This window comes from Pseudomonas tensinigenes, assembly GCF_014268445.2.
Taxonomy (GTDB): domain Bacteria; phylum Pseudomonadota; class Gammaproteobacteria; order Pseudomonadales; family Pseudomonadaceae; genus Aquipseudomonas; species Aquipseudomonas tensinigenes.
Window position 1 is genome coordinate 3,281,027 of the sequence record NZ_CP077089.1, and the last position, 57,671, is coordinate 3,338,697.

The 57,671-nt window shown below is 57.6% G+C and carries 50 protein-coding genes and 2 pseudogenes; 30 read left to right on the forward strand and 22 right to left on the reverse strand.

Features of this window, described 5'->3' with window-relative positions; translation table 11 throughout:
- Nucleotides 1-11: 11 nt before the first annotated feature.
- Genes HU718_RS14485 through HU718_RS14505 form a run of 5 tightly spaced genes read left to right on the forward strand, consistent with a single transcriptional unit; the run spans nt 12 to nt 6,562 of the window.
- Nucleotides 12-3,509 carry a response regulator gene (locus tag HU718_RS14485; RefSeq protein WP_186615964.1) on the forward strand — a complete coding sequence of 1,166 codons (3,498 nt, stop codon included), beginning with the start codon at nt 12-14 and terminating at the stop codon, nt 3,507-3,509.
- Nucleotides 3,509-4,342, forward strand: coding sequence for a CheR family methyltransferase (locus HU718_RS14490; protein WP_095120878.1), 834 nt, complete (start codon nt 3,509-3,511; stop codon nt 4,340-4,342). The genes HU718_RS14485 and HU718_RS14490 overlap by 1 nt, the downstream gene beginning before the upstream one ends.
- On the forward strand, nt 4,339-4,932 hold the full coding sequence (locus HU718_RS14495; RefSeq protein ID WP_186615965.1) for a chemotaxis protein CheB: 594 nt from the start codon (nt 4,339-4,341) through the stop codon (nt 4,930-4,932). Before HU718_RS14490 ends, HU718_RS14495 begins: the two co-directional genes overlap by 4 nt.
- Nucleotides 4,926-6,140 carry a hybrid sensor histidine kinase/response regulator gene (locus tag HU718_RS14500; RefSeq protein ID WP_016987303.1) on the forward strand — a complete coding sequence of 405 codons (1,215 nt, stop codon included), beginning with the start codon at nt 4,926-4,928 and terminating at the stop codon, nt 6,138-6,140. The genes HU718_RS14495 and HU718_RS14500 overlap by 7 nt, the downstream gene beginning before the upstream one ends.
- Nucleotides 6,141-6,184: 44 nt before the next feature.
- Nucleotides 6,185-6,562: a response regulator gene (locus HU718_RS14505; protein ID WP_003225116.1), complete on the forward strand. Its 378-nt coding sequence runs from the start codon at nt 6,185-6,187 to the stop codon at nt 6,560-6,562.
- A gap of 110 nt (nt 6,563-6,672) precedes the next feature.
- On the opposite strand, the gene HU718_RS14510 is transcribed toward HU718_RS14505, so the two are convergent.
- The 3 genes from HU718_RS14510 to HU718_RS14520 all read right to left on the reverse strand — a co-directional run bounded on the left by HU718_RS14510 (nt 6,673) and on the right by HU718_RS14520 (nt 11,030).
- Nucleotides 6,673-8,343, reverse strand: a complete 1,671-nt coding sequence (locus HU718_RS14510; protein WP_186615966.1) for an ATP-binding protein — start codon at nt 8,341-8,343, stop codon at nt 6,673-6,675.
- Nucleotides 8,340-9,842, reverse strand: a complete 1,503-nt coding sequence (locus HU718_RS14515) for an ATPase domain-containing protein (RefSeq protein ID WP_095120875.1) — start codon at nt 9,840-9,842, stop codon at nt 8,340-8,342. Before HU718_RS14515 ends, HU718_RS14510 begins: the two co-directional genes overlap by 4 nt.
- Nucleotides 9,843-9,974: 132 nt before the next feature.
- Entirely contained in the window at nt 9,975-11,030 is a 1,056-nt protein-coding gene (locus HU718_RS14520; protein ID WP_150706600.1) for a tetratricopeptide repeat protein, read from the reverse strand.
- Between the two features lie 172 nt (nt 11,031-11,202).
- Between HU718_RS14520 and HU718_RS14525 the strand changes: the two genes are divergently transcribed.
- Genes HU718_RS14525 through HU718_RS14535 form a run of 3 tightly spaced genes read left to right on the forward strand, consistent with a single transcriptional unit; the run spans nt 11,203 to nt 14,498 of the window.
- Nucleotides 11,203-13,338, forward strand: coding sequence for an FUSC family protein (locus HU718_RS14525; protein WP_186615967.1), 2,136 nt, complete (start codon nt 11,203-11,205; stop codon nt 13,336-13,338).
- Nucleotides 13,328-13,528 (forward strand): DUF1656 domain-containing protein, encoded by a 201-nt coding sequence (locus HU718_RS14530; RefSeq protein ID WP_095120872.1) that lies wholly within the window; start codon nt 13,328-13,330, stop codon nt 13,526-13,528. Before HU718_RS14525 ends, HU718_RS14530 begins: the two co-directional genes overlap by 11 nt.
- A 4-nt stretch (nt 13,529-13,532) precedes the next feature.
- Nucleotides 13,533-14,498, forward strand: a complete 966-nt coding sequence (locus HU718_RS14535; protein WP_150729862.1) for an HlyD family secretion protein — start codon at nt 13,533-13,535, stop codon at nt 14,496-14,498.
- Between the two features lie 197 nt (nt 14,499-14,695).
- On the opposite strand, the gene HU718_RS14540 is transcribed toward HU718_RS14535, so the two are convergent.
- The 6 genes from HU718_RS14540 to HU718_RS14565 all read right to left on the reverse strand — a co-directional run bounded on the left by HU718_RS14540 (nt 14,696) and on the right by HU718_RS14565 (nt 24,385).
- Nucleotides 14,696-16,117, reverse strand: coding sequence for an efflux transporter outer membrane subunit (locus HU718_RS14540; RefSeq protein ID WP_186615968.1), 1,422 nt, complete (start codon nt 16,115-16,117; stop codon nt 14,696-14,698).
- On the reverse strand, nt 16,114-19,293 hold the full coding sequence (locus tag HU718_RS14545) for an efflux RND transporter permease subunit (protein ID WP_077573019.1): 3,180 nt from the start codon (nt 19,291-19,293) through the stop codon (nt 16,114-16,116). Before HU718_RS14545 ends, HU718_RS14540 begins: the two co-directional genes overlap by 4 nt.
- A gap of 15 nt (nt 19,294-19,308) precedes the next feature.
- Entirely contained in the window at nt 19,309-20,562 is a 1,254-nt protein-coding gene (gene mexE / locus HU718_RS14550) for a multidrug efflux RND transporter periplasmic adaptor subunit MexE (protein ID WP_095120869.1), read from the reverse strand.
- A gap of 272 nt (nt 20,563-20,834) precedes the next feature.
- Nucleotides 20,835-22,574 carry a dipeptidase gene (locus HU718_RS14555; RefSeq protein ID WP_186615969.1) on the reverse strand — a complete coding sequence of 580 codons (1,740 nt, stop codon included), beginning with the start codon at nt 22,572-22,574 and terminating at the stop codon, nt 20,835-20,837.
- 244 nt (nt 22,575-22,818) lie between these two features.
- Nucleotides 22,819-23,334, reverse strand: coding sequence for a hypothetical protein (locus HU718_RS14560; protein WP_186615970.1), 516 nt, complete (start codon nt 23,332-23,334; stop codon nt 22,819-22,821).
- An 82-nt stretch (nt 23,335-23,416) separates the two neighbouring features.
- Nucleotides 23,417-24,385, reverse strand: a complete 969-nt coding sequence (locus HU718_RS14565) for an AraC family transcriptional regulator (RefSeq protein ID WP_186615971.1) — start codon at nt 24,383-24,385, stop codon at nt 23,417-23,419.
- Nucleotides 24,386-24,487: 102 nt separating this feature from the next.
- Between HU718_RS14565 and HU718_RS14570 the strand changes: the two genes are divergently transcribed.
- The 7 genes and pseudogenes from HU718_RS14570 to ggt all read left to right on the forward strand — a co-directional run bounded on the left by HU718_RS14570 (nt 24,488) and on the right by ggt (nt 32,749).
- The gene (locus HU718_RS14570) at nt 24,488-25,726 is read left to right on the forward strand and encodes an MFS transporter (protein WP_186615972.1); all 1,239 of its coding nucleotides are present in this window, start codon (nt 24,488-24,490) and stop codon (nt 25,724-25,726) included.
- A 417-nt stretch (nt 25,727-26,143) separates the two neighbouring features.
- Nucleotides 26,144-27,223 (forward strand): annotated as a pseudogene (locus HU718_RS29985) (HAMP domain-containing protein); the annotation flags it as partial.
- A gap of 327 nt (nt 27,224-27,550) precedes the next feature.
- Nucleotides 27,551-28,087, forward strand: a pseudogene (locus HU718_RS29990) (methyl-accepting chemotaxis protein); the annotation flags it as partial.
- Between the two features lie 449 nt (nt 28,088-28,536).
- Nucleotides 28,537-28,914, forward strand: coding sequence for a LysR substrate-binding domain-containing protein (locus tag HU718_RS14580; RefSeq protein ID WP_225936866.1), 378 nt, complete (start codon nt 28,537-28,539; stop codon nt 28,912-28,914).
- A 123-nt stretch (nt 28,915-29,037) separates the two neighbouring features.
- Nucleotides 29,038-29,463 (forward strand): VOC family protein, encoded by a 426-nt coding sequence (locus HU718_RS14585; RefSeq protein ID WP_010656575.1) that lies wholly within the window; start codon nt 29,038-29,040, stop codon nt 29,461-29,463.
- A gap of 112 nt (nt 29,464-29,575) precedes the next feature.
- Nucleotides 29,576-30,835, forward strand: coding sequence for a cation:dicarboxylate symporter family transporter (locus HU718_RS14590; protein ID WP_012724352.1), 1,260 nt, complete (start codon nt 29,576-29,578; stop codon nt 30,833-30,835).
- Between the two features lie 234 nt (nt 30,836-31,069).
- A complete protein-coding gene (ggt, locus tag HU718_RS14595) occupies nt 31,070-32,749 on the forward strand; it encodes a gamma-glutamyltransferase (protein WP_437180880.1) in 1,680 nt (559 codons plus the stop codon).
- A 155-nt stretch (nt 32,750-32,904) separates the two neighbouring features.
- Here ggt and HU718_RS14600 read toward each other — a convergent pair whose 3' ends face one another.
- Nucleotides 32,905-33,294, reverse strand: a complete 390-nt coding sequence (locus tag HU718_RS14600) for a winged helix-turn-helix transcriptional regulator (RefSeq protein ID WP_046036265.1) — start codon at nt 33,292-33,294, stop codon at nt 32,905-32,907.
- 112 nt (nt 33,295-33,406) lie between these two features.
- Here HU718_RS14600 and namA point away from each other — a divergent pair, with 112 nt between their 5' ends.
- The 4 genes from namA (at nt 33,407) to HU718_RS14620 (ending at nt 36,657) form a co-directional block, all read left to right on the forward strand.
- Nucleotides 33,407-34,447, forward strand: a complete 1,041-nt coding sequence (gene namA / locus HU718_RS14605) for an NADPH dehydrogenase NamA (RefSeq protein ID WP_186615974.1) — start codon at nt 33,407-33,409, stop codon at nt 34,445-34,447.
- Nucleotides 34,448-34,515: 68 nt separating this feature from the next.
- Nucleotides 34,516-34,899 (forward strand): nuclear transport factor 2 family protein, encoded by a 384-nt coding sequence (locus HU718_RS14610; protein ID WP_010656571.1) that lies wholly within the window; start codon nt 34,516-34,518, stop codon nt 34,897-34,899.
- 69 nt (nt 34,900-34,968) lie between these two features.
- A complete protein-coding gene (locus tag HU718_RS14615; protein WP_186615975.1) occupies nt 34,969-35,988 on the forward strand; it encodes an alpha/beta hydrolase in 1,020 nt (339 codons plus the stop codon).
- Between the two features lie 231 nt (nt 35,989-36,219).
- Nucleotides 36,220-36,657, forward strand: coding sequence for a nuclear transport factor 2 family protein (locus HU718_RS14620; RefSeq protein ID WP_225936867.1), 438 nt, complete (start codon nt 36,220-36,222; stop codon nt 36,655-36,657).
- Between the two features lie 72 nt (nt 36,658-36,729).
- Here the strand turns inward: HU718_RS14620 and HU718_RS14625 are convergent, their stop codons facing one another.
- Complete coding sequence (locus HU718_RS14625) at nt 36,730-37,605, reverse strand: LysR family transcriptional regulator (protein ID WP_046036268.1); 876 nt, start codon at nt 37,603-37,605, stop codon at nt 36,730-36,732.
- A gap of 153 nt (nt 37,606-37,758) precedes the next feature.
- On the opposite strand from HU718_RS14625, the gene HU718_RS14630 reads away from it, so the two are divergent.
- Nucleotides 37,759-38,340, forward strand: coding sequence for a TetR/AcrR family transcriptional regulator (locus HU718_RS14630; protein ID WP_046036269.1), 582 nt, complete (start codon nt 37,759-37,761; stop codon nt 38,338-38,340).
- Here HU718_RS14630 and HU718_RS14635 read toward each other — a convergent pair.
- Both HU718_RS14635 and HU718_RS14640 read right to left on the reverse strand, forming a co-directional pair.
- Nucleotides 38,337-39,002 carry an NAD-dependent epimerase/dehydratase family protein gene (locus HU718_RS14635; protein WP_186615977.1) on the reverse strand — a complete coding sequence of 222 codons (666 nt, stop codon included), beginning with the start codon at nt 39,000-39,002 and terminating at the stop codon, nt 38,337-38,339. The genes HU718_RS14630 and HU718_RS14635 overlap by 4 nt on opposite strands.
- Nucleotides 38,999-39,670, reverse strand: a complete 672-nt coding sequence (locus HU718_RS14640; protein WP_186615978.1) for an SDR family oxidoreductase — start codon at nt 39,668-39,670, stop codon at nt 38,999-39,001. The genes HU718_RS14635 and HU718_RS14640 overlap by 4 nt, the downstream gene beginning before the upstream one ends.
- A gap of 295 nt (nt 39,671-39,965) precedes the next feature.
- Between HU718_RS14640 and HU718_RS14645 the strand changes: the two genes are divergently transcribed.
- Entirely contained in the window at nt 39,966-41,168 is a 1,203-nt protein-coding gene (locus tag HU718_RS14645; RefSeq protein ID WP_186615979.1) for a pyridoxal phosphate-dependent aminotransferase, read from the forward strand.
- 33 nt (nt 41,169-41,201) lie between these two features.
- Here the strand turns inward: HU718_RS14645 and HU718_RS14650 are convergent, their stop codons facing one another.
- Both HU718_RS14650 and HU718_RS14655 read right to left on the reverse strand, forming a co-directional pair.
- A complete protein-coding gene (locus tag HU718_RS14650; RefSeq protein ID WP_010656563.1) occupies nt 41,202-41,834 on the reverse strand; it encodes a TetR/AcrR family transcriptional regulator in 633 nt (210 codons plus the stop codon).
- 109 nt (nt 41,835-41,943) lie between these two features.
- Entirely contained in the window at nt 41,944-42,279 is a 336-nt protein-coding gene (locus HU718_RS14655) for a LysR family transcriptional regulator (RefSeq protein WP_010656562.1), read from the reverse strand.
- Nucleotides 42,280-42,385: 106 nt separating this feature from the next.
- Between HU718_RS14655 and HU718_RS14660 the strand changes: the two genes are divergently transcribed.
- The 3 genes from HU718_RS14660 to HU718_RS14670 all read left to right on the forward strand — a co-directional run bounded on the left by HU718_RS14660 (nt 42,386) and on the right by HU718_RS14670 (nt 44,936).
- Nucleotides 42,386-42,967 carry a TetR/AcrR family transcriptional regulator gene (locus HU718_RS14660; RefSeq protein ID WP_186615980.1) on the forward strand — a complete coding sequence of 194 codons (582 nt, stop codon included), beginning with the start codon at nt 42,386-42,388 and terminating at the stop codon, nt 42,965-42,967.
- A gap of 51 nt (nt 42,968-43,018) precedes the next feature.
- Entirely contained in the window at nt 43,019-44,122 is a 1,104-nt protein-coding gene (locus HU718_RS14665) for an alkene reductase (protein ID WP_186615981.1), read from the forward strand.
- A gap of 70 nt (nt 44,123-44,192) precedes the next feature.
- Nucleotides 44,193-44,936 carry an SDR family oxidoreductase gene (locus HU718_RS14670; protein ID WP_010656559.1) on the forward strand — a complete coding sequence of 248 codons (744 nt, stop codon included), beginning with the start codon at nt 44,193-44,195 and terminating at the stop codon, nt 44,934-44,936.
- A 307-nt stretch (nt 44,937-45,243) separates the two neighbouring features.
- On the opposite strand, the gene HU718_RS14675 is transcribed toward HU718_RS14670, so the two are convergent.
- Genes HU718_RS14675 through HU718_RS14695 form a run of 5 tightly spaced genes read right to left on the reverse strand, consistent with a single transcriptional unit; the run spans nt 45,244 to nt 47,848 of the window.
- Complete coding sequence (locus tag HU718_RS14675) at nt 45,244-45,822, reverse strand: flavin reductase family protein (protein ID WP_068932053.1); 579 nt, start codon at nt 45,820-45,822, stop codon at nt 45,244-45,246.
- A gap of 56 nt (nt 45,823-45,878) precedes the next feature.
- Nucleotides 45,879-46,328: an SRPBCC family protein gene (locus HU718_RS14680; RefSeq protein WP_010656557.1), complete on the reverse strand. Its 450-nt coding sequence runs from the start codon at nt 46,326-46,328 to the stop codon at nt 45,879-45,881.
- Between the two features lie 44 nt (nt 46,329-46,372).
- Nucleotides 46,373-46,759, reverse strand: a complete 387-nt coding sequence (locus HU718_RS14685) for a nuclear transport factor 2 family protein (protein WP_032885487.1) — start codon at nt 46,757-46,759, stop codon at nt 46,373-46,375.
- A gap of 56 nt (nt 46,760-46,815) precedes the next feature.
- The gene (locus tag HU718_RS14690) at nt 46,816-47,199 is read right to left on the reverse strand and encodes a nuclear transport factor 2 family protein (protein ID WP_010656555.1); all 384 of its coding nucleotides are present in this window, start codon (nt 47,197-47,199) and stop codon (nt 46,816-46,818) included.
- A 10-nt stretch (nt 47,200-47,209) separates the two neighbouring features.
- Nucleotides 47,210-47,848, reverse strand: a complete 639-nt coding sequence (locus HU718_RS14695; RefSeq protein ID WP_093544660.1) for a TVP38/TMEM64 family protein — start codon at nt 47,846-47,848, stop codon at nt 47,210-47,212.
- A 183-nt stretch (nt 47,849-48,031) separates the two neighbouring features.
- Between HU718_RS14695 and HU718_RS14700 the strand changes: the two genes are divergently transcribed.
- Together HU718_RS14700 and HU718_RS14705 are read left to right on the forward strand one after the other, a co-directional pair.
- Nucleotides 48,032-48,244 carry a hypothetical protein gene (locus HU718_RS14700; protein ID WP_186615982.1) on the forward strand — a complete coding sequence of 71 codons (213 nt, stop codon included), beginning with the start codon at nt 48,032-48,034 and terminating at the stop codon, nt 48,242-48,244.
- Between the two features lie 19 nt (nt 48,245-48,263).
- A complete protein-coding gene (locus tag HU718_RS14705) occupies nt 48,264-48,560 on the forward strand; it encodes a hypothetical protein (protein ID WP_175538090.1) in 297 nt (98 codons plus the stop codon).
- 666 nt (nt 48,561-49,226) lie between these two features.
- Here the strand turns inward: HU718_RS14705 and HU718_RS14710 are convergent.
- Entirely contained in the window at nt 49,227-50,141 is a 915-nt protein-coding gene (locus tag HU718_RS14710) for a LysR family transcriptional regulator (RefSeq protein ID WP_016983049.1), read from the reverse strand.
- A gap of 270 nt (nt 50,142-50,411) precedes the next feature.
- On the opposite strand from HU718_RS14710, the gene HU718_RS14715 reads away from it, so the two are divergent.
- The 4 genes from HU718_RS14715 (at nt 50,412) to pgm (ending at nt 56,646) form a co-directional block, all read left to right on the forward strand.
- Entirely contained in the window at nt 50,412-51,434 is a 1,023-nt protein-coding gene (locus HU718_RS14715; RefSeq protein ID WP_150729856.1) for a zinc-dependent alcohol dehydrogenase family protein, read from the forward strand.
- Between the two features lie 546 nt (nt 51,435-51,980).
- The gene (locus HU718_RS14720) at nt 51,981-53,447 is read left to right on the forward strand and encodes a hypothetical protein (protein ID WP_186615983.1); all 1,467 of its coding nucleotides are present in this window, start codon (nt 51,981-51,983) and stop codon (nt 53,445-53,447) included.
- 49 nt (nt 53,448-53,496) lie between these two features.
- Nucleotides 53,497-54,894 (forward strand): aminotransferase-like domain-containing protein, encoded by a 1,398-nt coding sequence (locus HU718_RS14725; protein ID WP_225936796.1) that lies wholly within the window; start codon nt 53,497-53,499, stop codon nt 54,892-54,894.
- Between the two features lie 105 nt (nt 54,895-54,999).
- The gene (gene pgm / locus HU718_RS14730; protein ID WP_186615984.1) at nt 55,000-56,646 is read left to right on the forward strand and encodes a phosphoglucomutase (alpha-D-glucose-1,6-bisphosphate-dependent); all 1,647 of its coding nucleotides are present in this window, start codon (nt 55,000-55,002) and stop codon (nt 56,644-56,646) included.
- Nucleotides 56,647-56,717: 71 nt separating this feature from the next.
- Here the strand turns inward: pgm and HU718_RS14735 are convergent, their stop codons facing one another.
- Complete coding sequence (locus tag HU718_RS14735) at nt 56,718-57,413, reverse strand: pirin family protein (RefSeq protein WP_186615985.1); 696 nt, start codon at nt 57,411-57,413, stop codon at nt 56,718-56,720.
- Nucleotides 57,414-57,671: the final 258 nt, after the last annotated feature.

A 57,671-nucleotide genomic window follows, 5' to 3' on the forward strand; every position in this document is an offset into this window, starting at 1 on the left:
AAGGCTGCCCCATGTCCTCTCCGTCTACGGTTGATGAGCAACGGTTTCGCAAACTCCTGAGTCGCAACATCAGTCTGCCATTGGGCGTCGGTCTACTCAGTGCCGTGTTCTTCGTGTCGCTGATCACTTATCTGCTGTCGGTTATCCAGTGGGTGGAGCACACCGACCGAGTGATCAATAACGCCAATGAAGCGGTGAAGCTCACTGTGGACCTGGAAACCGGCATGCGTGGTTTTCTGCTCAGCGGCGACGAGCACTTCCTCGACCCTTACGAGACGGCCAAGCCGCGTATCACCGTGGCGCTCAATACCTTGCTCGAACTGACTGCCGACAATCCGGTGCAAACCGATCGTCTGCGCCGCCTCCAGGCGTTGCAGACCGAGTGGGCCAATTACGCGCAATCGATGATCGATCTGCAGCGCTCCAGCGGCGATTACCGGGGCGCGGTCAAGGCCGGGCGTGGCAAGCGCCTGACGGACGAAATCCGCAAGCAATTCGAAGACGTTATCGAGACCGAACAGGTCTTGCGCACGACGCGCAATGAAGAGGTGCGCCGCACCACAATCTGGAGCATCAGCCTGTACCTGCTGTTCATTGCCGGTATCAGTGGTTTGCTGGCTTATATTGGCCGACGTGATCTGGTCAATCTGTCGACCAACTACGGTGCCAATCTGGCCGCACAGCAAGCCAGTGCCGTGCGTCTGGAACAGCAGGCGTGGTTGCGCAATGGTCAGACCGAACTGGCCGAACAGGTGCTGGGACAACTGACGCTGAATCTGTTGGGGCGCAATATTCTGCAATTCTGTGCGCAATACCTCGGCACCGCCGTAGCCGCGCTGTATGTGCGTGAAGAGCACGGCGGCCTCAAGCGTGTGGCGACTTATGGCTTCTCCCGTGAGCAGGAAGAGCAGGAACAGTCGATCTACAGCGGCGAGGGCATCGTCGGCCAAGTGGCGCAGCAGGCGCGGCTGATTCGTCTCGATTCGGTGCCGTCCGACTACTTCAAAGTCAGCTCCGGGCTGGGTGAAGGCTTGCCGCACAGTGTGCTGGTGGTGCCCACCAGCGATGATGATCGGGTCAACGGCGTGATCGAATTGGGTTTCCTGCGGCCGCTCAATGATCGCGATATCGAACTGCTGGAGTTGATTGCCGGCAACATTGGTACCTCCATTGAAGCTGCACGCTATCGTCAGCGCTTGCAGGAAGTGTTGGCCGAAACCCAGCAGCTCAACGAAGAGTTGCAGGTGCAGCAGGAAGAGCTGAAAACCGCCAACGAAGAGCTGGAAGAACAATCGCGGATTCTCAAGGAGTCCCAGGCGCATCTGGAGACCCAGCAAGTCGAACTGGAGCAGACCAACGAGCAGCTGGCCGAGCAGGCGCAGACCCTGGCCGAGCAACGCGACGCCATGGACCTGAAAAACACCGAACTGAATCAGGCTCAGGTGCAGCTCGAAGAGCGCGCCGAAGAGCTGCAGCGCTCAAGCAAGTACAAGTCCGAATTCCTCGCCAACATGTCCCACGAACTGCGCACGCCGCTGAACAGCTCGCTGATTCTGGCCAAGTTGCTGGCGGAAAACCCGCAGGACAATCTCAGCGCCGAACAGGTCAAGTTCGCCGAGTCGATCTACTCTGCCGGCAACGATCTGCTCAACTTGATCAACGACATCCTCGATATCTCCAAGGTCGAGGCCGGCAAGCTTGAAGTGATTCCGGAAACCACCAGCGTCGCGCGTCTGGCCGATGGCCTGCGCAGCGTGTTCGAACCGCTGGCGGCGGACAAACGCCTGACATTCACCGTCGCATTGCAACCGGACGCGCCGACTACGCTGTTCACCGACCGCCAGCGCCTGGAACAGGTGATCAAGAACTTGCTGTCCAACGCCCTCAAGTTCACCGAACAAGGCGCGGTCAGCCTGACGATCAGCGGTCAGCCCAACGATCGCATCGCGTTCATCGTGCGCGATTCGGGTATCGGCATTGCCGCCGATCAACAGGAAAGCATCTTCGAAGCGTTCCGCCAGGCTGACGGCACCACCAACCGCAAGTACGGCGGCACCGGGCTCGGCCTGTCGATCTCCAGGGATCTGGCGACCTTGCTGGGCGGTTCCATCAGCGTCAGCAGTGTACCGGGGCAGGGCAGTGTGTTCACGCTGGTGCTGCCGCAGCAGTACAACGAGCTCAGCGATGTATCGAGCGCACCGTTGACCTTCAGCCCGCCAGCACCAGCGGTGACCGCGCCCCTTGCACCTGCTGTTTCGGTTTCGCCGTTGGCGCCGGTGCACATTCCGCGTTTCGCCGATGACCGTGACAAGGCTCCCTTCGCCACTCGCTGCATCCTGGTGGTGGAGGACGAGCCTAACTTTGCGCACATCCTCTACGATCTGGCGCATGAACTCGGTTATCAGTGTCTGGTTGCCCATGGTGCCGATGAAGGTTACGACCTGGCTCGCGAGTACGTGCCGGACGCGATCCTGCTCGACATGCGCCTGCCGGATCACTCCGGTCTGACCGTGTTGCAACGCTTGAAGGAACACGCCGAAACCCGCCACATCCCTGTGCATGTGATTTCGGTTGAGGACCGCGTCGAAGCGGCGATGCACATGGGGGCCATTGGCTATGCGGTCAAACCGACTACCCGCGAGGAACTCAAGGATGTGTTTGCCCGTCTGGAAGCCAAACTGACCCAGAAGGTCAAGCGAGTGTTGTTGGTCGAGGACGACGATCTGCAGCGCGAGAGCATCGCCCGGCTGATCGGTGACGAAGACATCGAGATCACCGCCGTGGGCCTGGCGCAAGACGCCCTGAATTTGCTGCGCACGACGATTTTCGACTGCATGGTCATCGACCTGAAGCTGCCGGACATGCTTGGCAATGAATTGCTCAAGCGCATGTCCACCGAAGACATCTGCTCGTTCCCGCCAGTCATCGTCTATACCGGTCGTAACCTGACGCGCGATGAAGAGGCAGACCTGCGCAAATACTCGCGTTCGATCATCATCAAGGGCGCACGGTCGCCGGAGCGTCTGCTCGATGAGGTCACACTCTTTTTGCACAAAGTCGAATCGCAGTTGTCCCATGAACGGCAGAAGATGCTCAAGACCGCGCGCAGCCGCGACAAGGTCTTCGAGGGTCGCAAAGTGCTGCTGGTGGACGACGATGTGCGTAACATTTTCGCCCTCACCAGCGCCCTGGAGACCAAAGGTGCAGTTGTGGTCATCGGCCGGAACGGGCGTGAGGCGATTGAAAGACTCAATGAAGTCGAGGACATCGATCTGGTGTTGATGGACGTGATGATGCCGGAAATGGACGGTTTCGAAGCCACCATTGAAATCCGCAAGGATCCGCGCTGGCGCAAACTGCCGATCATCGCGGTGACGGCCAAGGCCATGAAGGACGATCAGGAGCGCTGCCTGCAGGCGGGCGCCAATGATTACCTGGCCAAGCCCATCGACCTGGATCGCCTGTTCTCGCTGATTCGCGTGTGGTTACCGAAGATGGAACGCATTTAGTGGAACGTAGTCACTCCGTGGAACGAAACAGTGAAATCGAATTGCGGCTGTTGATCGAGGCAATCTACCTCAAGTACAGCTACGATTTTCGCGATTACTCAGGCGCTTCGATCAAGCGCCGGGTGCAACACGCGTTGAGCCAGTTCGAGTGCGCGACCATTTCGGCGTTGCAGGAAAAAGTCCTGCACGACCCGACCGCGTTCATGCAATTGCTGCAATTGTTGACGATTCCCGTCAGCGAGATGTTTCGCGACCCGTCGCACTTTCTGGCGATTCGCAAGGAAGTGGTGCCGCTGCTCAGGACCTATCCGTCGATCAAAATCTGGATCGCCGGATGCAGCACCGGCGAGGAGGTCTATTCGATGGCGATTCTGCTGCGCGAAGAAGGCCTGCTTGATCGCACGATCATTTACGCTACGGACATCAATCCGCGCTCGCTGGACAAGGCCAAGCAAGGGATTTTCTCGATGGAGAACGTCCGTGCCTATACCGCCAACTACCAGCAGGCCGGGGGGCAGTGTTCATTTGCCGACTACTACACCGCCGCTTATGGTTACGCGATTTTCGACAAGAGCCTGTGCGAAAACGTGACGTTCGCTGATCACAGCCTGGCTACCGACAGTGTGTTCTCGGAAACCCAATTGATTTCTTGCCGCAACGTGTTGATCTACTTCAACAAGAAACTTCAGGATCGGGCGTTCGGGCTGTTCCATGAATCGCTTTGCCATCGCGGTTTTCTGGTGCTCGGCAGCAAAGAGACGCTGGATTTTTCCAGCTACGCCAACCAGTTCGAGCCCTTGGTGAAACAAGAACGGATCTACCGCAAATCATGAACGACACCACGGAGCTGCCTCGAATCGAGGCTATTGTGGTCGGTGCTTCGGCAGGTGGTGTCGAAGCATTGATGAATCTGCTTGGCCCTTTGCGCAAGGGGTTTGTGTTGCCGATCATCATCGTGCTGCACTTGCCTGAAGAGCGCCGCAGCCAATTGGCCGAGGTGTTTGCCCGGCGTCTGCTGCTGCCGGTGCAAGAGGCGACGGACAAACAGGACATCGAGGCCGGTACGGTGTATTTCGCCACCCCCGGTTATCACCTGTCCGTGGAACAGGATCGCAGTCTGTCCTTGAGCCTTGAGGACCGCCTTCATCATTCCCGGCCATCGATCGATTACCTCTTCGAATCCGCCGCCGATGTCTACGGAACCAGGCTGGCGGCTGTGTTGCTGACGGGCGCCAATCACGATGGTGCGCGCGGTCTTGCTCAGGTCAAACGCCATGGCGGGCTGACCATCGTGCAAGACCCCGAAGACGCTCAGGTCGCCACCATGCCTCTGGCCGCGCTGAAAATTCAGCCGCCGGATCATGTCTTACCCATTCACGGCATCGGCCGTCTGCTAGTCGAGCTGGAACGAATCGCATGCTGAGTAATATCCAGGCAAAACTGCTGATCGTCGACGATCTGCCCGAGAACCTGTTGGCTCTCGAAGCCCTGATCAAACGCGAAGACCGCACTGTTTACAAAGCGCTGTCGGCGGACGAAGCACTGTCGCTGCTGCTGCAACACGAGTTCGCCATGGCCATTCTCGACGTGCAGATGCCCGGCATGAACGGCTTCGAACTGGCGGAGTTGATGCGCGGTACCGAGAAAACCAAGAACATCCCGATCATTTTCGTCAGCGCCGCCGGCCGTGAACTGAACTACGCGTTCAAAGGCTACGAAAGCGGCGCGGTGGACTTCCTGCACAAGCCGCTGGATATCCACGCGGTAAAAAGCAAGGTCAATGTGTTTGTCGACCTGTACCGCCAGAGCAAAGCCATGAAGCAACAGGTCGAAGCCCTGGAGCAGGCCCGGCGCGAGCAGGAGGCACTGCTGCAACGGTTGCAGAGCACCCAGCTTGAACTTGAGCAAGCGGTGCGGATGCGCGATGACTTCATGTCAATCGTCGCTCACGAAGTGCGCACGCCGCTCAACGGCCTGATACTTGAAACCCAATTGCGCAAGATGCACCTGGCGCGGGACAACGCCGCAGCGTTTACCCTCGACAAGATGCACGCCATGGTCGATCGCGATGAGCGACAGATCAAAAGCCTGATCCGGCTGATAGAGGACATGCTCGACGTGTCGCGGATCCGCACCGGCAAGCTGTCGATCCGTCCAAGTCGTTTTGATCTGGTGCAGTTGGTCAGCAATCTGCTGCAGAACTTCGCGCAGCAGATTGAGGCAGCGGAAACCACCGTTTCCTTCGAAGCGGAGCATCCGGTGGAGGGTTGCTGGGATGAGTTCCGCATCGAGCAGGTCATTTCCAATCTGTTGACCAATGCCTTGCGTTACGGTGGCAGAAGCCCGATTCAGGTGCGCGTCTACCGTCAGGGCAATCAGGCACGGGTCGAGGTTCAGGACCACGGAATCGGCATCAGCGAAGAGAACCAGAAGCGCATTTTCCAACAGTTCGAACGGGTCTCCGCCAAGACGGTAGTGGCCGGCCTCGGACTGGGTCTGTTCATTTCCGAGCAGATCGTCACCGCCCATGGCGGTTCCATCGTCGTCGAGAGTCAAATCAACGAGGGCGCCCTGTTTCGCGTTTGTCTGCCGGTCGAGGAAAACGGCACATCCGACGCAACCTCTGAGTGACCACACGGTCGTATCAGCAGCTATTGACCGAACAAAGGCTTCCCATGAGTGTAGATGCGCAAGATGTAGTACTCGTCGTCGAGGACGAACCGGTTATCTTGATGGTTCTGACAGATTACCTGTCGGGCCAGGGCTATCGCGTGCTGCAGGCCGAAAACGGCGAGCAGGCCTTCGAAATTCTCGCGAGCAAGCCACATCTGGACATGTTGATCACCGACTTTCGCCTGCCTGGCGGTATTTCCGGCGTGCAGATTGCTGAACCTGCGGTAAAGCTGCGTCCTGATCTGAAGGTGATTTTCATCAGCGGTTACCCGCAGGAAATCCGCGAGACCGGCAGCCCGATTACGCGCAAGGCGCCGATTCTGGAGAAACCGTTCGATCTGGATGTCTTGCAGGAAAAGATTCAGGAGTTGCTCGCGTAAAGCCCTGTAGGAGCTGCCGAAGGCTGCGATCTTTTGATGTTGATGATCAAGAACAAGATCAAAAGATCGCAGCCTTCGGCAGCTCCTACAGTTTCAGTGTTTCAGCGGTTTCAGCTTTTGATCATCTCCCGCACCTTGGCGGTCAATAGGTCGAAAGTGAATGGCTTGGTGATCATCTGCATTCCTGAGTCGAGGAATCCGCCACGCACGGCCGCATGTTCGGCGTAGCCGGTGATGAACAACACCTTCAAACCCGGCCGGTATTGCCGACCAACTTCCGCAAGTTGGCGACCATTCATGCCCGGCAGACCGACGTCGCTGATCAGCAGATCAATGCGTTGCGCTGAGTTGAGAATCGGCAGGGCACTATCGGCGTCTCCGGCCTCCACAAATGCATAACCCAATTCACTGAGCACAGCACTGACCAGCACGCGTACGGCCGGGTCGTCTTCGACGATCAGCACGGTCTCGCCATCTATGGCTTGGGGAGCCTGCTCGGTATCGGAAACGGGAAGTTCGAGTTCTTCGCCACGGAACCGCGGCAAGTAAAGTTTGACCGTCGTGCCCTGATCGATTTCGCTGTCGATCGAGACGTGCCCACGCGACTGCTTGCTGAAACCGTAGATCATCGACAGGCCCAGACCGGTACCCTGACCGATCGGCTTGGTGGTGAAAAATGGATCGAATGCACGGCTTACCACACTCTGCGGCATGCCGCTGCCGTTGTCGGTGACGCTCAACATCACGTAATCACCAGGCTCAAGATTGGCGTAGGCCTGAGTAAAGTCACGGTGCAGTACCTGATTACTGGTCTCGACCACCAGTTTGCCGCCCTCGGGCATGGCGTCGCGGGCATTGATCACCAGGTTGAGCAGGGCGCTTTCCAGTTGATTGGGATCTGCTTCGGCGACCCACAACTTGTCGTCAAGACGCATGTCCAGCTGAATGCTTTCGTTGAGACTGCGCTGCAATAGCTCGCTCATCGACAGCACCAGGGTGTTCATCTGTACGGCTTTAGAATCGAGCGATTGTCTGCGCGAAAACGCCAGAAGCCGATGCGTCAGGCCGGCGGCACGATTAGCGGAGGTCACACCCAGATCGATCAGGCTGTCGAGGTCTTCGGTGCGACCTCGCGCCAGGCGCCGACGCAGCAGTTCAAGACTGCCGATGATGCCGGTAAGCATGTTGTTGAAGTCGTGGGCGATACCGCCGGTGAGCTGACCGACCGCTTCCATCTTCTGCGACTGGCGCAACGCTTCTTCGTTGTGCCGCAGTTGGGCGGTGCGTTCCTCGACCTGTTGCTCAAGCGTTTCCAGCGTCGATTGCAGGCGTCGTTCACTTTCACTGAGATCGATCAGACGGTCGCGGGCTTCATACTGTCGTCGTCGACCGCGCAAGGCAGCGGATACCAGGCTGACCAAGGTGGCCGGGTGAAAAGGGCGCTCAAGGAAAGTCACGTTGCCCAACAGGCCGCTGAGGTGCGAAGACGGGCCTTGCTCCTGTCCGCCGTGATGGGTGAGCAGCACAATCGGTAGATCCGACCACGCCGGTTGTTGCTCCAGATAGTGCAACAACGCCTCCATTTCCGGACCGCGTAATGCTTCTGCCGCAATCAACAATAGCCCGGCACCGGGTTCCAGTTGCGTACACAGCGTGGCGAGATCGGGGGTGATCATGCCGCCGTAACCCGCCTCGTTGAGAATCATCAGCGCAATCTGACTGTCGCGGCCCATGGGCGCCAGAATCAGCGCCCGTTCGGACAGCGGAACCGCAACTGTCACGAGCCTTGTTCCTGTAACAGTGGATTACTCGCGCCGAGGTAAGTGGGCACCCCGCGAAGCACGCCTTGAAAGGCTTCCAATGGTTCGCCGATGGTCATGCCCTGTTTCGAGATCCGGTATTCACGAATCGTTGATTCATGGCTGCCGGTGCGTTTCTTGATAATGGATATCGCACGGCGGACTTTGCCGATGGCTTCGAAGTAGCGCAACAGAATCACCGTGTCAGCCAGATAAGTGATGTCGACCGGCGCCTGCATGTCGCCAACCAGACCGTGCTGGGCCACTGTCATGAACGTCGCCGCACCTTTGCGGTTGAGATACAGCAGCAGCTCGTGCATGTGCAGCACCAAAGCGTTTTCTTCCGGCATCGCCGCCTGATAGCCGTTGATGCTGTCAATGACCACCGTTTTGATCTGGCGCTCGTCGACGCAACGACGCACGCGGTGGGAGAACTCACCCGGTGACAACTCGGCGGCGTCAACCTGCTCGATCAGCAGATTACCGGTGGCGCGCAGGGCCTTGAGATCGATGCCGATATTTCTCATGCGCTCGAACAGCAGTTCCAGCTCTTCGTCGAAGATGAACAGCGCGGCTTTTTCCCCGCGAGCCACAGCAGCGGCGGCGAAAATCATCGATATCAATGATTTGCCCGTACCTGCCGGGCCAAGAATCAGGGTGCTGGAGCCGGTTTCGATACCGCCGCCGAGCAAGGCATCCAACTCTTTGATGCCGCTGGTCAATTGCAGGCGCGGATAGTCACCACGGTGCTCCGCCGCTACCAGGCGCGGGAATACGTGCACGCCATCACCCATGATGGTGAAGTCGTGATAACCGCCGCGGTATTTTTGCCCACGGTATTTGATCACGCGAATACGTCGGCGCTCGGCACCGTAGTTAGGCGTCAGTTCTTCAAGACGAATCACCCCATGGGCGACACTGTGCACGGTCTTGTCGAGGGATTCGGTGGTCAGGTCGTCAAGCAGCAACACGGTGGCGTCGTAACGCACGAAATAATGCTTGATCGCCAGAATCTGCCGGCGATAACGCAAGGAGCTTTGCGCCAGCAACCGGATCTCCGACAGGCTGTCGAGTACCACTCGCGTCGGCTTGAAGCGTTCGACCACCTCGAAAATCTGCTTGGTCGCCTCACCCAACTCCAGGTCGGAGGAATACAGCAGGCTCTGCTGATGTTCAGCGTTGAGCAGACTTTCCGGGGGTGTCAGCTCGAAAATGTGGATGTTCTCGTCCAGCTCCCAACCATGGGAAAGCGCCCCTTGGCGCAGTTCACGCTCGGTTTCCGAGAGCGTGATGTACAACGAGCGCTCGCCGGCTTTGGCGCCGGCCATGAGAAAATGCAAAGCGACTGTGGTTTTGCCGGTACCGGGTTCACCCTCCAGCAAAAAGACATGCCCGCGAGACAAGCCCCCGGCGAGGATGTCATCCAGGCCTACAATACCGGTGGCGGCTTTCGCACTGATCAACTCGTTAGATGTCGACAAAAAATGCCCTCTCATGACTACGGGAATCGAGACCGCTGACTGAATTGAACGGCCTGAACTACTTGACCCGTAGCAATGATGGCAGTTCCGCTTTTTCTTCAGCGCGAAAGGATTTACCCCATTGCCGCAGGATCAGAGACCTTGCTGCAGCGCCGGATCGTCAGGGTTCAACTGCTCCAGTTGAGCCAGCAAAATCTGTACGTTCTGCAGTTGACCGCTTTCCTTCCAGTAATTGATCAGCAAGACCCGCGCCTTGCGGTCGGCAGGGTGGCGCTGGACGATTTCCTGCAACTGTTTCTGCGCCGCTTCCAGCTCCTGCGCACTGTGCAGGGTGGTTGCAAGGTCGTAGCGGTAGTCCTTGTTATCGGGTTCCAGTTCGACAGCCTTGGACAGGCCGAGCAAGGCATATTCACGCTGGCCGTGGTGCAGCAGCCACAGGCCGAGGGCATGTTGCAGATAGGCGGAGTCAGGCTGGGCTTTAAGCTGTCGGGCGAGCAGTTGGCGGGCGGCGTCACTCTGGCCCTGGCGGTCGAGCACGTCGATCTGCATCACCAATGCCGGCAGGTTGCCGGGTTCCAGCCGCAGTGTGTTGTCCAGCGCCAGCTGCGCTTCCTTGAGTTCGGCGTTATGTATATAGAGGCGCGCCAGTTGCGCATAAGACGCGGCGCTTTCCGGTTGATCCTTCAGCGCCTGTTCCCAGCCATCGATTGCCTGCTGCAACGGTGCGAAATACAGACCCAGTTCGTCCGGGGACAGGCCGAGCAGAGCATTGATTGCCGCAAAACGAACGGTTTGATCCTCGTCATCCAGCATCGGCCCCAGCAACAGGCTGCGTTGCCCGCCAGGCACCAGGCCCACGACACTTTTGATCGCCGCCAGGCGCACCGCGGGCGCTTCGTTCTGGAGATCCGCGTCGGCGAGCTTCAGGGCCTGTGGGCTTGGGTAGTTGGGCAACTCGCCATGCAGCCAGACACGCCGCTTGACCGAAAGATCCGGACGTCCCAGTTGCTGATACAACTGACGCGCCGCGCCCGGTTCACCGGTACGGGCGGCGCCCAGCGCTTCGCTGTAGCCATGTTTGATTGCATCCGGAATCACCGCAGTGGTGCTGCGCACGGACAGCCAGACCACGGCGGCAATGAGAACAAGGCCAAGACTGATAAGCAGGTAGCGACGAGACTGAGGCATGCAGGTTTCCGAAAACAGACGTACTTGAGCAGAGCGGCAAGCTTCGGTCAGCTCGGGCTCTGAGTCAAACACCGAGCAAGCGAATCGCCCTACAAGTTCTGTCGACTTCGAAACCCGTCAGGCATGCGATGCAGTGTCTACGCTTGCAGGAGTCGCTTCGTTGAGTGTTGCCATGCAAGCTCTGTTCAATTATTTCAAGGTTGTGATCCATCCAGGTCAAGCCGTACTGCTGTTTGCCCTGCGTACCATTGCGGCGGGTCTGTTGACGTTGTATCTGGCGTTTTTGTTCGATCTCGATCAGCCCAAGTGGTCGATCATGGCGGTCGTCATTGTCAGTCAGCCGTTGGCGGGCATGGCGCTGGCGCGCAGTTTCGGCCAGGTGATCGGCACCACCCTTGGTGCGACGGTTGCAGTATTGATCATGGCGGTCTTCCCGCAGGCGCCGCTGCCGTTCATTACCACGCTGGCTCTGTGGCTGGCGCTCTGTACCGCGGGCGGCACGTTGCTGCGTTACACCAGTTCCCAGGCGTTTGTACTCAGCGGTTATACCGCTGTGGTAGTGGCGTTGCTGGCTATTCCTGATCAGGATGGCACCTTCCTCCTTGCCATTACCCGTGTTACCGAAACCTTGCTGGCTGTGGCCTGTGTCTGTGTGGTCAGCCTGCTCACGGCGCGCCCGCAAACCGTGGCCAAAGGTTACTTCGCCAAGGTTGATCAGGTGATCAAGCTGGCAGCGAGCCATGCCGCGGCAGTGTTGCGCACGGAGGAAAGCGAAGCCGATTTTCAACACCGACAAATGCGTTTGCTTGGGGAGATCAGTGCCCTGGAAGGGTTGCGTCGCCATTTGTATTTCGATGCGCCACGTTTGCGCAGCGCCAATAACCTGGTGCTATTGCTGGGCAATCAACTGATGCTGCTGACCTCGCGGTTGACCGCTTTACGGCATCAGCGCGAACTGCTGACCGAGCGCTGGGAGGGTGATCTGCCCCTCGATATCCAACGCCTTCGTGCCGATGAACTGGCACTTCTCGACCAATTGGCGGAGCAGGGGCGGTCACTGCCTCCGGATAGACGCCATCACATAGTCACTTTGCAGCAACAGTTCGAGGTGTTGGCCTATAAGGCCGAGCAACTGACCGAAGACATGAGCGCTACTCTGCGTTCGCTGGCATGGGCGTTGCGTTGGGAACAGGCGCGGCTGTTACAGCAACTGGAACAGATTCTGGAGTTGAGCGATGCCATTCAGGAAGGGCGGGAGGCCAGTTGCCTTTATCGTGGTCAGGCCAGCCCCTTGCACCTGGATTTCACTCTGGCCTCGATGAACGCCGTCCGCGCCTTTACCGCATTACTGGTTGCCGGGTTGATCTGGATCGAAACCGCTTGGGATGGCGCACGAGGCGGGATGATTCTGGTGGGCATTCTTTGTTCGCTGATGGCGACGTTTCCGCGGCCGCTGCTGGCCGCACAGAGTTACGCCCGAGGCTTGGGGCTGGCGCTGGTGGTATCAGCCTTTTATCAATTCATGCTGGTACCGGCGATCAGTGATTTCGAGCTGTTGGCATTACTGCTGGTACCGCTGCTGTATGTGATCGCTGTCGGCTTGGCGAGTCCGGCAACAGCGGGGATCGGCATGGGGTTGGGATTGTCGAGTTTCCTGCTGCTCGGCCCGCAAAATGTCGGCACCGGGCAGAACACCGCGATTCAATGGTTCGAATTCGCCGGCGCCTACGTCAGCGCGGCCATGCTTGCCCTGATTGTCTATGCGTGGATTTTCCCGTTTCGCCCGGCGTGGCGCCTTCGCCGTCTGTATAACGAAGCGCGCGAGCAGGTGTATGCGCTGACCAAAACCCCCGCGACCGATGAACAACAGTTTGCCTTCGAAAGCCGTATGGTCGATCGCCTGACCAGCATGCTCGGCCTGCTGCCAGCGGCGAACAGCCGGCCCATGCAGCAACTGTATGAAATCAGTCTGGCTTGCGTGGCACTCGGCGTGGCGATGCATCAGTTGCGACAGCAGGCACACAACAATGCGCTGCTGACAGATGCCGTTACTCAGCGTCTGGCATCGGCCGTGCGCAAAACCGGGCGCTTTGTCGCCGGGCGGCAGGATGTCGAACTGGCGCCATTGATGACCACGCTGCATATATTGGGCGACGAACTCGATGAACTGCACGTCGCCAGCCATGAGCATGTCTGGTCGCTGTTTCGTATGCGTGTGGCCCTGTTGATCGTCGTGTCATTTCTGCAGCGCCACGGTGACGATATTCAGCGTACCGTCCCGGAAGGAGAAGCAGCCCTTGCCCATTGATTTCGAAATCGGCGGTGTCTATCTGCCGCCCATTGCCCAGGCGTTACTGTTGGCCATCCCGATATTCATGATGCTGGACTGGGGATTGCGGCGTCTGGGCGTGCTGCGTCTGGTCTGGCATGAGGCGCTGTTCGAAGGTGCCTTGTATGCCTGCGTATGTGCCACGCTGATTTTGCTGATGGGAGCCTGATGCCTTGAAAGTGCTATTCACGCGATTGATCACATTGGCGGTGGTGCTGCTGGCGATCGTACTCGGCTGGTTTGCCTGGGAGCATTACACCCGTGCGCCGTGGACCCGGGATGCACGGGTGAGGGCGGATGTCGTGACCTTGTCTGCCGACGTTTCGGGGCGGATTGTCAGGCTTGCGGTGCAGGACAACCAACATGTCGCCAAGGGGCAACTGCTGCTGGAAATCGATCCGGCGCGCTATAGCCTGGCGGTGGAGCACGCGCGACGGTCGGTGGAGGTCGCGAAGGCAACGCTGGGCCAGTCTCAAGCCTCCATTGTTGCCAGTGAAGCCTTGCTCAAGCAGCGGCAGAGTGAAGAGCGCCGACGACGTACGCTCAAGCAGGGGTTCGCGATCTCTGGCGAAGAGTGGGAAAAATCCAGTACCGATGTGGCCGTGGCCCAGGCGGACGTGTTGCGCAATCAGGCCAATCTCGGTCTTGCCGAGGCCAATGTGCAGTTGGCGATTGCCGCATTGACCCAGGCTGAACTGGACTTGCAGCGCACCCGCGTCGAGTCGCCAGTCAGCGGTTACGTGACCAACCTCCTGACCCGTGAGGGTGACTACGCGGTGAGTGGCGGCGCGTTGTTGGCGCTGGTCGACAGTGACTCGTTCTACATCAGTGGTTACTTCGAAGAAACCAAACTGCCGCGTATCGGCGAGGGCGATCGGGTGCGGGTGCAATTGATGAGCGGGGAGACTTTCGGCGGCACCGTGCAAAGCATTGCCTTCGCCATTGCCGACCGGGAGAACGCGCCGGGCAGTCGGCTACTGGCCAACATCAACCCGAGCTACACCTGGGTAAAACTCGCGCAGCGAGTGCCGGTGCGGATCGATATCGATGGCGACTACGCCGGTAAAAACCGCCTGCGAGCGGGCACCACAGCCACCGTCACAGTGCTGGAAAACACCCGATCTGAAGAACACCGTTAACCCCATGGGAGCGAGCCTGCTCGCGAAAGCATTGGATCAGCCCCGATGGTATCGCCTGACACACCGCATTCGCGAGCAGGCTCGCTCCCACAAGATTTCATTGATCAAAAATCAAAAAAAAGCCCCGCGACCGAATGATACGCGGGGCAAAAAATTTGGTTGGTTGCGGCCAACCAAAGGAGCTCTTTAACAATCGATTACTTGCTGGCAACAGTCTCCGGTTGCCAGCCGCCGCCAAGGGCCTTGTAGATCGCGACAATGCCGCGATACAGATCGACTTCAGCCTGGGCCTGACTGTCTTCGGCGTTTAACCGTTCGCGCTGCGCGTCGAGCAGCACGAGGAAGTCTGTTGTGCCTTCGCGATAGCGGATTTCAGCGAGGTCGGCAGCCTTGCGGCTCGATTCGCTCTGACGGATCAGCGAGATCAGGCGTTGCTGGCGTTTGCCGTAATCGCTGAAAGCGTTTTCCGACTCTTCCAGTGCCAGCAGCACTTGTTGCTCGTAAGTCGCCAGTGCGCCTTCGGCTTCAGCATCGGCGCCACGCAAACGGGCGCGTACGCTGCCAAGGTCGAACGCCGCCCACGTGATGCTCGGGCCGAGTGCCCAGGCGTTGGCCGCCGAGGAACCGATTTGCGAACCACGCCCGGCCGTCCAGCCGAGGAAGCCGCTGAGGCTGACCCGTGGGAACAGATCGGCTTTCGCGACACCGATGCGCGCCGTGGCCGAAGCCAGATTGCGTTCAGCGCTGAGAATGTCCGGACGACGCTGCAGCAGTTCACCCGGATCACCGATCGGCAAGGCTTTGGCAATCGCCGGCAAGTCTTTCGGACTCAGATCGACAGTCAGTTTGTCCGGACGCTCACCGAGCAGGGTGGCGATACGGTTTTTCTGCCGAACCTGTTCCGCCTGCAACTGCGGCACGGTGGCTTCAACGTTGGCCAGACGCGCATCGGCGCGCTCGACATCAAGCTGATCACCGACACCGGCGTCTCGCAGGCTGATGGTGATCTTGCGCGATTCCACCTGATTGTTGAGGTTGGCCACGGCGATCTTTTCGCGCAGTTGCGCGCCGCGCAGTTGACCGTAAGCGTCGACCAGTTCAGCAATCATGGTGACTTGCAGTTGGTACAGATCGGCTTCGGCCGCTTGCTGGTCGGCGTCGCTGGCTTCCAGATTGCGCTGGATACGCCCGAACAGATCCAGTTCCCAGGCCATGTCCAGCCCCAGGTCATAGCGTTCGCTATTGACCCGGTCGGTGGTCTGGCCAGGGATTTGTCCCTTGGCCAGATCACTGCTGACGCGGCTGGTGATGGTCGGCATCGCATCGTTGCTGGCGTCGTCGCGGATCGCCCGGGCGGCTTTCCAGCGGGCGAACGCCACGCGCAGTTCACGGTTGCCTTGCAGCGATTGGGTCACCAACTGATTGAGGGTCGGATCGTCGAATTGCTGCCACCAGATGCCTTCGAATTTCGAACGGTCGAAGTTCTTTTGCCCGGCGGCGCCGTCGGTGACGGCCGTGATATTGGCCGCCTCCGTGGCTGGGGTCTTGTAGTCGGGGCCGACAGCGCAGGCGCTGAGGGCCAGCACCAGCAGACTCGGCAGGAAGACTTTCAGACTCATTGTTGCGCCTCCAGTTTCAGAGCTTTGGCCGCTTTGCGGGCTTCGCCGCGTTCGACAAAGTTACGGATCAGTACGTAGAACACTGGCGTCAGCAGCAGACCGAAGAAGGTCACCCCGAGCATCCCGGAGAACACCGCCACACCCATGGCGTGACGCATCTCGGCACCGGCACCGCTGGAGAACACCAGTGGCACCACACCCATGATGAACGCGAAGGAGGTCATCAGAATCGGCCGCAGACGCAGACGGCAGGCTTCCAGTACCGCCGCGAGCGGGTCGAGGCCTTCTTCCTGTTTGTCCTTGGCGAATTCGACGATCAGAATCGCGTTCTTACAGGCAAGTCCCACCAATACGATCAAGCCGATCTGGGTGAAGATGTTGTTGTCTCCGCCCGAGATAATCACGCCGGTGATGGCCGACAGCAGGGTCATCGGTACGATCAGGATCACCGCCAGTGGCAGGCTCCAGCTTTCGTATTGAGCGGCCAGCACCAGGAACGCCAGCAATACGCAGAGCGGGAACACGAACAGCGCGGTGTTGCCGGACAGAATCTGCTGGTAGGTCAGGTCGGTCCACTCGTAGGTCATGCCGTTCGGCAGTTCATCTTTCAGCAGTTTCTCGATGGCTTTTTCCGCCTGGCCGGAGCTGTAGCCCGGGGCAGCCGCGCCGTTGATTTCTGCAGTGATGAAGCCGTTGTAGTGCATCACGCGATCCGGGCCCGAGGTGTCGCTGACCTTGATGAAGGTCGCCAGCGGGATCATTTCGCCTTTGTTGTTGCGTACTTTCAGTTGACCGATCTGATCGGATTCGAGGCGGAACTGCTGCTCGGCCTGAACGTTGACCTGATAGGTGCGCCCGAAGCGGTTGAAGTCGTTGGCATACAGCGAACCCAGGTAGATCTGCAGGGTGTCGAAGATGTCGCTGACAGCCACGCCGTGGGTCTTGGCTTTTTCACGGTCGATGGCGGCATCGACTTGTGGCACGTTCACCGTGTAACTGGTGAACAACCCGGCCAGTTCCGGCACGCTGTGGCTCTTGTTGATGATGTTCATGGTTTCTTTGTACAGCTCGTCGTAGCCCAGGTTGCCCCGGTCTTCGATTTGCAGGCGGAAACCACCAATGGTGCCCAGACCTTGTACCGGCGGTGGCGGGAAGATCGCCATGTACGCCTCTTGAATGTTCGCGTACTGACCGTTCAAGGCCCCGGCAATTGCACCGGCGGACATGCTCGGGTCTTTACGCTCGTCGAACGGTTTCAGCGTCACGAAGACGATGCCGGCGTTCGGGCTGTTGGTGAAGCCGTTGATCGACAGCCCCGGGAACGCTACGGCGCTTTCCACGCCTGGCTGTTTCAGCGCCATGTCCGACATGCGCTTGATCACTTCTTCGGTGCGATCCAGGCTCGAGGCATCTGGCAGTTGTGCGAAAGCTACCAGGTACTGCTTGTCCTGGCCGGGGACGAAACCGGTCGGCGTGCTGGAGAAACCGAAGAAGGTCAGCACCATCAGGCCTGCGTACAACAGCAGGGCGATGCCGCTGCTGCGGATAACCCGGCCCACCGTACCGACGTAGCCATGGCTGGCGCGGTCGAAGAAGCGGTTGAACGGACGGAACAACCAGCCACCGAATATCTTGTCGAGCACCTTGGAAAAGCGGTCTTTCGGTGCATCATGGCCTTTCAACAATACTGCGGCCAATGCTGGCGACAGGGTCAGCGAGTTGAACGCCGAGATCACGGTCGAGATGGCGATGGTCAGTGCGAATTGCTTATAGAACTGCCCGGTGAGGCCGGAGATGAACGCCGCCGGAATGAACACCGCACACAGCACCAGCGCCGTGGCAACGATCGGACCGGTTACTTCACGCATGGCCCGTTTGGTTGCTTCGACCGGTGTCAGTCCGAGTTCAATGTTCCGTTCGACGTTTTCCACCACCACGATGGCGTCGTCGACCACGATACCGATGGCCAGTACCAGGCCGAACAGCGACAGCGCGTTGAGCGAGAAGCCGAACAGGTGCATCACCGCAAACGTACCGATCAACGATACCGGCACCGCCACCAACGGAATGATCGAGGCGCGCCAGGTTTGCAGGAACAGGATCACCACCAGTACCACGAGGATCAGTGCTTCGAAGAGGGTGTGAACCACCGCCTCGATCGAACCGCGCACGAAGATCGTCGGGTCATAGACGATGCTGTAGTCCATGCCTTGCGGGAAGCCTTTCTTCAACTCGTCCATTTTCGCCCGAACGTCGTTCGAGATGTCGATGGCATTGGAGCCTGGACGCTGAAAGATCGGAATGGCTACGGCCGGCTGGTTGTCCAGCAACGAACGCAGCGCATATTGGCTGGAACCCAGTTCAACGCGAGCGATGTCCTTGAGGCGAGTGATTTCACCGTCGTCGCCTGCACGAATGATGATGTTCTCGAACTCTTCCTCGGAGACCAGACGACCCTGTGTGTTGACCGACAGTTGGAAGCTCTGGGCATTCGGGGCAGGGGGGGCACCGAGTTGACCGGCCGCGACCTGACGGTTTTGCTCACGAATCGCGGTGACCACGTCGGTTGCAGTCAGATTGCGCGAAGCGGTCTTGTTCGGATCGAGCCAGACCCGCAGCGAGTAATCGCCCATACCAAACAACTGCACATCACCAACACCGTTCAGACGAGCGAGCTCATCCTTGATGTTGAGGATTGCGTAGTTGGACAGGTAGAGCATGTCGTAGCGCTTGTCCGGTGAGGTCAAGTGCACAACCATGGTCAGGTCGGGCGATGCTTTGTCGACGGTGATACCGATGCGCGTCACTTCCTCGGGAAGCTTCGGCTCGGTTCGGGTCACCCGGTTTTGCACCTGCACCTGCGCATTGTCCAGGTCAGTGCCCAGGGCGAAGGTGATGGTCAGAGTGATCTTGCCGTCGGCGGTCGACTGCGAGGACATGTACAGCATGTTCTCGACGCCGGTGATGGCCTGCTCCAGCGGAGCGGCCACGGTTTCACCGATGACTTTGGGGTTGGCGCCCGGGAAGTTGGCACGCACGACCACGGTTGGCGGCACGACTTCCGGGTATTCGCTGATCGGTAGCTGGAACAGCGAGATCGCACCGGCGATCAGGATCAACAGCGACAGCACCGCTGCGAAGATCGGCCGTGAAATGAAGAATTGGGAAAAATTCATCGGAGTTGTCGTCCCTTAACCGCGTGGGGTCGTAGCAGCCAGCTTCACAACCGAACCGGACGCGCCTTTGGCAGGGGCGACTTTCGGCAGGTTGCTGGCTTCCAGCGCTTGACGTTGTTGAGCGAGTGCCGCGATGGTCTGTTCGCTGGCCATCGGCACCACTTCAGGCGTGACCGGTGAACCAGGACGAACCCGTTGCAGACCCTTGACGATGATCGTGTCGTCCTTGTTCAGGCCGGTACGGACGATGCGCAGGCCTTCGATTTTTGGACCCAGTTCGACGGCGCGGTAGGCGGTTTTGTTGTCCGCATCCATCACCAGTACGAACTTCTTGCCGAGGTCGGTACCGACCGCTTCGTCGTTGATCAGCATGGCGTTGTAGGTGCCGCTGCCGACCAGCTTCAAGCGTGCGTACAGGCCCGGGGTGTAGGTGCCGTCGCTGTTATCGAACACCGCGCGACCACGGATGGTGCCGGTTTTCGGGTTGACCTGGTTGTCGACGAAGTTCATCTGGCCGAGGTGCGGGTTGCCGTCTTCATTGGACAGGCCCATGTACACCGGGGTCGTGGCGCCGCGTTGACCGTTGCGGGCGAGCTGGGTGTACTTGAGGAACACACGCTCGTCGGCGTCGAAGTAGGCATAAACGCGGTCGGTGGATACCACACTGGTCAGCGGGGTGGTGTCGGCGGTCACCAGGTTGCCGGCCGTGATCTCGGCACGGCTGACACGGCCACTGATCGGCGCGGTCACGCGGGTGAAGCTGAGGTTCAGTTTGGCCAGGTCCAGTTGCGCTTGCAGTGCACCGACGGCGGCGCGGGCTTCTTGTGCAGCGCTGGTGCGCGAGTCGGCCAGTTCGGCGGAAATGGCGTTGCTGGCACGCAGACGTTCACCACGACCGGCTTCGTTTTCACTGCGGGTGGCGTTGGCGCGGGACTGGGCGACCAGTGCTTCGAGGCGGCGCACCTCAGCCTGGAACGGACGCGGGTCGATCTGGAACAGCAGGTCGCCTTTCTTGACCAGTGCGCCCTCAGTGAAAGCGACGTCATCAATCTGGCCGGAGACTCGTGGACGGATTTCAACGGTTTCCGGTGCTTCGAGGCGCCCGGTGAATTCGTCCCACTCGTTGACCGGTTGTTCGATCACCTTGGCCACGCTGACTTTGGCAGCAGGCGCGGTGGCGGCAGTCTCCGGAGTCTTGCCGCAGGCGCTCATCACCAGTACGGCCAACATGGCCAACGGGAAGCGCAAATGTTTGAGTGACTGTTCCATGGATGCATCCGCCAATGTATTGAAGATGGGCGGATGATGCTCGGCGAGGTGTGATGGCACGAATCGAATGAAGCAAAGGTAACTATCATTCGGAATGATATAAGACCCGAACGAGCCCTCTAGCATGCACCTTTCGTTAGGTGGCTATCAATCTCTTTGAGGGCAATTCTGTGTTGCCCGGTGTGCAAAAGTCAGGAGCGAGGCTGCGCGGCGGGGATTACGCGGGGATTAAAAATGCCGAACCCGCCATGGCGGCGGGTTCGACAATGCGATCAGAGTTTCGGCAACTGACCGATGCGGCCGATCATTTCCGTGACGATTTGCAGATCCAGCTGGAATTGCTCCACAGTCTTGAACTCGCCATCGGTGTGACCGGTGTATTTCACATTTGGCATGGCCAGACCGAATTGCACGCCGTTGGGCAATTCATGCACCGAGGTGGCGCCGGCGGAGGTGCCGAACTCGTGTTTCATGCCGAGATTTTCTGTTGAAACAGCCAACAGTGTCTTGACCCACTCACCCTCAGGATTGCGGTACATCGGCTCGTCGATCGAATAGTCAAAAGCAACGGCTACGTGGCTCTTCTTGCTCCAGGCAGCCAGTTTCTCTGCGATTTCTGCTTTGAGCTTCTTCGGCGACTTGCCCTTCGGCACGCGCAGGTTGACCGCGAGTTTGAAGGCTTTGTCATCCATGCCGACGTAGGTCAGCGATGTTGTCAGCGGCCCCATGAAGGCATCGGAGAATCCGACTCCCAGCTTGTTACCGAGGTAATCCAGACCCCAATTGTCGGCAGCGTAACGTGCGGCATCTGTGATGTGGTTGTGCTTGAACGCGACTTTGCCATCAAGGCTATTGATAAAGACCAGCATCCGCGCGACCGGGTTGACTCCGGATTCGGGCTCGGAGGAGTGCGCAGATACGCCAGTCACGGTGAGTTTGACGTCTTTGCCGTCGACCTTGGTGCTCACCTGGAAATCGCCGCCATTGCGCTTGGCAAACTCGTCACCGGCCTTCTGCAGGCTGGCAGCCAGCTCCGCAGGCTTGTCGGTGACCAGGGTGGCGACCGATGCCGACGGAATCTGGTTGTTCGCCAGGCCACCGGTCATCGAGGTGATCTCCGCACCTTTGCCTTCACCTTTGCGCTTGGCAAAGTTGGCCATAACGGTGCCATAGCCTTTCTCGGCAATCACCACCGGGTAGCCGCCATCCAGCGCCAGGTTGTAGTTCGGCGTCGGATTGCGTTCGAAGTAGTAAGGGATCGCGTCGCCCGTGGTTTCTTCAGTGGTGTCGACCAGCAACTTGAAGTTGCGCACCAGCGGTAGTTTTTCTTCCTTGATGACTTTCATGGCATAGAGCGTGACCACGATGCCGTTCTTGTCATCCTCGGTGCCGCGACCATACATGCGGTCGCCGATCAGGGTGATCTTGAACGGGTCGAGGCGGGTACCATCCTTGAGCACCCAGTTTTCCGGCGTCACTGGTACCACGTCGGCGTGGGCATGAATGCCGACCACTTCATCGCCGCTACCGTCGAGGGAAATCTCGTAGACGCGGTTGTCGATGTTGCGGAATTTCAGATTGAATGACTCGGCAAGACTTTTGATCTTCGCGGCGATCTTGATGAATTCCGGGTTGTCATGCTGTTCGACACCGTCCTTGCGATAGGTCGGGATCTCGACCAGTTCGCGCAGGGTTTCGGTGGCGGCGGCGCTGTATCTCGCTCGCGTGTAGAGACCCAGCAGACGATAGATTTCATTCTGCTGATCGGCGCTCAAAGTCTTGTTATCGAGGTACGCGCCAATGGCCGGGCCAATGTCGGCGGTTTTCGCCAGATCGCTCTTGCCCAGGCTGCCGAGGAACTGGCGGAAGTCTGTGGCTTTGTCGGCGCTGTAGGTCCTGAGAATTTCAGCGCTCTGCTGCGGGGTGATATTGGCTTGCGCGGGCGCCGTGAACACGGCAAGGCCAGCCAGCATCAAGGTGGTGGCAGCCAGTTTTTTGAAAGGGACATTCATTACGAAGGGCATTCCTTTGCAGGGCAGTGAGTTAGGCGTGTCTCAAGGTTGAGACACATACACTTACAACCTAACACCGTGCCAGAGCCTTGCGGGAGTACTGAAAGGGGATGTGTCGCACAAAAATGCAAAAGAGGCGCACAAATGAAAAAGCCCGGGGACGGTTTCCGGGCTTGTTTATGAGTGAGATAAGTCGCCGACCAGAGTCTCGGCGAATCCTTACACCAGGTTCAGCAAAGGGCGGCTACCTGAAAATCTGCTCCATCATCAGCCTGGATGGGATCAGCAACGTATTCGTGTAATAGGCCTCATACCCATAGGCAGTTATGCGAACTTTGCAGGGAATTGAAGCTTGCGACGCCAGCAACGGTTTGATGGCGTCGTAGTCATTCAAGTCGCGTTGCGCGCCATTCGGATTGCTGTAGTAAAAGATCAGATCGGAGGAAAACTTGTAATTGGGCCTGGCTTGACTGCTTGCGTTCACTCGCCCTTCGGCTTTTACCGCGATTGGATGCTCGGATGAGAACTCCATGTCTCGGTTCAGAGAGCAGATCAGGGTAGGGCTGAGCTGGTTGAAACTTTCGTAATCATTGAAAGCGTTCTGCAAATCCACAGTGGAGTTGAAGTGTGCCGTGAACAGGTTGGCGGGGCCGAGCTCAAACGACGATAACGTGAGGTCGGCGGGTGGAATACTGGCCGTTTTTACGCAGCCAGTGCAGAGAAGAACTACCAGGTAAATGACTGCGCGGAATCTGTTCATTGGCCGAAGATATCGTTGATTGAATCAAAAATCAGATCTCGATGTAACGGGAGGTAAATGAGTCAGTGGCACGGATCATCCACTACCTGCGTTCGGCTTGCCTCACCTTGCGACTCAATCCAGGTGTCTTGCCCGTAATGCGCTTGAATGCACGACTGAAGGCAGCCTGGGAGGTATAGCCCAAACGTTGTGCTACTTCTTCAATCGGTAGCCTTTCGAGGGTCAGCCACTGGCTTGCAAGCCGCATGCGCAGTTCGGTGACATAGCGTAGCGGGGCCATGCCAATCGTAGCCTGAAAGCGGTCCGCGAAGACCGAGCGTGAGGAATTGCAGTGCTTTGCCAACTGCGCAACAGTCCAGTCGCGGCCCGGTTGTTGATGGAGCGCAAGCAGTGCTCCGGCCAAGCGGGGATCGCGCAAGGCGGCGACCAGGCCAGAAGCATTGCCGCAGGCGCACTCGACCCAGCCGCGAACGACCATGGCCGCCACCACGTCGGCCAACCGCGCGAGGATACCGGCGAAGCCGACACGGGCGGCGCTGACCTCGCGTTCCATGGTGGTCAGGATCGGCACCAGCCCTGGGTAACGCTGGCCGCCGGCATCAATCAGCATCAGTCCCGGCATCAGCCGGCCAAGGCCATGGATACTGCCCAGTTCAAACTCCATACAAGCACTGAACAGAATAGTGCTCGGAGTGGCGCCGGCATCGGTTCCGGTATTCACCGCGCTGACGGTTTCACCCAAGGGCGCACCGTCTAGATGATCGATGTCCTGGACAGGCGCGCCCTGATGGGAAAACAGTTGATGGGCTGCGCCATGGGAAATAAACACGGCGTTGCCGGCAGACAGCGCGTACGTGGTCCCGTCCTCCATCCGCAACACCGCATTGCCGACGGCCATGAAGTGGAACCAGGCGTGCCCAGGTTTTTCAGCAAAGCCCAAACCGAAAGTTGGACCCGTCTGGATGCGCCGGTATTCAACACCACGCAGGCGCATGCCGCGCAACAGCTCGTTGATAAGGTCCGAGGAAAGAGCAAACTGATCTGCAGGCATCGTTCAGGTGTTTTAGTCAAAAAGTAGAGACTTTGAATCATAGATCATCCGGATTTCGGTGCCTAGACTTCGGCTCTTAATGAAGATTGGGAGATCCGTGCAATGACTGACTGTGTATGTAACACCGTGTCCGACCGCCATTGCGGCGTCGGCGCGGACGTAGAGCCTGCAACCCCCGCGTGGATGGCCGTATTTTCGTTGGCAATGGGTGTGTTCGGGTTACTGACCGCTGAGTACCTTCCGGCCAGTTTGTTGACGCTGATGGCTACCGACCTGGGAGTGTCTGAAGCGCTGGCTGGCCAGGCGGTAACGGTAACCGCCGTGGTGGCGTTGTTCGCTGGCTTGTTGGTGCCAGGCCTGACCCGCGGCATCGACCGACGTTGGGTGTTGCTGGGTTTTTCCATGTTGATGGTCGCCTCCAATCTGTTGGTCGCCGTTTCCTCCAGCTTCGCGGTGCTGTTAGTGATGCGCATCTTGCTGGGCATTGCCCTTGGCGGGTTCTGGAGCATGGCGGCGGCGGTAGCGATGCGCTTGGTGCCGAGTGCGCTGTTGCCCCGGGCGCTGTCGATCATTTTCAGCGGCATCGCCATCGGCACGGTCGTTGCGGTGCCGCTGGGCAGCTATCTGGGTGGGCTGTATGGCTGGCGCAGCGCGTTCTTCGCCGCGGCGGCGGTAGGCATGGTCACCCTGGCTTTCCAGGCGCTTACTCTGCCGCGCCTTGCGCCGCGCCGGCCGGCACGCCTGCGCACTGTGCTCGAGGTGTTGCAGCGCCCAGGCATCGCCATGGGCATGTTCGGTTGTGTGCTGGTGCACAGCGGGCACTTCGCGATGTTTACCTATGTTCGGCCATTCCTTGAAGGGACTACCGGCATCGGCGCGCAAGGGTTGTCACTGATGCTGCTGGGGTTCGGTGTGGCGAACTTCGTCGGCACGCTGTTGGCCGGCAGGCTGCTGGAGCGCCACCCGCTGGCCACTCTGGTGCTGATGCCCGCGCTGGTCGGCGTTGCAGCACTGGCGTTGGTGCTGTTGCCGGCCTCGGTGCCGGGGCAGGCGCTACTGCTGGCGGTCTGGGGCATGGCCTTTGGTGGTGTGCCGGTGGCGTGGTCGAACTGGGTCGCCAGCGCGGCACCTGATCAGGCGGAAAGCGCTGGAGGCATGGTCGTGGCCTCTGTGCAGTCAGCCATCGCCACTGGCGGTGCAATGTTCAGCCTCGGTGGCAGCGCAGGCGTATTCGTAGCGGCAGCCGTGTTGATGCTGCTGGCCGCGTTGCTGATTGCCCTGCGTGTCCGCGTCCCTTCTGGTCATGGCGTTCGCCAGTCCAAGCCCGCGCTGCACCTTTGATCCGGTTTGCCAAACCGCCTCGATCCTTCCGTAACCAGGGGCGTAGCCGTGTTATCGAGTTGCAAGCGGGGCGAACCGATCCTGTTCTGCTACTGAACTCCCACGCCGCTAATGGGCCAATTGGATTGGGTCCAACTGGCGCAGAAGCCGGATCCCGAAATCTGGCAGGGTTGGGTCAGTGAAGCAGCGGCCAGGAAAATCGATGCGACGTTCTGGAAGGTTTTCCAAGGCAGGGAAGCCTTTCTTTAATCGCAGATAGATTGCGCTGAGTTTGCCGATGTTCGCCGTTCTAAAGTGCGCACCGTCGCGGTCGATAACTCAGAGTACGCATGGGCTCTATCTCCTCATAACAACACATGCGACGTTCAGTGCTAGCGTTTCCCCTTGCCAAAACTATAAATATCCGCAGGTGAAGTCATGAATATCAAGCAGAAGCTGACCTGGGCGTTCGCAGCTATCGCGTGCGTCCCGGTCATCTTGGTCGCCGTTTTGGTAGTGCTGAATTTGCGAGAGGGGGCCCAGGCCAATTTTCTCGACAGCAGCGGTCGTGAGATCCGCCAGATCGACAATGGCATGAAGCAGTTTTTCGACGGCATAAGCCAAAACGTCGACTATATAGCCAAGGACCCGCGCGTTGTCGCGGCGAAAGACCTCAAGAGCTACGCGGGTGCCGAAGCCGCGCAAATTCCACTTGCTCAGGCCAACAAAGAGCTGCTGGCGATATTTGACCAGTTCGCCAAAAGTCATCCGAGTACTGCTTACCTGTCCCTGGGTCTGAGTGACGGCGGCTACGCCAGTTGGCCGGACGACACCAAGCTGAACAACTACGATCCGCGCGTCCGTCCCTGGTACAAAGCGGCCATCGCCACGCCAGGCGCCACTGTGCGCACGGGTGCCTACTATTGGGCACCGGACGATGTGACGCTGATCGGCACCGTGCGTACTGTCGCCGACGCCGCCGGGAATATCCTGGGAGTGGTTGGCCTTGACGTATCGCTTAAACAGCTCACTGAACTGGTGCGCAACATCAAGCTGGGCGATAGCGGCTACCTGATGCTGGTGGAAGACAACGGTAACGTGCTGGTAGACGCCAGCGACGCGAAGCACAACTTCAAACCTCTGGCCGACCTGGGTCCCAACTACGCCGAACTAGCCAAGGGAGGCGACGGCGTGACCCAAATCGAGATTGATGGCGTGGCCTACATGGCCAACGTGGTCAGTTCCAAAGACCTGGGCTGGCGCTTTATCGGCCTGATCAAGCGTGATGAAGTGATGGCCGACGTCAGCCGGCTGACTTGGTTGATCGCCGCCATTGCAGCGGCATTGGCGTTGGTGTTCGCGATAGTAGGCGCCAGCTTTGCCAGCGTCATTGTGCGTCCGATTCGCGGCGTGGCCGACGGCCTGCAAGAAATCGCCGAGGGAGAAGGCGACCTGACGCGCCAACTCCAGGTGCAGGGCAAGGACGAAACCGCCAGCCTGGCGGGCTGGTTCAACCAGTTCCTGAGCATGATTGCACAATTGGTGCAACGCATAGGCAACGCCTCATCTGACCTGCAGACCGCGGCCGCCGAGACTAGCGAAGTGGCCAACAACATGAACCAGGCTGCAGGTCGCCAGCGTGAGGCCGTGGAGTTGGTGAGCACCGCGTTCAACGAAATGGTCGCTACTGCCAACGAAGTTGCACGTTCGTGCAGTGCTGCCGCGTCGAGTGCCGACGAAGGCTATCGCGACGTACATGATGGCCAGCAGCACATCGGCGAAGCCACCGGCAGCGTGCTCAAGCTCAGCGAAGACCTGCAAAAGTCGACCCAGACCATGCAGTTGCTGGAGCAGGACAGCCAGAACATCAACACCATTCTCGATACCATCCGCTCAATTGCCGAGCAGACAAACTTGCTAGCGCTCAATGCGGCGATTGAAGCCGCGCGCGCCGGTGACCAAGGCCGAGGCTTCGCCGTGGTCGCCGATGAAGTCCGCGCCCTGGCTCGCAGGACAGCCGACTCCACCGGCGAGATCGACAGCTTGCTGGGCAATCTCGCCCGCCGCACCCAAGAGGTCACGCAGCAGATGCAAGGCAGCCTGCAAGTGTCCCACGCCAGTGTGGAACGCATTCAGCAGGCGCGTGACAGCTTCGACAAGATCCGTGGCTCGGTGGACTCGATCCGCGACCAGAATACCCAGATCGCCACAGCCGCTGAGGAGCAGCACCAGGTGGCCGAAGAGATCAATCGCCACATCGCGCAGATCCATGCCGATGCCCAACTGGTCGAAGGCTTTGCTCAGTCGTCACAGGCTGGCTCGGGTCGATTGATAGACATTTCCGGTCAGCTCAAAGGCCTGGTGGGTCGTTTCAAATATTAGTATCCCGACCCGAATGAAAACGGTGAGCACTCACCGTTTTCATTCGGCCGACATGCGCAGTTTTATTGCTTCCACTGTTCCGCTGAAAGCCTTAGACCGGTCTATCGAATAGCGGAGAAGACCCCTAGAGACTATCCGGATCCCCAAAAAACATTTTTACTGGGCTCTAGGGCGGTAGTTACAGCCTGAAAAAAACGAATTATGCCCCCAGTTATGCCCCCATTCACACCGGGCGTACGAGCGATCGCGAACGGCATTTGCCGACACGGACCTGGGGGGCCGTGGCTGGTATTCAGTGCGCCTCCATATACTGGATGAGCAACCCGAATGGGGCAAATCCGTGGTCGCTCGGAAGAGGGTTCTGAGTTGATATCCCTAGGCGGACTTTTCGGGTCTGTCTCTCTGCATCTATCCAGAAATTGGCTCGCGAGATGCTCATGCTCTGCGCGATGTTGCAATACGCGGTTGCCAGGGGGATCGATCCGCGTGTCCATCGACACCAGTCGCCTAGACACGGAATCAGCATTGAGACGGGGCCGCTGATCTCGGATAGTTCGGAGGCGCTTTTACAGGCTGCTGTGGAGGGCGCAGGGATCATTCTGACGCCTGATTGGCAGGCCGGGGCGGCGGTGCGCGATGGCACGCTTGTACAAATACTGAGGCAATGGGAAGGCCCGGCACCGGGTGGGATCTATGCCGTGATGCCCCGGGGCGATTGGTTCCGACGAAGACAAGGGTGTTTGTCGATCAAATTACCCATGCGATTCAGGCGGCCTGGGAGCAGTAAAAAGAGATCCCCAATTAACAAAATAAAATTGTGTTTGTGAAAAATTTATATTGATTTTTTTTAGGTTGGTTCGGCTTTAGCATAAATCCACCGTCAAAAAACGTCGGGCAGCGACCACGGTGTCCGGCACCACAAACCAATAAAAATTGTTATCGGAGTCCTGATGAGTCTTTCTCCTTTCCACCTCGCAATCCCTGTGTATGACCTGGCAGCTACGCGCACCTTTTACGGTGAGGTATTCGGCCTTGCCGAAGGCCGCTCAAGCGAGCAGTGGGTAGATTTCGATTTCTACGGCCACCAGTTGGTCATCCATGAACACCCGAAAACTGCTTCTCAGGAAAGCGTGCACAGCAACCCGGTAGACGGCCACGACGTACCGGTTCCGCACTTCGGCATCATTCTGGAATGGGCTCAATGGGAAGCACTGGCCGAGCGTTTGAAATCCTTCGGTACCAAGTTTGTTATCGAACCTTACATTCGCTTTAAAGGCCAAGTCGGCGAGCAAGCCACCATGTTCCTGTTCGACCCGTGCGGCAACGCGCTTGAGTTCAAAGCGTTCAAGGATATGAGCCAGCTCTTCGCAAAATAATAAAAATCTGGAGCACGTTAAAGCGTGCTCCAGAAAACATAAATGAGCTGGAAGCTCATGAATCTAGCTACTGCCGTCACGCAGTCCTTTCATTCCAACAAAAAGGCTAGACATGAAACGTATCCCCTTAGTTTGGCAAATCGTTGCCGGGCTGTTGCTTGGCGTGCTCGTGGGTTGGTATTTCAATACCCACCCGGAAAATCAAGTGTGGGTCAGTACCGAGATCCTTAAACCGCTCGGTGATATCTTCATCAAGATGATGAAGATGGTCGTCGTGCCGATTGTTTTCTGCTGCATGATCCTCGGCATTGCCGGGGGCGGTGATAACAAATCGTTCGGGCGCATGGGCGCAAAGTCGTTGATCTACTTCTTTGCAATCACCAGCCTCGCCATCGTGCTCGGCTTGTGCTTCGCCAACCTTTTCGAGCCGGGTAAAGGTACCGAAATCGCGGGTATCGCCCACAATGCGGCAGCCGTGCATATGGAGCCGTCGAAAGGCGCGCTGATCATCCTGCAAAACATCGTGCCCGATAACGTGATTGTCGCGATGTCGGAAGCGAAGTTGCTGTCGGTGTTGTTCTTTGCCGTGCTGCTGGGTATGGCCTTGAACACGTTGCCTAAAGAGAAAAGCGCACCGGTCATTGCGGTAGTGCAGGGTTTCTCCGACGCCATGTTCAAAGTCGTGTCGTTTGTCATGGCCTATGCACCGATTGGTGTATTCGGCATGATCGGGGCCACGGTGGCGACCTTCGGATTTGCCTCGTTGCTACCGTTGCTCAAGCTGATCGGCGTGGTGTACCTAGCGCTGATTACCTTTGCGCTGGTGATGCTTGGCGGTATTTGCTACTTGATCGGCGAAAACGTCTTCAAGTTGATCAAGTACTTCCGCGATGAGCTGATCCTGGCCTTCTCCAGTGCAGCCTCTGCGGCGGTCATGCCGCAGTTGATGACCAAACTGGAGGCCTATGGCGTGCCTCGGCGCATCGTCAGCTTCGTGGTGCCGGTGGGTTATGCGTTTAACCTGGACGGTGCTTCGATCTTCCTCGGGGTGGCGACGATCTTCATTGCCCAGCTCTATGGCATCGACCTGTCACTGACTCAGCAGATTTTGCTGGTGGTCACGATGGTGCTGACGTCCAAGGGCGCTGCGGGTGTACCTGGGTTTGCCATCATCATTCTGTCGGCCACCTTGGCATCTGCCGGGCTGCCGCTGGAAGGGGTCGCGTTGATTGCCGGGATCTTCCGGATCATCGACAGCGGCACTACCACCTTGAACGTGCTGGGTAATGCAATTGCACCCCTGGTTATCGCCAAGTGGGAGAAAGCACCCTTGGAGCGAAAAAGCGCTGTAGGGGGCGAACAGAACGCTTAATCAGTGACACACAAGAGCCTTCCACGTTAACCGCGTCGAGGGCTCTTTTTTTGGCTGATAAACCAATAAGAAATTGTTGCGTGTTCATTCTTTTCAGGCGCCGGGGTGCCCAGTTCCGATAACGAATCGCGCCCTGTTAGTTGCCATTGTGCTGCCATTATTTATAAAAAAAACAGGTGGTCTATGTGCAAGAAATCAGAGTTCTATCGGACGCGTCGCTGCGTCGCACTGTGGATGATGTTGCTATTTATGGGTATCTATCAACCGGCAATCGCCAGCCCACGCACTGCGTTGACGCACTCTGCGGTGGCCGTACCTGACCAAATCGCTGCGAACACCGCCAACGCAATCTTTGCCAAAGGCGGGAATGCCGTGGATGCGTCCGTCGCTGTTGCCTTTTCCCTGGCCGTGACCTACCCCGAAGCCGGGAATATCGGCGGCGGTGGTTTCATGACCGTTTATTACAAGGGCAAACCCTACTTTCTCGATTACCGCGAGCGTGCGCCGCTGAAAGCGACGCGAGACATGTTCGTCGACAGCTCGGGTAAAAAAGTGATTGCTGCCGACCAACCGCAAGGCAGTGTGATCGGCCACCGGTCGGTGGGCGTGCCGGGCACGGTCGCCGGCATGTGGGAGGCGCACAAGCGCTTTGGCAAGCTCAAATGGGCGCAGCTTATCGAGCCGGCCATTGGCTATGCGCACCACGGCTTCGTCGTCGATGACGCACTGGCCAGTATTGCTGCAAGCGAAAACGCTAAACGCTTCGCCGGTAAAACCAACTTCGCTGAACATTTCGGCAAGCTGCAGGCAGGCACTACCTTCAAGCAGCCTGAACTTGAGGCGGTTCTCAAGCGCATCGCCGCGCAGGGACCGAAAGGTTTTTACGCTGGTAAAACCGCTGCGCTGATCGTGACCGATATGAGTGCCAATGGCGGGCTGATCAGCACGCAGGACCTGGCCGACTACAAAGCCGTGTGGCGAGATCCCATACAAGCCAACTGGAATGGCTTTCAGATTGTCACCGCTCCACCGCCCAGCTCCGGCGGGGTCGCGCTCGTGCAACTGTTGAAGATGAAAGAGATGCGCCGCGAGGATTTCCAGGGCGTGCCGCTCAATTCCGCGCGCTATATGCACCTGGTGGCGGAGATCGAGAAGCGTGTGTTTGCCGATCGGGCGCAGTACCTGGGCGATCCGGATTTTTATACGGTGCCGGTGCATGAATTGATCGACGAACACTACCTGGCGGGCCGGGCGTCGCAGGTCAATTTGTCGGTCCCTTCGGACACCAATAAGGTCGTCGCCGGTTTGAATATCGAATCGCCGGAGAAACCCCAGACCACGCACTTCTCAATCGTCGATAGATGGGGCAATGCCGTTTCCAACACCTACACGCTCAATGGCTTTTTCGGCTCCGGTGTGGTCGCAGAAAAAACCGGTATTTTGCTCAATGACGAGATGGATGACTTTTCGGCACTGGCTGGGGTGCCCAATCAGATGGGCGTCGTGGGCACTGATACCAATGCTATCGAACCCGGAAAGCGGCCATTGTCTTCGATGACTCCGACGATTTTCCTGAAGGACGGCAAGGTCGCCCTGGTCATTGGTACACCGGGTGGCTCGCGGATTTTTACGTCGATCTTTCAGGTTGTCAGTAACGTGTATGACTTTCACCTGGGGCTGAAAGACGCGGTGGGTGCGATGCGTTTTCACCACCAACTGCTGCCTGCCAACACGATCTTCTGGGAGCCCTACGCGGCGATTTCCGGGCAACTGGCGGCGGACCTTGACGTCGCTGGCTACTACCTGGCTAACCAAGGCTTCAACGGTGATATTCAGGCAATCCGCGTTGAGCACGGCGTGCCTGAACCCGTATCTGATCCCAGGGGGAGGGGCGTCACGTCCATCGCCAAGTAGCGGGCCAATCCGCTCGTCTGGCATACGAGCATTTGGCCAGAAGCACTCGGTAAGGGGTGGTCATCCAGGTGGATCGAGATCCACCAGTGTCCACGCCCCAGTGCTAGTTCTTTATCCTGCGCTGAGGCGTTCGCCTGCCTGACAAGAATCTAAAGTTAGGCGAGCGATTCAAATGAATTTGCATCAATCTCAGCGCGCCTGAATGCCAGGATTGCACGCTCATGCACCGCTCCCCACTCCCGCATCGCGCTGATCAGTGGGGCAAGCGTGTTGCCTAATTCTGTGAGGGAATACTCGACCTTGGGCGGGACCTCTCGATAGATTTCGCGATGGATAACCTTATCTGTCTCCAGCTCTCTGAGTTGTAGTGTGAGCATTCTCTGGGTCACATCTGGCATCAGCCGGCGCAATTCGTTGAACCGCTTCGTTCCTGACATCAGATGGAACAGTATGAGCGATTTCCATTTGCCGCCGATGACATCCACTGTGAAGGCGACAGGACAGGCAAACGCTTCAACTTCACTCTGTGGGGCGCATTTCTTCAAAGGGATCTCCTAGGTATAAAAAATGTACCTACAGCACAAAAATGTGCGTACTTACGCGAGTCGGATGCGCACGTTAACATTATTCCATATCGATCACTATGGAATTAGTTAGATGAGTTTGCTGCTGTCTCCTCATGAAATCAAAGGCCTTAAACTGAAAAACCGCGTCGTTATGTCGCCGATGTGCATGCACATGGCTGCCGATGACGGCTTTGTCACTGAGTGGCACCGAGTGCATTACGGTGCTCGCGCGTTGGGCCAGGCGGGGCTGATTTTCCCGGAAACGTTGGCAGTCCACGCCGACGGTCGTATCGGGGCCGGTGACCTCGGTATCTGGAGCGACGCACACATCGTCGGCTTGAAAGCGCTGACCGAACTGCTTCACAGCTTTGGTGCAAAAGCCGGTGCTCAGATCGGCCATGCGGGGCGCAACGCTGACCTGCCCAATCTCATTCACATCGCGCCATCGGCTATCCCTTTCACGGAAACCAGCCCCGTGCCTCGCGCACTCGCGGCTGAGGAAATTCCGGGGTTGGTAAAGCTCTACGGCGATGCCGCACGACGTGCCAGTGAAGCGGGCTTTGATGTGCTTGAGATCCATGCCGCACATGGTTATTTGCTGAGTGAGTTCCTCTCACCACTCGCCAATACCCGCGACGACGAATATGGCGGTGATGCCAAGCGTCGCTATCGCTTCCTGCGCGAAGTGCTGGAGGAAGTCAAAACCCATTGGGGCGATCGCCCTCTGTTTGTTCGTATCTCCAGCTCTGATTACGCCGAAGGCGGGAATACCCCCGAGTCGTTCCTTGAATACGGTCGCTGGATGAAAGAGCAGGGCGTCGATCTGATCGACTGCAGCTCCGGCGGGATCAAGATGATCAAGGTGCAGACCTATCCTGGTTACCAAGTCCCGGCCGCTGAGTTGCTGCGCAAAGAATTGCATATTGCGACGGGTGCGGTGGGTGTCATCCAGAGTGGTCGTCAGGCCGAAGACATCCTGCAAAACGGCCGAGCTGACTTGGTGTTTGTCGGCCGACAAATGCTGCGTGATCCGTTCTGGGTGCGCACGGCAGCAGATGATTTGAAAGAAATCATTGAGATTCCTGCTGCCTACACGCGTTACGGGTCTGTATGGCTTGATACCAAAGCCTGAACTTGTCCACGTCGAACGCGCGCCGCTGGGGCGCGCTAATCTTCAATCCTATGAAGCAGGAGTCAACCATGAGCAAACCTACTTACGTACACGAATATCAAGCCGTCACCGAGGTGCTGAACCAGTACATCGAGGGCTGCAAGCAAGCAAAAAGCAGCCTCATGAAGCCAGCTTTCAATGAACAAGCGACCATGTTTAGCGTCGATGGCGACGGTAAGCTGGCCGGTGGCGCAATTCCAATCCTGTTCAAGGGGATTGATGAGGGTTTTCGCCCCTCTCCAGATGCACCGGCAGCTATCGTCCGCATTGAGATTGTCGGTACGGCGGCCAGCGCGCGCATCGACGCCAACGACATGTCAGGCATTTCTTTCACCGACTTTTTCCATCTGCTGAAAGTCGATGGCAAGTGGACGGTCGTCAGCAAGATCTTTCACACCCACGTCGCGCCTTGAACCTCTGTCGTCCTTGAGTCTGCTGTAGCTGATTGCTTCCCGGCACTCAGCCATACAAATGGAACCGTCATGAAAACCCTTACCTCCGCTCTCGCTTTTACGGTCGTTACTCTTGCGCCGGGTAGTGCCTCCGCCACCACATACCCGGGAGTTGAGCACAACACGGCGAAACTCTTGCAATCGCTTGAAGGTGTGCCGACGCTCGATTCCATGAAGCCGGTCGATGCCCGTGCCGCGCTTGCGGGCGCCCAGGCTGCCCCTCAAGTGGCCTTGCCAGCAGCTGATGTCAGTGAGAAGACGATCCGCGTCAACGGCAGCGATCTGAAGTTGACCATCGTGCGCCCGGTCGGTAGCCAACAAAAGACGCTGCCCGCGTTCATGTATTTCCATGGCGGCGGCTGGGTGTTGGGCGACTTCCCGACCCACGAACGACTGGTGCGTGACATGGTGGTAGGCTCGGGTGCGGTGGCGGTCTTCGTCAACTACAGCCTCTCGCCAGAGGCAGCATATGGCGTCGCCACCGAGCAAGCCTATGCCGCGACAAAATGGGTCGCTGAACATGGCGAAGATATCAAGGTAGACGGCACTCGCCTCGCCGTAGCCGGCAATAGTGCTGGGGGGAACATTGCCGCCGTAGTTGCCCTGATGGCGAACGAGAAGGGTGTACCTGCACTGCGCTCGCAAGTGTTGCTGTGCCCAGTGACAGATTCCAATTTTGACACGCCGTCGTACAAGGAGTTTGCCAACGGCTATTTCCTGACGAAGGACATGATGGCCTGGTTCTGGGACAATTACGCACCCGACGCCGAGACACGCAAACAGATTTACGCTTCTCCACTGCAGGCCACGACCGAACAGTTGAAGGGCTTGCCCCCGACGCTGATCCAGACAGCCGAATTCGATGTCCTACGCGATGAAGCTGAAGCTTACGGCCGCAAGCTCGACGCTGCGGGTGTGCCTGTGAAGACGGTTCGCTACAACGGCATGATTCACGATTTCGGTCTGTCGAACGGCTTCAGCCATCTGCCGACGCCGCGCAGCGCGATTGCGCAGGCTTCTCAGGAACTTAAGATCAACCTGAGCAAGTAATTTCAAAAACAAAGAACCCGCAGGTCACGGTGAAACTGCGGGCTTCGTCATTGAAAACACCTCGTCATCTCATTGCGAAGCTGCTTGCGCACAGTCGAATTCCGGAGTTTCTGCTGCGTTTGTGCGGTTGAGCATGTTTCAATAATTGCACTCATTATGAAGAGCGACTAAATGAAAGTTATATCTATTAAGCAGTTGTTTTTTTGGGCCTTGATTTCAACCTTTGGTGCGATGGCTCAAGCGGAAAACGCACCAGGTGGCCCACAAGTTCTCAGCAGTAAAACAGTCAGCAAAGCTACGTATGTAGAAGACTATCAAGCTATTACAGAGGTGCTTAACAAGTATATTGAGGGTTGCAAGCAGGCCAAGAGCAGTATTATGAAACCCGCTTTCAATGAACACGCGACGATGTACAGCGTCGGTGCCGATGGCAAGTTGGACGGCGGCGCGATTCCAATCCTGTTCGAGGGAATTGACAAGAATTTCCGTCCATCTCCCGACGCGCAGGCCGCGATTACTCGTATTGAAATCGTCGGTAATGCCGCGAGTGCTCGTATCGAAGCCAACGGCATGTCAGGCCTCTCTTTCACAGACTTCTTCCAGTTGCTGAAAGTAGAAGGCAAGTGGACGGTCGTTAGCAAAATTTTCCAAACCCATGAAGCACCTTAACTAGTTAGGGTAGCGCTGAAAATTGAGTTCGAAATCGAAGGTGAGTTTCACGAAGTACTCGTCAGCACTTATCTAATGCTTCTTCACTGCATGCTCGGTAATCAGTTGAGCCAGTAGTTTTACTGGTTCAGTTAGACTGCGGCGTGCACGGTGCACCAAACCAATATCACGATGGAATGTACGTTGTTTCAGGTCGATTGCACGTACCTCGGCAGGCCATTCTTCACGGGTGGCCGTTTCTGGCACCAAGGCGACTCCAACGCCGTTTGCAACCAGTTTGACGATTGCATCCAGTTCATCGAGCTCGCAGACTTCGTGTAATGAAAAATGGGTTTGTCGCAGAAACCTATCAACTTGGCGTCCGCCGAAGGATGATCGGTCATAGCGTATAAAGGGTTGGCTCGATACCAATTCAGCCCAATCGTCTCCCGGCATATCGGCGGGGACGATCAGCCGGTAAGGTTCACGCGCCAAGGTTGTCCAGCGCAGATCACTGTGAAGCGAGAAGGGCGGGCGGATTATCGCGGCCATATCGATTTCGCCTGAATCGACTTGGTTCACCAACTCCATCGACAAGCCGGGGAGCACTCGCGTCCTGCATTGCGCAGATCGTTGATGAAATTCAGCCAGGGCATCTGGCAAGAAGGAGCGCTGAACCGAGGCAATCGCTCCAATGGTGACCAAAACGTTCGCAGGAAGACCCACCGATGTCGAGCCCAGATCTTTAAATTGGCGTACCAGTTCCTGACCCTGCGCCAAAACCTGGTGACCCATTCGATTTAGCTGAGCCGAGCGTCCCTTACGGTCGAATAGCTGTACCCCTAGCTCCGCCTCAAGGCGTTGCATCTGGGCGCTGACGGCGGCTTGGGTGAGGCCGATTTTGCTGCCGGCAGCCGCAAATGTGCCTTCTCTCGCCACAGCGATAAGTGTTTTCAGTTCTTTGATCATGCTCAAATAATAATTATGTTTTGCTTCGAAATATATTTATATTTTTGTCGCTGAAGCGCTACGTAAAATTGCTTCCGATACAGGTGAACAAACGTCAGGCACTCTAGCGGGCGCCTGACGCTAGATCATTTTTTTGCTAGCATGCGCGGCATTATGAAGAAACCCGCCCATGACATGCGCCAGCACATCATCGATGTCGCCAGGTCGCTGATGACCCAGAAAGGTTACACCGCCGTCGGCCTTACCGAGCTGCTCGCGGCAGCGGGTGTACCTAAAGGGTCGTTCTACCACTACTTCCGATCCAAGGATGAGTTTGGCCAAGCGCTGCTCGAAGAGTACTTTGAGGAGTACCTCACCAGGGTCGATGTGCAACTGGCCAGTGAGGGCTCCGGCGCTGAACGTCTGCTGATCTATCTACGCTATTGGGCCGAGACTCAGGCGTTTGATCACACCGATCAAAAATGCCTGGTAGTCAAATTGGGTGCGGAAGTGTGTGACCTGTCAGAAAACATGCGCGGTGTGCTTGAGAAGGGTACCGCCCTGATCATCGAGCGGATGAGTCGTTGTGTTGAGCAGGGTAAAGCGGATGGCTCCATAAGAGCATCCGTTGATTCAGCAATACTGGCTGAAGCGCTTTACCAGATGTGGTTGGGCGCCTCGTTGCTGGTCAAAGTCAACAAAACACGTGAGCCTTTTGACGCTGCGCTTGATATGAGCCGACGCTTGTTGGCTTAGTGTCGATCGGCCGGCTTGGTCATGCTGCCCGATGGCACCACATGAATGCCAGGGGCCTGACTGATCGCGGCGTCAAGCAATGCCCGCGCAATCAGCGCCGGGGGATTGAGACGCCAGCGTTCAGGTAACAGCGGCGATGCAAGTTTGAGCATCCGGATCAGTGCACGCTCTGCATGGCGTACCTCCTCACGCTTGCCTCCGATGACACCCGGCCGCACGTACGTCAGCGATTCAAACCCCACCTTCGCCAGATCCTGTTCCAGGCGGCCTTTGACCTGGTTATAGAAAAACGAAGATCCCGCATCTGCGCCGATAGCCGAATTGAGCACGTAGGTCGGCGTTCCATGCGCGCGTGCGAGCCTGGCCACTGCCAATGGATAGGTGTGGTCGACTCGCTCGAAGGCTGCCCTGGAGCCAGCTGTTTTAAGCGTGGTACCCAGCGTGCAGATCACAGCATCTGCTTGCCAGCGATCAGCCTGTTCGTCCAAGTGATCAAAATCGATGGGCGTGGCGATGAGTTTAGGGTGCGCCGCCAAAGTCTTGCGTGTTGGCGCGTAGACCTTGCCGACGCGCGGATCCGACAGGGCCAGATCCAGTACATGGCTGCCAACCAGCCCGCTTGCGCCGATCAGTAGCAGCTTGAATGTTGTGGGTTCGTTCATGCTTGAGTGCTATTCGGCACAAAACTCTGGATAGCCTCGTTGACCGGTGTGCTGCCTTGGGTCAGTTCGATAATGACGCGACTGACGCCGGGCTGTTCGATGATCTGCAACAAGGCTGCGGCGACATCGTCGCGCGGCACGTCGCCATAGGGGATAGCCAGGCCAACGTGGACCTTGCCACTGCCGGGTGAGTCCAGCAAGGTGCCGGGGCGCAGAATGACCCAATCTAGATCGCTTGCGGCCAAGTGCACATCGGCGCGTTTTTTCACGGCCATGTAGTTTTCGAAGGTCTCGGAAACTGATTTTCCACGCGATGCCTCTGGAAACGCCGACACAAGAATAAAGCGCTGAATGCCCGCCAACTCAGCCGCGGCTACGGACAGCTCAAGGCCGTGACCGTCGATGGCATCCGTCATCTGCTCGCCGCCTTTGCCGCCGGCACCCGCCGCGAATACCACGGTATCACTGCCCGCCATCAGCTTGGCCAGAGCCTCTGTGTCGAGGTCAAGCAAGTTACCCGCCACGGGGATGGCGCCGAGTGCTTCGAGTCCCTCGGCCTGTTCCGCATGACGGTATAACGAATGTGGTTGATGGCCTCGGTCTGCCAGTTGTCGAGCAAGGCTTCTGGCCACTTTACCCGAACCACCGACGATAAAAACTGAGTGCATAGTTCCTCCAGATCAGGCGATGTTTCAAAAATGTCCCCCTCAAGCGAACCTCCAAACGCGCTCGGCGAATGCACGCTGAGGGTTATTCTATATTGGTCACTACAGAAACTGTCAAGCGCCTGGGAGATTTGGCCCCATGCACCTGCCTTGTGTGCAATCGGCGCAAGAGGCCAAAAAAATCAGTCCGGAATAAACAAATAAAATTGATATATTGCATCCATATATATTGTTTTAATTGTCTGCTGGAGGCCGCTAGCATTGATGCACTATCAACAAAAGCTCAAAGAGTGGCCCCATGCAATTGCTCGGAAATTTGCTGAAAGCGGTTAAACCCTCGCCAACGCTGGTAATCACGCGCAAGGCGGCAGAGTTACGCCGCAATGGGGCCGATATCATCAGCCTGTCAACCGGCGAGCCGGACTTTCCAACCCCCGATCACATCAATGCGGCTGCCAAGGCGGCGATTGATGCAGGCCAGACCCGCTACACCGATGTAGACGGCACTCCAGAACTCAAAGCGGCGATCGTTCGAAAATTTCAGCGTGAAAACGGCATCACCTACGCGAAAGACGAAATCAGCGTCGGCACCGGCGGTAAGCAAGTGCTGATCAATGCGCTGCAGGCCACCCTTAACCCCGGGGATGAAGTCATCATTCCTGCGCCTTACTGGGTGTCCTATCCGGACATGGTGCGCCTGGCGGGGGGCACGCCCGTGGAAATCCGCTGCGCGGCCCATCAGCATTTCAAGATCACCGCTGAGCAACTCCAGCAAGCCATCACGCCGCGTACCAAGTGGCTGATTTTGAATTCGCCAAGCAACCCGACGGGTGCGGGTTATAGCGCGGCAGAGCTTGATCGGTTGGGCGCCGTATTGTTGGAGCATCCGCAGGTCTACGTGCTGACGGATGATATGTACGAGCACCTGAGTTACGACGGTTGGGTGTTTTCCACGCTGGCTTCGCAGGTGCCGGCGTTACATGGTCGCGTGCTGACCGTGAATGGCGTTTCAAAGGCCTATTCTATGACGGGCTGGCGCATTGGTTATGCGGGCGGTCCTAAACCTTTAATTGCTGCCATGGCCACCATTCAATCGCAGACCACGAGCAACCCCTGCGCAATATCCCAGGCGGCTGCCGTGGCAGCGCTGAACGGGCCTATCGATTTTCTGGCTGAGCGCAATGAAGTGTTTCGTCAGCGCAGGGATCTTTGTCTGGACGCTTTTAACACCACTCCCGGCCTGGTATGTCGCCGTCCGGAGGGCGCTTTTTATCTCTTCCCTTCATGCTCGGGGCTGTACGGGCGCAAAACGCCTGCAGGAGCGGTGCTGACTAATGACGTGGATGTCTGCCAGTACCTGCTCGAAGCCGCACAGGTGGCGGTGGTACCGGGGAGTGCGTTTGGGTTGGAGGGTTATTTCCGCATCTCCTTTGCGACCTCCACGGTGCTGCTGGAGCAGGCATGCGCGCGCATCAAGGCTGCGTGTAAACAGCTTGCTTGAATGCAGCGCGTGGTTTGGCGGAGTTGGTTCCAGTCAAGCTGACAGGGAAGGGCTCAGCATCGCTACGGCTGTTGCGCCGATGCCTTGCAGATCTTCCCTGCTGGCAGCGTCATGTGCCTGCAGGGACATGCCTTCGAGCAATGTATTCAAGGCAGCGGCGAGCAGGCGAGTGTTGGTTTCCGGCTTGAGCTGACCTTGTTCCACTGCGCGATCCAAGCGCTGCTGTAAGTAGTCACGGCCTTCCTGGCGCAAGGCCTTTAGGGTCGCGGTGACTTCACCGGCATCGTCGGAGACATTGACTGCCGCGAGGACGACCATACAGCCGCAGGGCGCCTCGGGTTCGGTCAAGATCGACGCGGAGGTGTGGAAGAACTCGCTGATGGCAAGCACTATGTCGGGCTCGGTGTCCATGCGCTCCCACGTGGCATCCCAGAACGTCGCTTCGTAGTAGGCAACCGCTTCGAGAAACAACTTGGCTTTGTTGCCGAACGCCGCATACAGGCTGGGAGGGCTGACGCCCATGGCTGAACACAATTCCGCCACAGAGGCCGGCTCGTAGCCACGCCTCCAAAACACTGCCAGCGCCTGCAGCAGAGCCTGGTCTCGATCAAACGCGCGCGGGCGTCCTTTTGCGCGTGGAACAGAGATTGGGGTGGAGTTGGTCATTGAGTGCAGCACCTTGGGGGCGTATCGCCAGACGAGCATGCCTGGAAGAAAGTTCTGCCCAATGATACACAAAATGAAATTTTCGGTTGCGTAGCGTAATTCTGAGCTTTCAGTTCGGCCGTGACGGGTGCCCAAGGGCCGGTACGTCGTATCGCTCAAGCACGTGGCCAATACCGCTCAATAGCGGTATCACATGCTTCGCAATATCATCGGCGACTGCGGTGGGCACCATCTCTGCGTTTCGGCGAAAAAACAGTGGGTCCTGAAAAACCAGCCTGAGTTTGGACAGGCTGTTGCTGACCGCAGGTTGCCCAATGTTCAACCGCTCGGACGCCCTGGTGACACTTTTTTCCTGATACAGCGCAGCGAAGATCACCAGGCAATTGAGGTTGAATTGCGCAAGGCACTCGGTGTTGAACGTTGACGTGGGGGGAGGGGTGTTCATGAGCTTTACCCTGTCATTTGTCTTCGTTCGCCGTTGGTCGTAGAAAGTGAGCCTATTCTAAAATTTACTAGACGACCGGTCTATTTTTAATTAGGGTGGCTGCATTATGAAAAAGCATCATTCTGAAACACGCCAACACATCCTGGATGTCGCCAGGACGTTGATGACTCACAAAGGCTACACCAGCGTAGGGTTAGCTGAGGTGGTAGCGGCTGCGAGCGTGCCTAAAGGTTCGTTCTACCACTACTTCAAATCCAAGGAAGAATTTGGTCAGGCATTGCTTGAGCAGTATTTTTCCGACTACTTCGCAACAGTCGACACGCTGTTGATGGGTTCTGCACCCGCCGCGCAAAGGCTGCTGAGTTACTTCCAGTATTGGGCGCAAACTCAGTGCTCTGATTTGCCTACCGACAAGTGCCTGGTGGTCAAGTTAGGCGCCGAGGTCTGTGACCTCTCGGAGGGCATGCGCCTGGTGCTCGACCGAGGCACGCAGGCTATCCACGCAAAGCTTGAGCGCTGTATTGAGCAGGGGCTTGTCGATGGCTCGATCACGTCCACAGCGCCAAGCGCGACGCTTGCGCAATCGCTCTATCAGGTTTGGCTCGGCGCTTCGTTGATGATGAAGATCGGCAAGCGCGACGACGCCTTTGAAACATCCCTGACTCTGGCAAAGCGATTTTTGTCGTAGTTATTTTTTACCAACTTACTAGACGACCGGTCTATTTAATTGAGGTCTATCATGACAGACAACGCCACTCGTACCGACTTATTCACCCCCATCAACCTGGGCGCGATGAAACTCGCCAACCGTATTTTGATGGCGCCTGTCACCCGTAGCCGCTATGCCGAAGATGGCATCCCCAACGAGCTGCACGCTGAGTATTACGCTCAACGCGCCACCGCGGGCTTGATCGTCGCCGAGGCCACCAATATTTCCGCGCAAGGCCGCGGTTACGCGGCCACCCCCGGCATCTGGAGCGAGGAGCAGGTTGCGGGCTGGAAGAAAGTCACGGACGCCGTGCATGCCGCCGGCGGGAAGATCGTCAGCCAGCTATGGCATGTGGGACGGTTCTCCAGTGTCGAGTTGCAACCTGACGGTGCCGCACCGGTCGCACCTTCCGCGATCAAGGCTGAAGGCGACACCTATACCACCAACGGCTTCGTCCCGGTGTCGATGCCACGGGCGCTTGAAACCGATGAGATACCGGGGATCATCGAGCAGTACAAACGTGCTGCCGAGAATGCCAAACGCGCGGGTTTTGATGGTGTAGAGGTTCACTCGGCCAACAGCTACCTGCTGGACCAGTTCCTACGGGACTCGACCAACCATCGCACCGACCAGTACGGCGGCTCCATCGAAAACCGTGCGCGCCTGACCCTGGAAGTGACCGAAGCAATCGTCAAGATCTGGGGCAACGACCGGGTTGGCATCCGTTTGTCGCCGGTGACGCCTGACGCCGGCAACACGCGGCCCGACAGCAATGTGATGGCGATGTATGGCTACCTGATCCAGCAACTGAACGCATTCGATCTGGCTTACCTGCACTTCGTTGAAGGCGCGACCGCCACCTCGCGTGAAGTGCCGGAAGGCGTGGACATGGACGCATTGAGCGCGCAGTTCAACGGGCCCTTCATCGGCAACAACAACTACGACCTGGACATGGCTATCGAGCGCCGCGCCCAAGGCAAGATCGACGCCGTAGCGTTTGGTCGCCTGTTTATCTCCAACCCGGACCTGGTTGAGCGCTTGCGTCGTGGGGCCGAACTGACCATCGCACCGCGCGAGTCGTATTACGGCGGCGGCGCCAAAGGCTACACCGACTGGCCTGTCGGCAACTACTGATCCGCTTATATCCGCGATAACCCCAAAAACTGCCCGCACAGACGGGCAGTCACCAACGAGAGGAACGCCCATGAACTATCTGCAGAATAAAACCGCGATCATCACTGGCGCATCGTCCGGCCTGGGTGCTGCATCGGCACGTGCCTTGTCCGAGAAAGGCGTTCGAATTGTCGCAGCAGCCCTGGACCAGCAAGGCCTGGACGCCATCGTCAGCGAACTGAAAGGAAAGGGCGGTGAAGCGGTAGGTCGCGTCAGCGACGTTACCAACCCTGAGGATATGAAAGCGCTCGCGCAATTCGCCCAAGACTCTTTCGGTTCGGTGGATATCCTGATCAACAACGCAGGCTTGATGCTGTTTTCCAACTGGGTTGACCTGGCCACCGATGATTGGGAAAAGATGATCAACGTGAACATCAAAGGCTACCTGCATGGTATCGCGGCGGTGTTGCCGTTCATGCTGAAACAGAAGTCTGGCCAGATCCTGAATATGGATTCGGTCGCCGGTCACCAAGTCGGGCCTGCTGCGGGTATCTACAGCGCCACCAAGTTCTTCGTTCAGGCTATGACTGAGTCGATGCGCAAAGAGCTGGGCGTGCAGCATGGCATCCGTGTCAACACGGTCAGCCCGGGTGTGATCAACACCGGTTGGGCCGATAAAGTCACCGACCCGGCTGGCCGTAAAGCGGCTCAAGAGCTGAATAAAATCGCTATTTCGCCGGACGATATCGGTCGCGCAGTGGTGTACGCACTGAATCAGCCTGAAAACGTCACCGTCAACGACCTGATCATTTCGCCGACCCGCCAGGATTGGTAAGTCATAAGCGTTGAAATCACCCAGCCCAGGCACCGGCGCAACGCCGTGTGCCTGGGCGCTATAGGATCCGTCCTGTGCTCCCGAGTAAAAGCACTGAGACCCTTCAATGTTCAATGACATTCGTATTTTGATTGTCGACGGTGGCGCTGGCGAAGAGCCTGCGTGACGCTGGAAGGATGGTTGGCGCGGGCGTTCTATGCATCGCTGTACCGCATACCGCAGTCGCGCGCTATGGCCTAGTACCCTATGCATTACTGATGTCGGGTAACCATCTGGGGCCAGGCACCGAGCCTCGGTTGACACTGCATTAGATCACTGATGGAGTTAGCGCTTCTCCGATCGCATAAAAGTGGCCGCCTGCGATGTAGTGCAGGCTACGAAAGTCCGGGTGCGCACGCTCAAAGTGCCAATGGCCGTCGCTGAATACCCGTGTGTCGGCCCAGGCAGCGACGACTTCACCGATAAACAGGTCGTAGGTCGACTGGTTGTGAGGTTCGGGCAATAGTTTGCACGCAAGCCAGGCCGAGCAGCCGGCCACGAATGGCACGTCATGGCCGCTGATACTGAATAGCTCGACGCTGCTATGAGCCAGCTTCTGTGGATCTTCCTGCAGGCTGACGCTGCCGACAGCGCGGGTCAATTGCAGCTGTGCCACGGTGGGAACCTGAATCACAAAGAGGCCGCTACGCTCTACCAGTTCGCGGGTTTTGGCGATCTTGTCCAGCACCACAGTGACTTTGGGCGGTGAGAAATCCAATGCACAGGCCCATGCCGCGGCCATCACATTTCGAGTCTCCTCGTGTTGAGCAGAAACCAGCACGGTGGGACCGTGGTTGATCAGCCGATAAGCTTTTTCAAGCGGCACTTCGGCAATGTGGTCGTGCATCGTAACTCCAGAAAAATTGAACCCCGCATCCATTGCTGGAGCGGGGTAGGGCACATTCACGCTGTGGCGGTTTGGTTCAGGTAAACCTGGAGGCTTTCATGCCCGCCGACAATGAGCGACTCGATGGTCGAGGTCCATTGCCCCGCTGGGTCAGGCTCGCGCGTATCGAAGGTCGCAGACCACAGAATCACGGTTTCGTCCTTGCCAGTCAACGGGATCAGGCGCACGGTCAACACGTAGTTGTCGACGGGCAATGGCGCTTCAACGAAACGGTAGGAGAACTGCAGATTTACCGCGTCTATCGACAACAACTGCTCGCGCAGAATGGCGCCATCCTGCAACGTCAGCCTACGGATGCAACCGACCAGACCGTCCGGCTGACCGTCTTCGATGACGCTCTGCGGGATCGCCGGGTGCCACTGGCTGATTTTCCCGAAGCGCTTGAGTACATCCCAAACGCGCTCGGCGCCGCCGTCTACAACGGCGCTGTATTCAACTTTTGCCATGATTTATCACCTTAAGAAACAGCATTACGTTCAGGCTGCTCGGGTCAGCCTTCAAACTGGTGATAAACCTTAGCGATCACCTTCCAGGTGCCGTCGATTTTGATCAGTGTCAGGTAATCGTTGTAGTCGGCACCGATCGCGTCCTTTTCCATATCCACCCGTACCACGGCGGTGGTTGGGGTGATCGCCAGCACGTCCAGGCGGGTACTGATATCCGGGGCCGTGCCATTGGTACGGACGAAGTCGAACAGGTTGCTGATCGGGCCGCCCAACAGTTTGCCGTTGGTGAAGCCGTACATCACTGCTTCCTTGTGGAAGGCCTGCTCCAGCACTTCCGGGCTGCCGGCACGCAGGCCGTCAGCGTATTGCTGGGCCACGGCGACAACGGCGTTGTAGTCCTGGGTGGGTACAGCTTTGATGTTTTTGCTCATGGTCAAACCCCTTTGCATGGTTTTGGCGCCAACAGGGCGCGGTTCAAACGGCTGGGTTAAGGAGCAACGTGGGTGTGGTAGATCTTGCTGATGACGGTCCACTTTCCGTCAACCTTCAGCAAGTTGAAGAAATCGGTGAAGCAGAAGCCGGAGATGTCGTTGGTATCGATACGTGCGCTGGCAGCGGTGCCTACGATATCGACGTTGACGATGGCGCCTTTGGCTTCCGGTGAGGGACGGAAGGCGCTGTCGATGATGTCGAACAGACCCTGGATCGGGCCTCCGGTCAGCTTGCCTTCGCCATCTACACCAAAGATGGTGGCCTGCTCGCTGAAGGCAGGTTTCATGAGGCTGCTTTTGGCTTGCTTGCCACCTTCGTTGTAGTGGTTCAGCACCGTGACGATGGCGTTGTAGTCTTCGACGTAAGTTGGGTTGCTCATGGTGTAACTCCTAGTTTGAAGAAGGTTGAAGAAGGGCTTGGTTGATCGCTTTGCGTGCATATCTGGCGACGGTCAGTAAGGCTATCAATGCAACGACCAGACCCGTCCAAGTCATCATTTGAGTCGATCGATTGGTCGTTACCTCGCCACTGATTATCTGTGCGACATCAGCCGCCAGAGAGCCCAAGTACGCATACAGAAATGTTCCAGGAAGCAGGCCGATCCAAGTCGCCAGGAGGAAATCTCGACGGGCGATACGGCTGGCTCCGAGTCCATAGCTCAGCGGAGCGAACGGCACGATGGACGCTAGGCGCAAGAGAAAAACAATTCGAAAACCTCCTGACTCGATTGCGTGGTCGACCGCCGCTGATGTGGGGCTGTTCGCCAGGCGTCGTTTGACCCAAGGGCGCAGAAGCGATCTGCCCAAGGCAAACGCGACCGCTGCAGCCAGCAAGCCAGCGGGCGAGATGAGTAGCGTTCCCCCCATCGGGCCGTACAAAAAACCGGCGAGCGCCGTGAGCATTGAGGCGGGTACGAAGGCGACAGTGCCCACCACAAATATCGCGGCATACAGCGCAATCCCGACGACTGCGAGCGAGCGAATAATCTCGGTCCACTGGGCGACGCTGTGTACGGCCAGGTCTATCACGTTGCCTACCCGATTCATTCAGTTTGTGGGAATGCTTCCCGTCCAGCGCATCACTGAAAGCCATTTAATTAGCGATCGCTACATATCGCGTGTATTTTATAGTGGTCACTACAGTTAGTGTCAAGACATTTGCTTTCGGTGTTGGTGGGGGCGAAGTAGGCGTTCGACGGTGCTTTGCAACCAATGCCTGATGCCCTGGGGCAGAACACCATGACGCCAAGGTTTTACGCACAGGACACCTGTTTCTACAGCTCCATGGGCAACTACAGTTTTGAGGGCAGGTGCGAGATGACTAAGGCGGTGGGTTATGACGCCACCTATCTTTCAATCTGCGATGGACGCAACTGGGCAACTGCCCAGCAATTGAACAGCGTCAAGGACGCGTTACGACATTGAGGTAGCGGGCATCTATGTGGTGCTCAACCTGCGCCTTGGCGCAGAGGCGGAGCAGAACGCGGGCATTTATCAGATGCTGAAAGTGGCACCGCCACGCTCCACCGTCGAATTGGTGATTAAAACCGCGGGGGATTTCGCGCGTTCGGACCCAGTGGGCGATGAGCCTGTGGTGCGTTTGTTGGCCGAAGCCTTGTCTATCGCACAGCAGAGCAATATAGGCATCCTGATCTACTCGCATTTGCTGCACTGGAGCGAAAAGCACGACGACGCCCTGCGCATTTGTGAGCGACTCAATCACCCCAACCTGAGCCGCTGATTCACGCCAGTGTCAATATGATCACCTTCGGCCACGCGGAGTTTGCCCAGCTAATCCTGGAGGTGTTTGCCCTTTTGCAAGGCCGGGCTTCGCTGCGCGGCCTCAACCGCAAGAAACTCATCGTGCACTTCGTCCCTGGGCTGATACTTAAAGGGCGTCAACGCACGCAGCACCGGGATAATCATCTCACTGGAGCCGGTCTACGCCATGGCCTACGCGTGGTGGTTGTTCCTGGAGCGCCGTCATATCGGATGTTGACAGGAGCGGTGTTGATGGTACTGGCTACTGTGTTGTCGGCACAGAGTGCGGGGGGGATTCGCGCAGGACCAATAGCGGAGCGGCTACTTGACTCACCTATGGTGATCTCGCCACGTCCTGTGATAATCAGGGTAGGGCAGATCACAGGTGCTCCCTGTTTTTTAAAAGCTCTCAGGATTCCCACTGATATGTTGAAAGCCTCAGGCCGGTCTATCGATTCGCAGAGACTCCGATCGGAACTGCCCTTATCAATAGCCTGTTTGGCCTTAGGCTGGGGGCATCCTTTTCGAAGCATCCAATGCATGCCCTCAAATGTGCCCCCAATGTAGCAATCCACTGGAAGTGAATGGAGCTCCATGGTTTGTGGAAAGGCAGAAATGATCAGCTAAACAGCCTGTCCGACGACGCCTAAAGACTCTCAGGGTCGCCAAAAAACATCTGAATCCGCGACCGCAACCAACGCTCACCCGGATCATTATCCTGCGACCCCCGCCAAGCCATGTGCAACTCAAACGTGCGCGTCGGCAACGGCGGATCTTCCGCGCGAACGCCGCCAGCCGCCGTCAGCGCTTCCGCGGTGTAATCCGGCACGGTCGCCACGATGTCAGTGCCGGCCAACAACGTACTCAAACCATTGAACTGCGGCACCGCAAGCACCACATGGCGCTTGCGCCCGAGTTTCTCCAGTTCTTCATCAATAAACCCACTGAGATCACCGGCAAACGACACCAGTGCATGCGGTCGCGCGCAGTAGTCGTCCAGGCTCAACGGTCCCGGTACGGTATCGGCGCGCAGCAGTTTTGGCGCGCTGCGACGCAGGACCTTGCGCTTGGCGTTGGCTGGCAGGTCGGTGGTATAGCTGACGCCAATGGATATCTCGCCGGAAGCCAACAGGCCCGGCATCAATATGTAGTTGACGCGACGTATCACCAGCACGATGCCTGGCGATTCGGCGCGCAGGCGTTTGAGCAGCATCGGCAGCAGGGCAAATTCGACGTCATCCGATAAACCGATACGGAATACCGAAGTGCTGGTCGCCGGGTCGAATTCGGCCGCGCGGCTGACGGCGGTCGAAATCGAATCGAGGGCCGGCGAGAGCAGGGCGAAGATTTCCACCGCGCGGGCGGACGGTTCCATGCTGCGCCCGGTGCGCACGAATAGCGGGTCATCGAACAGGCTGCGCAGGCGCGAAAGCGCCGCACTGATCGCCGGTTGACCGAGAAACAGCTTTTCTGCCGCCCGGGTCACACTGCGTTCGTGCATCAATGTTTCGAATACGATCAACAGGTTCAGGTCGACACGACGCAGGTCATTACGATTCATCTGGAGTCCTGGCAGAGTCATCAAGCTTGACGAGAGCAGCCATATGAGAACAATGGCCGGCATGAATCTTACGGGGAAAGGCTGGTACTCTGCACCGGAAAATTCAGCTTAACTGAGACGGTGGCAGCAGTTTTTTCATGGATTTTGCCAATGCCGCCCCTGTTGCGGAATCAATGACAGGCATGTCGACTATTAATAGCCACTGATAGTCTTGGGTCAAAAGCCCAGATAGAGTTCATGGCATTAGAGGTTACTTTGACGAGGTTTGCGATGTCCCGCACGATCCGTTTTCACAAGTTTGGTCCGGCCGAGGTGCTCAAATGCGAAGAGCATGCGGCCGCTCAGCCAGGTCCTGGCGAAGTGCAGGTGCGTGTCGAGGCGATCGGCATCAGCTGGTATGACACCCTCTGGCGTCAGAATCTGGCCTCGTCTCAGGCGCGACTGCCTGCGGGTCTTGGTCACGAGATGGCCGGTGTGATCACCGCTGTCGGCGACGGTGTTGATGATCTGGCAGTGGGTGACAAGGTCGCCAGTTTTCCGGCCGAGAGTGCGAACGACTACCCGGTCTACGGCGAATCGATCGTGCTGCCGCGTACTGCGCTGACCCGTTATCCGGATGTGCTCAGCCCGATTGAAGCCAGCGTGCATTACACGCCGTTGCTGATCGCCTACTTTGCCTACGCCGATCTGGCACGGGTCAAACCGGGGCAGTTTGCGCTGGTCACTGACGCCAGTCATTGCGCCGGTCCATCGTTTGTCCAGTTGGGCAAGGCAATGGGGGTGCGAGTGATTGCCGCGACCAAAGAAGCCGAGGAGCGCGAGTACCTGCTGTCCCTTGGTGCAGAAAAGGTCATCGTCACCGAAGAGGAAGATCTGTTGATGCGAATCAACAAGATCACCGACAACCGTGGTGTCGACGTGGTGTTCGACGGCCTCGGCGGTCCGCAGATGTCGCTGCTTGGCGATGTGCTGGCGCCGCGTGGCAGCCTGGTGCTGTATGGCTTGCAGGGCGGCAATCAGACGCCGTTCCCGGCCTGCGCAGCGTTCCAGAAGAACATCCAGTTTTTCGTGCATTGCATCGGCAACTTCACCGGCAAGCCGGAACTGGGCATCACTCAGGATCACGTCGCTTTGCAACGGGCCCTGCGTGACATCAACCAGTTGACCACTGACCGCGTGCTGCTGCCCCTCAAGACCCGTGTATTTCCGTTCAACGAGTTCGTCGAAGCGCATCGCTACATGGACGAATGCCCTTGTCGCGAACGGGTTGCTCTGCAAGTCGAACCGGCGTAAGCCTTGTAATCAGAGTCCGTGGCCCCACGGACTCTTGTGCGTTTATCCTACCGTGTAAAACAGAGACCCCGAGAGCTGCACCCGACGCCGTTCAGCAACTGAACTGGTTTTTGCTCTCGATCTGTATCTTCTAATCACAACATAAGCCCTGATAATTGAATGATTACTTTCATCTCAAGGAATGAGCCATGACTGTGCATTCAATTCGTCCCTCACATTATCAAACGGCTAAAACTGTTGATCGCACCAACTTCTGTTTAATTGTTGTAGGGCTATTCCGAAACCGCTTCTCTTTTTCTTGTACTCACTTGTCGTGGGATGTTGTGGGAAGTTTCCTAGGAAGATTTAATTCTAGAAAATCCCTAGCAATTACAGAGGGTTGACACTGCCTTTCGGTGGTAGGCTGGCTTTCTTGAACTCAAGTGTTTCAAATAACTACAATTTTGTAAGTGTTAGCATTTGAGCGTCTATTACTTATTGATGAATTGTCGTGCGGCTAATGATTTGACTGCATGCCATGAAACTTTTGATACCGGGTAAATACCGATGAGCACTATCCATGATCAGGCAATGAATTACGTCTACCAGCAAGTCTTGCAGCGTCTGCTGAGTTTCTTCTCTCGCGCAGAGCGCACGGCATTGCAGTTGCTGATCCAGCGGCTGGCCGTCGCTGCGGGCGGCATGGAGAACATCGGTCATTTCAAAGTGCTGGTGAACCAGTCCGGGGCGCGTGACAGCTGTTATACGCTGGCTTTGTTGCGGGCTGCGCAGCTGACTATCGCCGGGCGGGCCCCCGCAACCTTTCAATTGCGTGTAGCGACCCTGCGTTGGAATGGCAACACTCAAACGGCACTGCAGAACATGCATCGAAGCTTCAGTGCGCTGTTCCTGTATGACGATCCTCGGGTCGAGCTGATGATGGTCGATCATCGCCAGGTTTTGCCGTTCGACCATCAGGCACCACTCAGCGACGAGGGGCGTGAAGCCCATCGCGTGAATTTGCTGGTGCTTGGTCATCGCCGAACGTTCAACGAACCGCTCGAATTGTGGGATGACGCCTATCTGGCTACCGCTGAGTTCTACGGTCAGATCGCTCGCTGGAACAGTGGTGTTGATGCAATGATCGGTAGCGAGCCCCCACAGCGCCAGAAGCACTTCCTCGACGGATTGAGTCGAGCAGTACAGAAAGCGGCAATCTCCGGACCACTGCTCAATACCTCGGGCTTTGAAATGCTGTTCCCTGTGCTCGATGGCCTGGGGGGTGATTATTATCGCGAGTTCTACACCGACGAAGATCGCGTGACGTGGCGGCCCGAAGGGCAGTTCGAGGCCTGTCGGCGTACCGGTTTCATCAATATCAACGACATGATCGTCGGCAAACTGGAAGAGCGCTGGCCTTTGCTCAGCGACTTTCTGGGATTCCAGGCAAATGACCAGAGCCTTTATCAAAATGACGACGAATACGCAGAGCCCCTGGTCGCGGCGCATTTGCGTGGTTTGCAGGCGCAGTTCATCGAAGGTCGCACGTATGAGGATGGAATCGGTAAATACCTGCAGAACCGCTTGATGGAGATGCGGCGCAAGCAGGTGCCCGAACCGCTGTGCGAACAGTTGCTCAGCAGTTTTGGTGACCTTGAAGATCCCAAGCACTTGCGCATGCAGGCAGAGGCCAGTTTGCTGGCGAGTTTCGATCTGAACGAAGCGCAGTTGACGTGTCTGTTGTTTGCACCGTTTATAGATAGCGGTGCCGGGCTTGAAAGGTTCCTGCGCAATTGTCATCCCGGGATGTTGGTGGCAATGCCTGATCTGCATCGGGCCATGCAGGGCCTCAATGCGCCGGAACAGGTCCTGAAGTGGATGACCGATGTCAGCGGTTTGCCGGTCGCGATGATTGTTCGTCTTTACGCAACGGGGCCCATTCGCATGCCGGCAACCAGCGAAGGCGTTGCGGATGACGCAAATCTGAACGAGGCGGGTCGCGGGGCGACAGTCGATCGGTCGGCGGAAGGCTGAACGTGAGCCATCTGCCAGTTTTCGTATCACAGCCAATGGCTGCGGGGTCGTGAAGGCTCAGGAAACCGACTTCGTTTATCAGGCGGTTTACCGCTACCTGACGCAACTGATCGACGAAGCGGGGAGCAGTTCGGCGGTGCGCCTGCCTTCGTTGCGGCAGTTGGCTGACCGACTGAATGTGTCCATTTCGACCGTTCAGTACGCCTACGCACTGCTGGAAAAGGAAAACAGGGTCTATTCGATCGCCAAGTCCGGGTATTACGCGCAGGCGCTACCCACGATCGAGATGCCCGGTAGTGGCAATGACTTGCTTGAGACGGTCTACGTCAACGCCCGCCGCCCGGGCATGTGTGTGTTGAGCGCCGACGATCCGGCGACCTTGCAACCGCTGGACAGTCCGCTGTTGATGCTTGAGCGGGAACTGCTGCGGCAATATCCCCGCCAGCCACAATTGCTGTTGCAACCTTGCGGTGATCTGGAACTGCGCACAGTGCTTGCGGCGCGCTACACCTCGTCAACGACGAATTGCTGGCATGCGGATGATGTCTATGTCGGTGCCGATCTACGCGGTGTGCTGGAGATACTCATCTCCGTGCTTGAGTTGCGCGGCGCCACGGTAGTGGTTGAATCGCCCTGTGACTGGATAATCCTGCGTCTGCTGGAAACTGCCGGGGTGCGGGTTATCGAGTTGCCGCTACTGGAGGGGGGAGTGATCGATCCGCAACGGCTGGAGTCATTGCTTAAAAGCGAGCCGGTGCGATTGATTCTTCTGTCCTCGATATTGAGCATGCCTCACGGTAGCCTGCTGTCTCAGGCCAATCGGCAAACGGTTGCACATTTGCTCGGGTGTCATGGCACCTGGGTGCTGGAAAACGACTGCTACAGCGAACTCGACGAAGCAGTCGGCACCGATCGCTTGCGCGACTGGCTGGACCCTGATCGTTTGTTGATATTTTCAACGTTCGAGAAATTCATCGGTGCGGAGGCTCCTTTTGGTTATGTCCTGTCACACCATTGGCGAAGTGAGCTGCAGCGCCACTTTCTGCTGCGAGCATTTCGCTTGTCGCCTATTCGCCAGAAGGCAATTGCCAGGCTGTTGGCTGGCGGTCGCCTGGATCAGCATTTGTCCGTACTCAGACGTATGCTCAGAGAGCGCCGCACGCCCCTGATTCAGCTACTGCGCGAGCGTCTGGGCGATGTATTGCAGATTGTCGAGCCGCAGGGAGGGGCGACGATCTGGGCGCGCTCACTACGTCCGGTGGATATGGGGAACGTTTTTCATCGCCTGCTCAAGCAACAGATCATTATTGCGCCCGGTGAGTTGTTCAGTCTGCAAGGGTTGCACGCGCACCATTTGCGTTTGAGCCCGCTGTTCAATGGTGACCATGACTTGGTCAGCGTCGCCGGGTTGCTGGGCGAAGCGTTGCGGCTGGCGCCGTCAGACTAACGTTAAAAAACATCGGAAGTGCCGCGGATAGATACCATCGCGCTGCGGTCAAACTGCCAGTAAACTGCGCTCTATTCCTGAACCACTCTATTTCAGAGGTTTTGCATGACACTCAGTCCTTTTGCGGGCAAACCGGCACCGGCAGAATTGTTGGTCGATATCCCGCGACTGGTAACGGCTTATTACACCGGTCAGCCTGACGCCTCCATTTCCACGCAACGTGTGGCGTTCGGTACTTCCGGGCATCGGGGCAGTTCCTTCGACTTGAGTTTCAATGAATGGCATGTTCTGGCCATCAGTCAGGCGATCTGTCTGTACCGTGAAGCCCAAGGGATCACCGGACCGCTGTTTGTCGGCATCGACACACACGCACTGTCGACCCCGGCCGGGGCCAGCGCGCTGGAAGTATTGGCGGCCAACGGTGTGACCGTAATGATCGCCGAAGGGGATGAATACACGCCAACGCCCGCTATTTCCCACGCCATTCTGTGCTACAACCGTGGCCGTACTTCGGGCCTGGCCGATGGCGTTGTCATCACGCCATCGCACAACCCGCCGCAAAGCGGTGGCTACAAATACAACCCAACCAACGGCGGCCCGGCCGACACCCACATCACCAAGTGGATCGAAGCCAAGGCCAACGAACTGCTGGCCAATAAGCTGGTAGGGGTTAAACGCATCAGCTACGAGCAAGCCCTCAAGGCCAGCACCACCCATCGTCACGACTACGTAAACACCTACGTGGCCGACCTGATCAACGTGATCGACTTCGACGCCATTCGTGACGCCAAACTGCGTCTGGGCGTTGATCCGCTGGGTGGAGCAGGGGTGCGCTACTGGTCGGCAATTGCCGAGCATTACCGTCTGGACCTGGACGTGGTGAACAAGGAGGTCGATTCGACCTTCCGTTTCATGACCGTCGACTGGGATGGCCAGATTCGTATGGACCCGTCGTCGAGCCACGCGATGCAGGGTCTGATCGGCCTGAAAGAGCGCTTCGATGTCGCTTTCGCCTGCGACCCCGATCACGACCGCCACGGCATCGTGACGCCGTCCGGTGGTTTGCTCGCGCCGAACAACTATCTGGCGGTGTCGATCGATTACCTGTTCCAGAACCGCCCGCAGTGGCGCGCGGATGCTGGCGTGGGTAAAACCGTGGTCAGCAGTGGTTTGATCGATCGCGTCGCCAAGCGTCTGGGTCGTCGTCTGTACGAAGTCCCGGTCGGTTTCAAATGGTTCGCTGACGGCCTGTTCGATGGTTCGTTGGGTTTCGGCGGTGAAGAGAGTGCTGGCGCATCTTTCCTGCGTAAGGACGGTGGCGTGTGGAGCACTGACAAGGACGGTTTGATCCCGGCCTTGCTTGCCGCCGAAATGACCGCACGCACCGGTCGCGATCCGAGCCAGGCCTACAAGGCATTGACCGATGAGCTGGGCGAACCGTTCTCGGTACGCGTCGACGCCAAGGCCAATCCGGAGCAGAAAGTACTGCTGAGCAAACTGTCACCTGACCAGGTCACCTCGACCGAACTGGCCGGTGAGAAAATCCAGAGCATTCTCAGCCATGCACCGGGCAATGATCAGGCGATTGGTGGTCTTAAGGTGATGACGGAAAACGGCTGGTTCGCCGCACGTCCGTCCGGCACCGAAGACATCTACAAGATCTACGCCGAAAGCTTTATCAGTGACGACCACCTCAAGCAACTGGTCGTCGAAGCGCAGACACTGGTGGATGGCGCCATCTCCAGCAAGTGATGCTCACAAGCGCATGAAAAAAGGGGCAACCGTGATGGTTGCCCCTTTTTTTTTGCCTGCTATTCAAGTGATCAAGCCAGATCCACCAGGACGATTTCACTGTCCTCAATGGCCGTAACGCTAAGCACGCGCTCATGCGCCACTGCCACACCGTCTCGGGCTTGTGCGCGCAAGCCGTTGACTTCAATCGCGCCGGTGGCCGGCACCAAGTACGCACGACGGCCTTCATCCAGATGATACTCCGCGGTTTCCCCAGCCTTGAGATTGGCCGCGACCAACCTTGCATCGGCACGAATCCGCAGGCTCTGGTCATCGCCATCCTTGCCGCTGGCCAAGGTGACAAAGCCTTCACGCTGGCCTTTCGGAAATGGTTTCGCACCCCACGATGGCGGGGCACCGGTTTCCGTCGGCAGAATCCAGATCTGGAAGATCTTGGTGTCTTTCGCTTCCAGGTTGTATTCGCTGTGAGCAATACCGGTGCCGGCGCTCATTACCTGGACGTCGCCAGCCTCGGTGCGGCCCTTGTTGCCCAGATTGTCCTGGTGAGTAATCGCGCCTTCCCGGACATAGGTGATGATTTCCATGTCGCGGTGTGGGTGCTGCGGGAAGCCGGTGCCCGCCGCGATCACGTCGTCGTTCCACACCCGCAAGTTGCCCCAGCTCATGCGCTGCGGGTCGTAGTACTCGGCGAACGAAAAGTGGTGATGGGCATCCAACCAGCCGTGATGGGCGCCGCCCAGCGAGCTGAAGGGTCTGAGTTCAAGCATGATCGTCTCCTGAAAAGGTTCGTCATGGGGCGTGATGAGTTGCACCCGACGCGATACCGGTGGTTTATGACGGCGATCATCTATCAGTCAACTATCGATAAAAAGCGTAAAAAGTGCGGCATTACCATCGAAACGACTGATAAGAAAAGGCTCGAAAGGATCTCATCCAACCTTCAGTTCACCGCCTAAACCAATGACCTGTAAGCATTTCGCTAGAACTAAGCGGCAAATACAGACACCATAGCCGCCACAGCCTCA

Excerpts from the sequence above, each read along its gene's own strand:
- HU718_RS14485 (WP_186615964.1), top strand. The coding sequence starts at position 12 with ATGTCCTCTCCGTCTACGGTTGATGAGCAACGGTTTCGCAAACTCCTG.
- HU718_RS14495 (WP_186615965.1), top strand. The coding sequence starts at position 4,339 with ATGAACGACACCACGGAGCTGCCTCGAATCGAGGCTATTGTGGTCGGT.
- HU718_RS14500 (WP_016987303.1), top strand. The coding sequence starts at position 4,926 with ATGCTGAGTAATATCCAGGCAAAACTGCTGATCGTCGACGATCTGCCC.
- HU718_RS14505 (WP_003225116.1), top strand. The coding sequence starts at position 6,185 with ATGAGTGTAGATGCGCAAGATGTAGTACTCGTCGTCGAGGACGAACCG.
- HU718_RS14520 (WP_150706600.1), bottom strand. The coding sequence starts at position 11,030 with ATGCCTCAGTCTCGTCGCTACCTGCTTATCAGTCTTGGCCTTGTTCTC.
- HU718_RS14525 (WP_186615967.1), top strand. The coding sequence starts at position 11,203 with ATGCAAGCTCTGTTCAATTATTTCAAGGTTGTGATCCATCCAGGTCAA.
- HU718_RS14540 (WP_186615968.1), bottom strand. The coding sequence starts at position 16,117 with ATGAGTCTGAAAGTCTTCCTGCCGAGTCTGCTGGTGCTGGCCCTCAGC.
- HU718_RS14545 (WP_077573019.1), bottom strand. The coding sequence starts at position 19,293 with ATGAATTTTTCCCAATTCTTCATTTCACGGCCGATCTTCGCAGCGGTG.
- mexE (WP_095120869.1), bottom strand. The coding sequence starts at position 20,562 with ATGGAACAGTCACTCAAACATTTGCGCTTCCCGTTGGCCATGTTGGCC.
- HU718_RS14555 (WP_186615969.1), bottom strand. The coding sequence starts at position 22,574 with ATGAATGTCCCTTTCAAAAAACTGGCTGCCACCACCTTGATGCTGGCT.
- HU718_RS14560 (WP_186615970.1), bottom strand. The coding sequence starts at position 23,334 with ATGAACAGATTCCGCGCAGTCATTTACCTGGTAGTTCTTCTCTGCACT.
- HU718_RS14565 (WP_186615971.1), bottom strand. The coding sequence starts at position 24,385 with ATGCCTGCAGATCAGTTTGCTCTTTCCTCGGACCTTATCAACGAGCTG.
- HU718_RS14570 (WP_186615972.1), top strand. The coding sequence starts at position 24,488 with ATGACTGACTGTGTATGTAACACCGTGTCCGACCGCCATTGCGGCGTC.
- HU718_RS14580 (WP_225936866.1), top strand. The coding sequence starts at position 28,537 with ATGTTGCAATACGCGGTTGCCAGGGGGATCGATCCGCGTGTCCATCGA.
- HU718_RS14585 (WP_010656575.1), top strand. The coding sequence starts at position 29,038 with ATGAGTCTTTCTCCTTTCCACCTCGCAATCCCTGTGTATGACCTGGCA.
- HU718_RS14590 (WP_012724352.1), top strand. The coding sequence starts at position 29,576 with ATGAAACGTATCCCCTTAGTTTGGCAAATCGTTGCCGGGCTGTTGCTT.
- ggt (WP_437180880.1), top strand. The coding sequence starts at position 31,070 with ATGATGTTGCTATTTATGGGTATCTATCAACCGGCAATCGCCAGCCCA.
- namA (WP_186615974.1), top strand. The coding sequence starts at position 33,407 with ATGAGTTTGCTGCTGTCTCCTCATGAAATCAAAGGCCTTAAACTGAAA.
- HU718_RS14610 (WP_010656571.1), top strand. The coding sequence starts at position 34,516 with ATGAGCAAACCTACTTACGTACACGAATATCAAGCCGTCACCGAGGTG.
- HU718_RS14615 (WP_186615975.1), top strand. The coding sequence starts at position 34,969 with ATGAAAACCCTTACCTCCGCTCTCGCTTTTACGGTCGTTACTCTTGCG.
- HU718_RS14620 (WP_225936867.1), top strand. The coding sequence starts at position 36,220 with ATGGCTCAAGCGGAAAACGCACCAGGTGGCCCACAAGTTCTCAGCAGT.
- HU718_RS14625 (WP_046036268.1), bottom strand. The coding sequence starts at position 37,605 with ATGATCAAAGAACTGAAAACACTTATCGCTGTGGCGAGAGAAGGCACA.
- HU718_RS14630 (WP_046036269.1), top strand. The coding sequence starts at position 37,759 with ATGAAGAAACCCGCCCATGACATGCGCCAGCACATCATCGATGTCGCC.
- HU718_RS14635 (WP_186615977.1), bottom strand. The coding sequence starts at position 39,002 with ATGAACGAACCCACAACATTCAAGCTGCTACTGATCGGCGCAAGCGGG.
- HU718_RS14640 (WP_186615978.1), bottom strand. The coding sequence starts at position 39,670 with ATGCACTCAGTTTTTATCGTCGGTGGTTCGGGTAAAGTGGCCAGAAGC.
- HU718_RS14645 (WP_186615979.1), top strand. The coding sequence starts at position 39,966 with ATGCAATTGCTCGGAAATTTGCTGAAAGCGGTTAAACCCTCGCCAACG.
- HU718_RS14650 (WP_010656563.1), bottom strand. The coding sequence starts at position 41,834 with ATGACCAACTCCACCCCAATCTCTGTTCCACGCGCAAAAGGACGCCCG.
- HU718_RS14655 (WP_010656562.1), bottom strand. The coding sequence starts at position 42,279 with ATGAACACCCCTCCCCCCACGTCAACGTTCAACACCGAGTGCCTTGCG.
- HU718_RS14660 (WP_186615980.1), top strand. The coding sequence starts at position 42,386 with ATGAAAAAGCATCATTCTGAAACACGCCAACACATCCTGGATGTCGCC.
- HU718_RS14665 (WP_186615981.1), top strand. The coding sequence starts at position 43,019 with ATGACAGACAACGCCACTCGTACCGACTTATTCACCCCCATCAACCTG.
- HU718_RS14670 (WP_010656559.1), top strand. The coding sequence starts at position 44,193 with ATGAACTATCTGCAGAATAAAACCGCGATCATCACTGGCGCATCGTCC.
- HU718_RS14675 (WP_068932053.1), bottom strand. The coding sequence starts at position 45,822 with ATGCACGACCACATTGCCGAAGTGCCGCTTGAAAAAGCTTATCGGCTG.
- HU718_RS14680 (WP_010656557.1), bottom strand. The coding sequence starts at position 46,328 with ATGGCAAAAGTTGAATACAGCGCCGTTGTAGACGGCGGCGCCGAGCGC.
- HU718_RS14685 (WP_032885487.1), bottom strand. The coding sequence starts at position 46,759 with ATGAGCAAAAACATCAAAGCTGTACCCACCCAGGACTACAACGCCGTT.
- HU718_RS14690 (WP_010656555.1), bottom strand. The coding sequence starts at position 47,199 with ATGAGCAACCCAACTTACGTCGAAGACTACAACGCCATCGTCACGGTG.
- HU718_RS14700 (WP_186615982.1), top strand. The coding sequence starts at position 48,032 with ATGCCTGATGCCCTGGGGCAGAACACCATGACGCCAAGGTTTTACGCA.
- HU718_RS14710 (WP_016983049.1), bottom strand. The coding sequence starts at position 50,141 with ATGAATCGTAATGACCTGCGTCGTGTCGACCTGAACCTGTTGATCGTA.
- HU718_RS14715 (WP_150729856.1), top strand. The coding sequence starts at position 50,412 with ATGTCCCGCACGATCCGTTTTCACAAGTTTGGTCCGGCCGAGGTGCTC.
- HU718_RS14720 (WP_186615983.1), top strand. The coding sequence starts at position 51,981 with ATGAGCACTATCCATGATCAGGCAATGAATTACGTCTACCAGCAAGTC.
- pgm (WP_186615984.1), top strand. The coding sequence starts at position 55,000 with ATGACACTCAGTCCTTTTGCGGGCAAACCGGCACCGGCAGAATTGTTG.
- HU718_RS14735 (WP_186615985.1), bottom strand. The coding sequence starts at position 57,413 with ATGCTTGAACTCAGACCCTTCAGCTCGCTGGGCGGCGCCCATCACGGC.